The 55,962-nt window shown below is 61.9% G+C and carries 55 protein-coding genes and 2 tRNA genes (1 of these 57 only partly in view); 17 read left to right on the top strand and 40 right to left on the bottom strand.

Features of this window, described 5'->3' with window-relative positions; genetic code table 11:
- Window positions 1–1,723: the 5' portion of a DNA gyrase/topoisomerase IV subunit B gene (locus H8695_RS10295; protein WP_249301327.1), read on the bottom strand. The gene continues 269 nt to the left of window position 1, outside the view; only the first 1,723 of its 1,992 coding nucleotides appear in the window; its start codon is at window positions 1,721–1,723; its stop codon lies off the left edge, out of view.
- A gap of 159 nt (window positions 1,724–1,882) precedes the next feature.
- On the opposite strand from H8695_RS10295, the gene H8695_RS10290 reads away from it, so the two are divergent.
- Window positions 1,883–2,380 carry an HD domain-containing protein gene (locus H8695_RS10290; RefSeq protein WP_249301324.1) on the top strand — a complete coding sequence of 166 codons (498 nt, stop codon included), beginning with the start codon at window positions 1,883–1,885 and terminating at the stop codon, window positions 2,378–2,380.
- Between the two features lie 76 nt (window positions 2,381–2,456).
- Here the strand turns inward: H8695_RS10290 and H8695_RS10285 are convergent, their stop codons facing one another.
- Both H8695_RS10285 and H8695_RS10280 read right to left on the bottom strand, forming a co-directional pair.
- A complete protein-coding gene (locus H8695_RS10285) occupies window positions 2,457–3,506 on the bottom strand; it encodes a DmpA family aminopeptidase (RefSeq protein WP_249301322.1) in 1,050 nt (349 codons plus the stop codon).
- Between the two features lie 305 nt (window positions 3,507–3,811).
- Window positions 3,812–3,988 carry a hypothetical protein gene (locus tag H8695_RS10280; RefSeq protein ID WP_249301317.1) on the bottom strand — a complete coding sequence of 59 codons (177 nt, stop codon included), beginning with the start codon at window positions 3,986–3,988 and terminating at the stop codon, window positions 3,812–3,814.
- Between the two features lie 189 nt (window positions 3,989–4,177).
- Between H8695_RS10280 and H8695_RS10275 the strand changes: the two genes are divergently transcribed.
- Entirely contained in the window at window positions 4,178–4,447 is a 270-nt protein-coding gene (locus tag H8695_RS10275; protein WP_249301315.1) for a hypothetical protein, read from the top strand.
- A gap of 87 nt (window positions 4,448–4,534) precedes the next feature.
- Complete coding sequence (locus H8695_RS10270) at window positions 4,535–4,795, top strand: pro-sigmaK processing inhibitor BofA family protein (RefSeq protein WP_249301313.1); 261 nt, start codon at window positions 4,535–4,537, stop codon at window positions 4,793–4,795.
- A gap of 53 nt (window positions 4,796–4,848) precedes the next feature.
- On the opposite strand, the gene H8695_RS10265 is transcribed toward H8695_RS10270, so the two are convergent.
- The 6 genes from H8695_RS10265 to H8695_RS10240 all read right to left on the bottom strand — a co-directional run bounded on the left by H8695_RS10265 (window position 4,849) and on the right by H8695_RS10240 (window position 11,880).
- Window positions 4,849–8,013 (bottom strand): S-layer homology domain-containing protein, encoded by a 3,165-nt coding sequence (locus H8695_RS10265; protein WP_249301311.1) that lies wholly within the window; start codon window positions 8,011–8,013, stop codon window positions 4,849–4,851.
- Between the two features lie 339 nt (window positions 8,014–8,352).
- On the bottom strand, window positions 8,353–9,198 hold the full coding sequence (locus tag H8695_RS10260) for a tyrosine-type recombinase/integrase (RefSeq protein WP_346726814.1): 846 nt from the start codon (window positions 9,196–9,198) through the stop codon (window positions 8,353–8,355).
- 124 nt (window positions 9,199–9,322) lie between these two features.
- Window positions 9,323–9,601, bottom strand: a complete 279-nt coding sequence (locus H8695_RS10255) for a DUF1294 domain-containing protein (protein ID WP_249301309.1) — start codon at window positions 9,599–9,601, stop codon at window positions 9,323–9,325.
- A gap of 13 nt (window positions 9,602–9,614) precedes the next feature.
- Window positions 9,615–10,289, bottom strand: a complete 675-nt coding sequence (locus H8695_RS10250; protein WP_249301307.1) for a YgjP-like metallopeptidase domain-containing protein — start codon at window positions 10,287–10,289, stop codon at window positions 9,615–9,617.
- Entirely contained in the window at window positions 10,277–10,861 is a 585-nt protein-coding gene (locus H8695_RS10245; protein WP_249301305.1) for a VanZ family protein, read from the bottom strand. Before H8695_RS10245 ends, H8695_RS10250 begins: the two co-directional genes overlap by 13 nt.
- 158 nt (window positions 10,862–11,019) lie before the next feature.
- On the bottom strand, window positions 11,020–11,880 hold the full coding sequence (locus tag H8695_RS10240; RefSeq protein ID WP_249301303.1) for a YitT family protein: 861 nt from the start codon (window positions 11,878–11,880) through the stop codon (window positions 11,020–11,022).
- A gap of 155 nt (window positions 11,881–12,035) precedes the next feature.
- On the opposite strand from H8695_RS10240, the gene hxlB reads away from it, so the two are divergent.
- The 4 genes from hxlB to H8695_RS10220 all read left to right on the top strand — a co-directional run bounded on the left by hxlB (window position 12,036) and on the right by H8695_RS10220 (window position 16,795).
- Entirely contained in the window at window positions 12,036–12,584 is a 549-nt protein-coding gene (gene hxlB / locus H8695_RS10235) for a 6-phospho-3-hexuloisomerase (RefSeq protein WP_249301301.1), read from the top strand.
- Between the two features lie 73 nt (window positions 12,585–12,657).
- Window positions 12,658–13,530, top strand: a complete 873-nt coding sequence (locus H8695_RS10230; protein WP_249301297.1) for a zinc ribbon domain-containing protein — start codon at window positions 12,658–12,660, stop codon at window positions 13,528–13,530.
- Window positions 13,531–13,564: 34 nt separating this feature from the next.
- The gene (locus H8695_RS10225) at window positions 13,565–14,776 is read left to right on the top strand and encodes a zinc ribbon domain-containing protein (RefSeq protein ID WP_249301294.1); all 1,212 of its coding nucleotides are present in this window, start codon (window positions 13,565–13,567) and stop codon (window positions 14,774–14,776) included.
- A 39-nt stretch (window positions 14,777–14,815) separates the two neighbouring features.
- On the top strand, window positions 14,816–16,795 hold the full coding sequence (locus H8695_RS10220; protein WP_249301293.1) for a zinc ribbon domain-containing protein: 1,980 nt from the start codon (window positions 14,816–14,818) through the stop codon (window positions 16,793–16,795).
- Between the two features lie 147 nt (window positions 16,796–16,942).
- On the opposite strand, the gene clpB is transcribed toward H8695_RS10220, so the two are convergent.
- Window positions 16,943–19,567 (bottom strand): ATP-dependent chaperone ClpB, encoded by a 2,625-nt coding sequence (clpB, locus tag H8695_RS10215; RefSeq protein WP_249301291.1) that lies wholly within the window; start codon window positions 19,565–19,567, stop codon window positions 16,943–16,945.
- 66 nt (window positions 19,568–19,633) lie between these two features.
- Window positions 19,634–20,062, bottom strand: a complete 429-nt coding sequence (locus tag H8695_RS10210; RefSeq protein ID WP_249301289.1) for an Hsp20/alpha crystallin family protein — start codon at window positions 20,060–20,062, stop codon at window positions 19,634–19,636.
- 247 nt (window positions 20,063–20,309) lie between these two features.
- Between H8695_RS10210 and H8695_RS10205 the strand changes: the two genes are divergently transcribed.
- Window positions 20,310–20,795: a prolyl-tRNA synthetase associated domain-containing protein gene (locus tag H8695_RS10205; RefSeq protein WP_249301287.1), complete on the top strand. Its 486-nt coding sequence runs from the start codon at window positions 20,310–20,312 to the stop codon at window positions 20,793–20,795.
- A 35-nt stretch (window positions 20,796–20,830) separates the two neighbouring features.
- Here H8695_RS10205 and H8695_RS10200 read toward each other — a convergent pair whose 3' ends face one another.
- A complete protein-coding gene (locus H8695_RS10200) occupies window positions 20,831–22,606 on the bottom strand; it encodes a trypsin-like peptidase domain-containing protein (protein ID WP_249301284.1) in 1,776 nt (591 codons plus the stop codon).
- Between the two features lie 546 nt (window positions 22,607–23,152).
- Here H8695_RS10200 and H8695_RS10195 point away from each other — a divergent pair.
- From H8695_RS10195 to H8695_RS10175, 5 genes are all read left to right on the top strand, one after another.
- Window positions 23,153–24,691: an ATP-binding protein gene (locus H8695_RS10195; protein ID WP_249301282.1), complete on the top strand. Its 1,539-nt coding sequence runs from the start codon at window positions 23,153–23,155 to the stop codon at window positions 24,689–24,691.
- The gene (locus tag H8695_RS10190) at window positions 24,678–25,382 is read left to right on the top strand and encodes a response regulator transcription factor (RefSeq protein WP_249301275.1); all 705 of its coding nucleotides are present in this window, start codon (window positions 24,678–24,680) and stop codon (window positions 25,380–25,382) included. The genes H8695_RS10195 and H8695_RS10190 overlap by 14 nt, the downstream gene beginning before the upstream one ends.
- A 42-nt stretch (window positions 25,383–25,424) precedes the next feature.
- Complete coding sequence (locus tag H8695_RS10185; RefSeq protein ID WP_249301272.1) at window positions 25,425–27,074, top strand: Na/Pi cotransporter family protein; 1,650 nt, start codon at window positions 25,425–25,427, stop codon at window positions 27,072–27,074.
- Window positions 27,075–27,136: 62 nt separating this feature from the next.
- Entirely contained in the window at window positions 27,137–27,931 is a 795-nt protein-coding gene (locus H8695_RS10180) for a DUF368 domain-containing protein (RefSeq protein ID WP_249301271.1), read from the top strand.
- A 202-nt stretch (window positions 27,932–28,133) separates the two neighbouring features.
- The gene (locus tag H8695_RS10175) at window positions 28,134–29,390 is read left to right on the top strand and encodes an MFS transporter (protein ID WP_249301269.1); all 1,257 of its coding nucleotides are present in this window, start codon (window positions 28,134–28,136) and stop codon (window positions 29,388–29,390) included.
- A gap of 49 nt (window positions 29,391–29,439) precedes the next feature.
- On the opposite strand, the gene H8695_RS10170 is transcribed toward H8695_RS10175, so the two are convergent.
- From H8695_RS10170 to H8695_RS10130, 9 genes are all read right to left on the bottom strand, one after another.
- Complete coding sequence (locus tag H8695_RS10170) at window positions 29,440–29,865, bottom strand: hypothetical protein (RefSeq protein WP_249301682.1); 426 nt, start codon at window positions 29,863–29,865, stop codon at window positions 29,440–29,442.
- A gap of 174 nt (window positions 29,866–30,039) precedes the next feature.
- Window positions 30,040–30,462, bottom strand: coding sequence for a hypothetical protein (locus tag H8695_RS10165; RefSeq protein ID WP_249301267.1), 423 nt, complete (start codon window positions 30,460–30,462; stop codon window positions 30,040–30,042).
- On the bottom strand, window positions 30,459–31,187 hold the full coding sequence (locus H8695_RS10160) for a hypothetical protein (protein WP_249301265.1): 729 nt from the start codon (window positions 31,185–31,187) through the stop codon (window positions 30,459–30,461). Before H8695_RS10160 ends, H8695_RS10165 begins: the two co-directional genes overlap by 4 nt.
- Window positions 31,184–31,681 (bottom strand): hypothetical protein, encoded by a 498-nt coding sequence (locus tag H8695_RS10155; protein WP_249301262.1) that lies wholly within the window; start codon window positions 31,679–31,681, stop codon window positions 31,184–31,186. The genes H8695_RS10160 and H8695_RS10155 overlap by 4 nt, the downstream gene beginning before the upstream one ends.
- Before the next feature lie 284 nt (window positions 31,682–31,965).
- A complete protein-coding gene (locus H8695_RS10150; RefSeq protein WP_249301259.1) occupies window positions 31,966–32,448 on the bottom strand; it encodes a GNAT family N-acetyltransferase in 483 nt (160 codons plus the stop codon).
- Between the two features lie 34 nt (window positions 32,449–32,482).
- Window positions 32,483–33,244, bottom strand: coding sequence for a glycoside hydrolase family 25 protein (locus tag H8695_RS10145; RefSeq protein WP_249301257.1), 762 nt, complete (start codon window positions 33,242–33,244; stop codon window positions 32,483–32,485).
- Between the two features lie 147 nt (window positions 33,245–33,391).
- The gene (locus tag H8695_RS10140; RefSeq protein WP_249301255.1) at window positions 33,392–33,754 is read right to left on the bottom strand and encodes a DUF4180 domain-containing protein; all 363 of its coding nucleotides are present in this window, start codon (window positions 33,752–33,754) and stop codon (window positions 33,392–33,394) included.
- Window positions 33,755–34,146: 392 nt separating this feature from the next.
- Window positions 34,147–34,238: transfer RNA gene (locus tag H8695_RS10135), tRNA-Ser, on the bottom strand.
- Between the two features lie 80 nt (window positions 34,239–34,318).
- Window positions 34,319–34,405, bottom strand: a tRNA-Ser gene (locus H8695_RS10130).
- Window positions 34,406–34,543: 138 nt separating this feature from the next.
- On the opposite strand from H8695_RS10130, the gene H8695_RS10125 reads away from it, so the two are divergent.
- Window positions 34,544–34,828 (top strand): DUF6506 family protein, encoded by a 285-nt coding sequence (locus H8695_RS10125; protein ID WP_249301253.1) that lies wholly within the window; start codon window positions 34,544–34,546, stop codon window positions 34,826–34,828.
- A 39-nt stretch (window positions 34,829–34,867) separates the two neighbouring features.
- Here H8695_RS10125 and prfB read toward each other — a convergent pair whose 3' ends face one another.
- Both prfB and H8695_RS10115 read right to left on the bottom strand, forming a co-directional pair.
- Window positions 34,868–35,980: a peptide chain release factor 2 gene (gene prfB, locus H8695_RS10120; protein WP_249301251.1), complete on the bottom strand. Its 1,113-nt coding sequence runs from the start codon at window positions 35,978–35,980 to the stop codon at window positions 34,868–34,870.
- Between the two features lie 16 nt (window positions 35,981–35,996).
- On the bottom strand, window positions 35,997–36,497 hold the full coding sequence (locus H8695_RS10115; RefSeq protein ID WP_249301249.1) for a GNAT family N-acetyltransferase: 501 nt from the start codon (window positions 36,495–36,497) through the stop codon (window positions 35,997–35,999).
- Window positions 36,498–36,721: 224 nt separating this feature from the next.
- On the opposite strand from H8695_RS10115, the gene H8695_RS10110 reads away from it, so the two are divergent.
- On the top strand, window positions 36,722–37,114 hold the full coding sequence (locus tag H8695_RS10110; RefSeq protein ID WP_249301247.1) for a hypothetical protein: 393 nt from the start codon (window positions 36,722–36,724) through the stop codon (window positions 37,112–37,114).
- 62 nt (window positions 37,115–37,176) lie between these two features.
- On the opposite strand, the gene H8695_RS10105 is transcribed toward H8695_RS10110, so the two are convergent.
- The 9 genes from H8695_RS10105 to rpmH all read right to left on the bottom strand — a co-directional run bounded on the left by H8695_RS10105 (window position 37,177) and on the right by rpmH (window position 45,116).
- Complete coding sequence (locus H8695_RS10105) at window positions 37,177–37,965, bottom strand: ParB/RepB/Spo0J family partition protein (protein WP_249301245.1); 789 nt, start codon at window positions 37,963–37,965, stop codon at window positions 37,177–37,179.
- A gap of 109 nt (window positions 37,966–38,074) precedes the next feature.
- Complete coding sequence (gene rsmG / locus H8695_RS10100; protein WP_249301244.1) at window positions 38,075–38,791, bottom strand: 16S rRNA (guanine(527)-N(7))-methyltransferase RsmG; 717 nt, start codon at window positions 38,789–38,791, stop codon at window positions 38,075–38,077.
- On the bottom strand, window positions 38,788–40,683 hold the full coding sequence (gene mnmG, locus H8695_RS10095; RefSeq protein ID WP_249301242.1) for a tRNA uridine-5-carboxymethylaminomethyl(34) synthesis enzyme MnmG: 1,896 nt from the start codon (window positions 40,681–40,683) through the stop codon (window positions 38,788–38,790). The genes rsmG and mnmG overlap by 4 nt, the downstream gene beginning before the upstream one ends.
- Window positions 40,684–41,055: 372 nt before the next feature.
- Window positions 41,056–42,411: a tRNA uridine-5-carboxymethylaminomethyl(34) synthesis GTPase MnmE gene (gene mnmE, locus H8695_RS10090; protein ID WP_249301240.1), complete on the bottom strand. Its 1,356-nt coding sequence runs from the start codon at window positions 42,409–42,411 to the stop codon at window positions 41,056–41,058.
- A 59-nt stretch (window positions 42,412–42,470) separates the two neighbouring features.
- Window positions 42,471–43,199 (bottom strand): RNA-binding cell elongation regulator Jag/EloR, encoded by a 729-nt coding sequence (jag, locus tag H8695_RS10085; RefSeq protein ID WP_249301238.1) that lies wholly within the window; start codon window positions 43,197–43,199, stop codon window positions 42,471–42,473.
- Window positions 43,200–43,202: 3 nt separating this feature from the next.
- A complete protein-coding gene (locus tag H8695_RS10080; RefSeq protein WP_249301236.1) occupies window positions 43,203–44,246 on the bottom strand; it encodes a YidC/Oxa1 family membrane protein insertase in 1,044 nt (347 codons plus the stop codon).
- A 21-nt stretch (window positions 44,247–44,267) separates the two neighbouring features.
- Entirely contained in the window at window positions 44,268–44,480 is a 213-nt protein-coding gene (yidD, locus tag H8695_RS10075; protein WP_249301234.1) for a membrane protein insertion efficiency factor YidD, read from the bottom strand.
- Window positions 44,473–44,829 (bottom strand): ribonuclease P protein component, encoded by a 357-nt coding sequence (gene rnpA, locus H8695_RS10070; protein WP_249301232.1) that lies wholly within the window; start codon window positions 44,827–44,829, stop codon window positions 44,473–44,475. The genes yidD and rnpA overlap by 8 nt, the downstream gene beginning before the upstream one ends.
- Window positions 44,830–44,981: 152 nt before the next feature.
- Window positions 44,982–45,116, bottom strand: a complete 135-nt coding sequence (gene rpmH / locus H8695_RS10065; protein WP_249301230.1) for a 50S ribosomal protein L34 — start codon at window positions 45,114–45,116, stop codon at window positions 44,982–44,984.
- Between the two features lie 276 nt (window positions 45,117–45,392).
- On the opposite strand from rpmH, the gene lexA reads away from it, so the two are divergent.
- Together lexA and H8695_RS10055 are read left to right on the top strand one after the other, a co-directional pair.
- On the top strand, window positions 45,393–45,983 hold the full coding sequence (lexA, locus tag H8695_RS10060) for a transcriptional repressor LexA (protein ID WP_249301228.1): 591 nt from the start codon (window positions 45,393–45,395) through the stop codon (window positions 45,981–45,983).
- Between the two features lie 40 nt (window positions 45,984–46,023).
- Window positions 46,024–46,347 (top strand): hypothetical protein, encoded by a 324-nt coding sequence (locus tag H8695_RS10055; protein ID WP_249301227.1) that lies wholly within the window; start codon window positions 46,024–46,026, stop codon window positions 46,345–46,347.
- 26 nt (window positions 46,348–46,373) lie between these two features.
- Here H8695_RS10055 and H8695_RS10050 read toward each other — a convergent pair whose 3' ends face one another.
- The 8 genes from H8695_RS10050 to H8695_RS10015 all read right to left on the bottom strand — a co-directional run bounded on the left by H8695_RS10050 (window position 46,374) and on the right by H8695_RS10015 (window position 55,426).
- Complete coding sequence (locus tag H8695_RS10050; protein WP_249301225.1) at window positions 46,374–47,075, bottom strand: dihydrofolate reductase family protein; 702 nt, start codon at window positions 47,073–47,075, stop codon at window positions 46,374–46,376.
- A 9-nt stretch (window positions 47,076–47,084) separates the two neighbouring features.
- Complete coding sequence (locus H8695_RS10045) at window positions 47,085–48,191, bottom strand: DUF3048 domain-containing protein (protein ID WP_249301221.1); 1,107 nt, start codon at window positions 48,189–48,191, stop codon at window positions 47,085–47,087.
- A 524-nt stretch (window positions 48,192–48,715) separates the two neighbouring features.
- Window positions 48,716–49,960 (bottom strand): aminopeptidase P family protein, encoded by a 1,245-nt coding sequence (locus H8695_RS10040; RefSeq protein WP_249301219.1) that lies wholly within the window; start codon window positions 49,958–49,960, stop codon window positions 48,716–48,718.
- Between the two features lie 18 nt (window positions 49,961–49,978).
- Entirely contained in the window at window positions 49,979–50,929 is a 951-nt protein-coding gene (locus H8695_RS10035; RefSeq protein WP_249301217.1) for an ABC transporter ATP-binding protein, read from the bottom strand.
- On the bottom strand, window positions 50,929–51,933 hold the full coding sequence (locus H8695_RS10030) for an ABC transporter ATP-binding protein (RefSeq protein ID WP_249301215.1): 1,005 nt from the start codon (window positions 51,931–51,933) through the stop codon (window positions 50,929–50,931). Before H8695_RS10030 ends, H8695_RS10035 begins: the two co-directional genes overlap by 1 nt.
- 13 nt (window positions 51,934–51,946) lie before the next feature.
- Window positions 51,947–52,825 carry an ABC transporter permease gene (locus H8695_RS10025; RefSeq protein ID WP_249301212.1) on the bottom strand — a complete coding sequence of 293 codons (879 nt, stop codon included), beginning with the start codon at window positions 52,823–52,825 and terminating at the stop codon, window positions 51,947–51,949.
- Window positions 52,826–52,830: 5 nt separating this feature from the next.
- On the bottom strand, window positions 52,831–53,766 hold the full coding sequence (locus H8695_RS10020) for an ABC transporter permease (RefSeq protein ID WP_249301210.1): 936 nt from the start codon (window positions 53,764–53,766) through the stop codon (window positions 52,831–52,833).
- Window positions 53,767–53,887: 121 nt separating this feature from the next.
- Window positions 53,888–55,426 carry an ABC transporter substrate-binding protein gene (locus tag H8695_RS10015; protein ID WP_249301208.1) on the bottom strand — a complete coding sequence of 513 codons (1,539 nt, stop codon included), beginning with the start codon at window positions 55,424–55,426 and terminating at the stop codon, window positions 53,888–53,890.
- Window positions 55,427–55,962: the final 536 nt, after the last annotated feature.

The raw sequence follows: 55,962 nt of genomic DNA, 5'->3' as shown, positions 1-55,962 counted from the left end.
CATAGGCGAAGTAGCTCTTGCCTTTCATGGTCATCTCAAACAGCGGCGACTCGGCGATAAAGGCCTTGCCCTTGTCGATGAGCGACGGCACGAGCCGGTAGAGCATGGTCAGAATCAGCGTGCGAATCTGAAAGCCGTCGACGTCGGCGTCGGTGCAGATGATGACCTTGTCCCAGCGCAGCGCGTCGATGTCGAAGAAGTCAAAGTCCTTATTGCTCTTGGTCTTGACCTCGACCCCGCAGCCGAGCACCTTGATCAGATCGACGATGATCTCGCTTTTGAAGATCTTGTCAAAGTCGGCCTTGAGGCAGTTTAAAATCTTGCCGCGCACGGGCATGATGGCCTGAAACTCGGCGTCGCGCCCCATCTTGCAGGAGCCGAGCGCCGAGTCGCCCTCGACGATGTAGAGCTCGCGGCGGGTGACGTCCTTGGTGCGGCAGTCGACGAACTTCTGCACGCGGTTCGAGATGTCGATGTTGCCCGAGAGCTTCTTTTTGATGTTGATGCGGGTCTTCTCGGCCGACTCGCGGCTGCGCTTGTTGATGAGCACCTGGTCGGCGATCTTGCCCGCCTCGACCGGGTTCTCGATGAAGTAGACCTCGAGCTGGTGCTTGAGGAATTCGGTCATGCACTCCTGAATGAACTTGTTGTTGATGGCCTTTTTAGTCTGGTTCTCATAGGAGGTCTGGGTCGAAAAGGAGTTGATGACGATCAGCAGACTGTCGGCCACATCCTGGTAGGTGAGCTTGCTCTCGTTTTTGGTGTATTTGCCGAGGCTCTTTGCGAGCTGGTCAACCGACGAGACAAACGCGCTTCGCACCGCCTTGTCGGGCGAGCCGCCGTGCTCGAGGAAGCTCGAGTTGTGGTAGTACTCGGCGCGGGCGTTCTCGTTGCAGAAGCAGAACGCGATCTGCATCTTGACCTTGTACTCGGGCTTGTCCGCCCGGTCGCGCCCGCGGCGCTCGCACGCGCAGCTCTGAATGTCGGTGAACGCCCGACCCGCGGCGAGCTCGGCGACGTAGTCGACGATGCCGTTCTCGTAGAGGTACTCGGTGGTCTCAAACTTGCCGTCGGGCTGCTGGTCGCGAAAGACAAAGCGCAGCCCGGCGTTTACCACCGCCTGCTTTTTGAGCACATCGGCGAAGAATTCGGCGGGGATGGCAATGTCGTTGAAGACCTCAAGGTCGGGCTTCCAGCGGGTGACGGTGCCGGTCTGGCGGCGGGCGGCGGGCTCGCTTTTGAGCCCGCCGATGTTCTCGCCGCGCTCAAAGTGAAGCCGGTGCACCTTGCCGTCGCGGTGAACGGTCACGTCCATGTATTCGCTCGCGTACTGCGTGGCGCAGGCGCCCAGGCCGTTGAGGCCGAGCGAGTACTCGTAGTTTTCGGCGTCGTTGTTGTTGTACTTGCCGCCGGCGTAGAGCTCGCAGTAGACGAGCTCCCAGTTGTAGCGCTCCTCTTTCGGGTTGTACTCGACCGGCACGCCGCGCCCGAAGTCCTCGACCTCGATGCTGTGGTCGGAAAAGCGGGTGATGACGATCTTGTCGCCGTAGCCCTCGCGCGCCTCGTCGATGGAGTTTGAGAGGATCTCAAAAAACGAGTGCTCGCAGCCCTCGAGCCCGTCGCTGCCGAAGATGACGCCCGGGCGCAGGCGCACACGGTCGGCGCCCTTGAGCGACGAGATGCTCTCGTTGCCGTATTGGTTTTTCGCTGAGGCCTTTGCCATATTACATCCTCCGTTTGCTGGTCCAATTTGCCACATTATATTGTATCCAAACGGCGGGGAAAATGCAAGCTGTAGGGCTGCGCGCGAGGGCGGCATTGAGAAAAAGCCACCCGTGTGATAAGATGAAGCAGACAAATTGACCATCGGGAGGCAGAACATATGGCAATTTCCACACTCATCGCGCGCATGATTTCCGACGCCGGCGGCAACCGGCACGACATCGAGCACTTTTTAAAGGTGTACGCCTATGCCAAAACCATCGGGGAGTGCGAGGAGCTCGACCGGCGTACGCAGGAAATTCTGGAGGCCGCGGCCGTTGTACACGACATTGCCTGCCCGCTCTGTCGCGAGAAGTATGGCAGCACAGTCGGCAAATACCAGGAGCGCGAGGGCGCGCCGATGGCACAGGCCCTGCTGCGGGAGCTCGGGTACGACGGGGACTTTGCCGGGCGGGTGGCCTGGCTGGTGGGCCATCACCACACCTTTCAAGGTGTTGACGGGCCCGACCACCAGATTCTGCTCGAGGCCGACTACCTCGTCAACGCCGGAGAGAGCAGCTACAGCGAGGGGAACATCCGCCACACACTCGATGCAGTCTTTCGCACCGAAACCGGTCGAGCTCTGCTTCGCGCCATCTATCTTGGCGCATCGATGTAAACAGAATCGCGCAAAACGGGAGAGCGGTAAAAACCGGCGGCAGAAATTCTGCCGCCGGTTTTTGATCTTCATACATCTACAGACTGCTCTGTGCGCTCTGGCCCAGATACTCGCGCAGGCCGCGCTGGACGGTTCCGTCCCGTCCGACGGTGGTCTGCGCGTGATACAGCGAGCTGACGATGGCCTCCTCCACCGCCTCGGCGCTCATGTCCAGCACCGGGTCGATGTGCTCGTCGTCCATCATGGTCACCGGCACAAAGGCGCTTTCGCTGTAGTGGGGCACTCGGTTTGCGGTGGTGAACGCGATGGCGATGTCGCCGCTGCCGTTGCCGTAGTAGGAGCCGGTTCGCGCGAGACCCACGCCGGCGCGGCGGCACAGCCGCCGGAGCTGGCGCTCGCTGAGGGGAATGTCCGTGGCCAGCAGCATGATGATGGAGCCCCTGTCGCCCTGCGCGCTCTGACCGGCCTGAATCTCCTCGCCCACATGGCGGCCGTTGATGAGCAGACGCCCGGCCTCGCCGAAATTGCTCAGCACCAGCGCGCCCACCGTGTACGTCCGCGCGTCGAGCGTGACCACCCGCGAGGCGGAGCCGATACCGCCCTTGAGCCCCAGACAGCACATGCCCGTACCGGCGCCCACCGCGCCCTCCTCGAACATCGGCGCGGCGGCGTCAAGCGCCTCTACGACGTGCTCCGCTCTGACGTGCAGGCCGCGGATGTCGTTGAGCCGCCCGTCGTTGCACTCGCACACCAGCGGGTTCACCGTGCCGGTCTCAAGGCCGATGTCCGGGTTCTGCCGAAGCATGTACTCGATCAGCGCGGTCGCGGCGGTGCCGATGCTCAGGGTGTTCGTCATGAGAATGGGCGTCTCAATGGTGCCCATCTCCTCCACCTGCACCAGCCCCATGGTCTTGCCGAAGCCGTTGAGCACGGCGCAGGCGGCCATCACCTTGTCGCGGAAGAGATTTCCCCCGTGCGGCAAAACGGCGGTGACGCCGGTGTTGACGCCCGCGCCGTCACGGATGGTCGCATGGCCCACCCTGACCCCCGGCACATCGGTGATCAGATTCTTTTCGCCGGGCGTCCCCCTGCCGATTCGGATGCCGGATGCTCTGTCAAGACCCATGAACCATTCCCCTTTCACACTGTTTTCTGCGTCTCCATAATACCCGCTGCGCGCGGGCAAGTCAAACGTTTCGCGCGCGGCACAGCGGAAAAACCGGCGGCAGAAGTTCTGCCGCCGGTCTGTTTTCGGTTTTCAACTGTCACTGTCAGACTGCTCGGACGGCTTTCTTAAGCCGTCCGCCGCGTCTCTGGCGGCGCGGCGGCAGCCTGCCGGGCGCGCGGTGTCGAACAATAGCGTTCCCCCCGCCGCGCCCCGTCATGCGCGGTATTTTTCGGAAAATCCGGCCGCGCGCCGCCGCGTTTTCTCTACTGCTTTTCCCCGCTTGCAAAATAGCGGTTCTGGCAGCCCCCAAATTCCCTTTGGCAGTACTCGCGGTTGAGACACTCCTGACACGCTTCGCCGCCGGGCGCGCTCTCACGAATGGTCACGTTGCTCTGGATGACCGGACAGTACCGCTGGTGGTGTCTTGTCACCGATTCCACTCTCAACACCTCTTTCGTCGCCGCGGGGCGTGCGCGCGCGGCGGTTTTCTCACAGCGCTATTTTCCGCCGAAGTAATACAGTTTATTCCGCCCGCGGCGCAAAAAGACGCGCGGACAGGGCAACTTTTTTTGCCTGTTTTGTTATAAACTCGTCCGCTTTGCATAAGAATACCAGTAGAGGTGAAGCGAATGAAACTGCGCGAGAGACGCGCGGCGCAGACCGCCGTGCCCGCCGAGTGGGTGCGCGAGGTCGAGCTGACGAAAGCCCGGCTCCAGTCGGTTTGCAGTCTGCTGCAATACGCCGAGGACGGGGAGCTGATCGAAAGTCTGCTCTTTGAGCGCCTGGCTTTGAACCGCCGCCTGAACTACTATTTCGCCAGGGCCAAGCAGCTCGAGAGCCAGAGCGTTCCCGCGCCCGAGGCCGAGGCCGAGCCGCTCGACGCCGCCAGTGTCACCTGACGGCGCGGCCCTACATATGCCGGACAGCCGCGCGCGGCGGACCGTCCGCCGCGCCCGGGCGCGCCATCAACGCAAAGGAGAGTACATATGCCCATAGACACCACGAGCACGCTCGCGATCATCATCGGGGCGTCGGTTGCGTTTCTGTTTTTTCTGGTCTTTTTAAAGCCGCTACGCAAATGTGTGAAGTTTCTTCTCAACAGCGCCGTCGGCGTGGCGCTGCTCTTTGTGCTGCACGCGCTCGGCGGTACGCTTCCCATCAGCGCCATGACGCTGCTCGGCTCGGCGCTTCTGGGGCTGCCGGGCATCGCGCTTCTTCTTCTGCTGCGGCTGATCTTTCATGTGTGAACTGCATAAAAAAGGGCGCTCCGGCCGGAGCGCCCTTTGATCGGTCTTACGGATTATTTCGCCACATTCTCACACAGGCGCATGATGATGGTCGCCACCTGGGCGCGCGTCGCGCCGCCCTGCGGGTTGAGAAGCCCGTCCATACCGTTGATGAGGCTCTCGGCGCATGCCCACTGCATGGCCTCGGCCGCGTAGTCGGCGACGCTCTGCGCATCGGGGTAGTCGAGCGCGCCGCCCGCTGTGACATCGTAGCCCTTGTGCTGCGCATAGCGGTACAGAATCACCGCGAGCTGCTCACGGGTGATGGCGCTGTCCGGGGCAAAGGTCGTCTCGGTCACGCCGTTGACAATGCCGTTGGCAGCGGCCCAGCGGACCGCTTCCCCATACCAGGCCCCGGCGTCCACGTCGTCAAAGACCAGCGAATCGTCGACTGCAACCGAGTTCTCCATCCGCCACAGGACGGTGACCAGCATGCCGCGGCTGAGCGGCTCGTTCGGCAGGAACAGATCCGTGTCGCAGCCGTTCATGATTTCGTTGTCTGTGACGTATTTCACCGCGCTGTAGAACCAGTCGGCCGCCTGCACATCGGTGTAGGGCAGACCGGTCTCGCTCGCCTGGAAGCTCGCCGAGACCGTCACCGCACCGGCGGGCATGGTGAACGTCCAGGTGCCGTTTGCGCCGGCTGTCACGGCGACTGCGCTGCCATCGGCCGCGGTCACGGTGACCGAGCCGACCACGAAGCCGTCAGCCGGTTTGACCGTCAGGGTGACTGTGCTGCCCGTCATGGCCGCGCTGGTGCTCGCCGACACGGTGCCGTTTGCCACCGCCGCAACCTGGATGGGATAGGTCGTCACGATGGTGCCGCCGCCCTGGGTCTTATAGGTGTACTTTGTGGCAAAGCTCAGAAGTTCGCCGCCGTCGCCGGTGATACCGGCCACGGTGAACGAACCGGTGGTCTTCTCGCCTCTCTCGATGAGAGAATCCAGATCGGTTTCGGTCAGCTGGCTGTAGACCTCGCCGCCGGAGTTGAGCGTGATGGCCAGGCTGACAGCAGCCTCGGTGTCAACGCCCCGGTGCAGTGTGACCTTGCCGGAATTGGAGATTTCGCCGGAGCCGGAGAGTGTTCCCTTGGAACCCACCCGCAGCAGACCGGAGGAGGAAATGTTCAGTGTTCCATCGACGCTCAGAGACGCGTCGTTGGGAACGGTCAGCTTGCCCGACACCGTTGCCGAGGCACCGTTTTCAATGGTCACATCCAGTCTGACCGCGCCGCCGGGGAGCAGCAGATTCAGCTCTTTCCCCGAGGGGACGGTCGCTTTCGCGCCGGACTTCAGCGTCACAGCGCCAGTCGACAGAACGATCTCCACGCTGCCCGCATCAACGGCCAGCCGGCCGTCTTCGCCGACAATCTCATCGTCCGCAAGCACAAAACTGCCGCCCGCCTGAACCGCGAGCGTACCCGTGCTGCCGAGCACGGTCAGAGCGTCTCCCTCGGCCACGGTCAGCTTCTGGCCGCTGCCGACCGAGAGGGTGACGCCCGCAGGAATCGCGCTCGAGAGCGCAACTTCACCTACCAGCAGTGTGACGGTCTGGCCGCTCTTCGCCGCGGTGAGCGCCTCGGCGAGCGAAGTGTAGGGCTTGCCGCCCACCTGGGCGACGTTGCTGCCGAGCTCGTCTTCCACCGGGGTACCGTCAACCGTGCTGTTGGTAATGACGACATTTCCGGTTTCGGGTCTGCTGCCGACGTCGGAATTTTCAATGACGGTGGAGCTCCCCTCGGTCGCATTGGTCACGCTGCCCTCGACCTTGCTGTTCGAAATGAGGGTGGAGCCTGCGCTCTCGGTCTTCACGTCGCCGGTCACGGTGACGCCGCTGAGCTCCGTGCTCCCCTCTTTGGACTTGTTGATGACATTGCCCTCAATCGTCGTGTCCTTGACGGTGAGCGACGTGTTGCCGCCGTCTTTGGTGGTCGCGCCCGGCGTCGTGTTGGACACCTTGACCACGTCGCCCTGCACCTCGGCCCCGTCAAGGCTCACCTCGATGGAGTTCTGGTCGTAGCTGCCGCCCTCGCCCATGTTTTTGTCTGAGACGATGATAGCCGGTTTTGTGCCCTCGCCCTCGGCGGTGTTCTTGATGACCGCAGTGCCGCCGATGGCAACGCTGGCGTTGCCGACGTAGCCGCTGCTCGCCTTGCCGACCACGATGGCGCCCTGGGTGCCGCCGCTGCCGCCGCTGACGAGATCGGCGTCGTCAGTCAGCAGCGCCGTGCCGATGATCTCGCCGCCGGTCACGTTGAGCTCACCCGCTGCGATGCGGATACCCTGCGCGCCCGAGACGGTGCCGCCGCTGATGTTGGTCACGCCGATGGCCGGCAGATACATCGCGCAGCCGTCGTCGCCGGAAGCGCTCACGCTGCCCGCGGTCATGTTGATGACAAAGCCGGCGTATTTGCCGCTCGACGCGTTGGTGGCGATGGCCTGGCCGCCGTCAGAGGCGACGATCTCGCCGCCTTTGATGTTGAGCGTGACGCCCTCGGGGTTCTTCACGTTGCCATCCCCATCGACGCCCTCGCCCATCAGTGCACAGGCCCAGTTGGAACCGATGTACTCGTCTTTGCTAGCCGTCGTGCAGGGCACGCCCTCAATTTTGCCGCCGTTGAGCGTCAAAACCGCGTTGCCGGTGAAATCACCGAGCGCCGCAGGCGCATAGTTATAGATTGCTGTGACGCCTCTGACTGTTCCGCCATTGATCGTCATGTTGCCGAAGTTAAACACAGTCACATCGGCGCTCATGTCACCGTCCGTCACCTCGAGGGTGCCGCCGTTGAGCGTGAAGCTGGCGCCGGCATAGACCTGTACCACCCTCACCTTTGTACTGACAAGGCGGCCGCCGGTTGCGCTGTCGTTCACCGTCAGACTGCCGCCCGGGCTGACATTGAAAAAATATCCGCTTTGCACAGTGGTCTCCAGAGTGTTCCCCTGCAGATCAAGAGTCACATCCCCGGTCACATTTAACGAGGTTGCCATTCCCTCAATGCTTGCGGTCAGCTCAATGTAGCCGCCGGCGTCCACTGCTGCGCGCAGCTCCTCTTCCGTTGCGACCTGATAGGGATCGGCTTCGGTACCCGAACCGGTCAGATCGACAGCGAATGCCGTCATGGGCAGAGCGGCAAGCGCCATACACAGCGCCAGAAGTACCGCAAGAATCCGCTTTCTCATCGTAATTCCTCCTTTTTTATTCCGGACTTTCGGCCATTTTCCCCGCTCTTTGCTCAATGTGGACAGAATCATTCTTTTGTCCTGCTGCGGGGCGGGATGACAGACCAGCTTGTCCTTTCAGTTTCAATATTTTGCCATTTAACCGGCAGCTTTTCAACGTTTTTACCTATTCTGCAGTTATATTACGCATTTTGGGTACAGCAAACAGGCCACTCAGGCTGAGAAATCTTCCGGTCTGGTTGACGTGCGCCTACGGCGGCTTGCTGTTTTCCAAAAAAAGAGTTTTTAAACTTTTCATGCTCGGAGCCGCCCCGCAGCAGGACAAAAGAATGATTCTGTCTATGACACCAGCCGAAGCTGCTCAAGCGTTCTTGCGTGTTCGGCGCCGGTTGAGATGAGGTAGATGCGGGTGGTCTCCATACTGCTGTGGCCGAGCACGTCCGACAGCCGCGCGATGTCACGGCACGCCCGGTAGAAGCACCGCGCAAACAGATGTCTCAGATTGTGGGGGAACACCTTGCCCGGCTCCACCCCCGCCCGGGAGCAGAGCGCTTTCATCTGCGCCCAGATCTGCCGGCGGTTCAGGCTTTTTCCGCCTCTGGTGAGAAAGATCTCGCCGGAGGCGATTTTTTGTCTGCGCGCGTATTTGAGCAGCTTGCGGCAGAGCTTGCCCGGCAGCAGAATCACCCGCGTCTTTCCCTTGAGCGTGATCTGCGCCCGGCCCGCCGCCGCGGCCTCGACGGTGATGTCTCTGAGCTCGCTGACCCGGATACCGGTGGCGCAGATGGTCTCGAGCAGCAGCGCGAGCCGCGGCTGCTCCTTCTGCCGCGCGGCGGCGACCAGCCGCTCATACTCCTCGCGCCCGAGCTCGCGCGCCTGGTCGCGAAAGAGCCGCCGCTGCAGCCGAATCTGCCTGACGCGGCAGTCTCTGCGGCCCAGGTGGCTCAGAAAGCTGCTGAGAACCGCGAGTTTGCCGTTGACTGTCGTCGGCAGGCGGCCCTGTTCCAGCAGATGGCTCTTCCACCCGGCGACCGCCTCCCGCGTCAGCGGCGCGCCGCCGAGATACGCCGCGAACTGTCTGACGTCGCGCAGATACTTCTCAACAGTGGCCGCGCTGCGCTCCTGCGCGCGCAGCGCCCGCTCAAAGGCGGCAATGTGTGCGGTGTGAATCGTCATGTTGCTCATAGTTGCCCTCCTGTTGCTGTTACTGCTCTCAGTTTAACTCAAAGTTGCCATCTGTTGGCAGATTTCGCAAAATTGGCACAAAAAGGCAGCAGACAAAATGTCTGCTGCCTTTTTTCCCTGTGATTCAGCGAATGACGCCTCTGGCCCAGAGCAGGTAGAGTACCACCGCCTGCGCCGCCATAATCAGCGGCACGCCCATGGTGAATTTCGGGTGTTTGGTCTTGTGGCGAAACAGAAACATGGACAGGTAGAGCCCCACCGAGCCGCCGAAGCCCGCGAGGAGCATGAGCGCAAGTTCCGACACGCGCCGCTGGCGCCGGCCGGACGAGAACTTGTCGATGGCCGACACCGCAAACGCGAGCAGATTGAGCACGATGAGATACCAGATGAGATAGTCTTTCATGGAACCGTCCCTTTCACCAGTCCCACAGGGCGGACTGTTTGTTGAGCTGCGCCCGGTGGGCGCGGTGCTGCGGGTCGAAGCGGGCGACCTGCGCCCAGAATGCCGGCGAGTGGTTTCGCTCGAGCAGATGGCACAGCTCGTGGATGACCACCGAGTCGACAAGGGCCCGCTCCTCCATCACCAGCCGCCAGCAGAGGTTGATGTCGCCGTGGATGCCGCAGCTGCCAAAGCGGCTTCTCTGCTCCTTTGCGCGCACGCGCCCCGGCGTGACGCCGATGGCCGCCGCCCAGAGGGCAACCCGTTCGGCGAAGAGAACCTGTGCGCGCGCGACGTACCAGGCGCGAAGCGCTGAGAGCTCCGTCCCCGGCGGGACGAGAAGCTCGTCCCCCACGGCGCAGATTTCGCCGCCCGCAAAGCGCAGCGCGAGCGCGCGCCCCGCAAGGCGGAAGCTCTCGCCCTCGCAGACCCGCTTTGGCTTCGGCGCGCGGGCGCGCTGGGTCTCGACGGCCGCAAGCAGCCAGTCGCGCCGCTCGGCGAGAATCTCAGCAATGCGCCGGCGCGACACGCCGCGCGGGGCTGAGACCCAGATCTCGCCCCCGGCGCGCACATGGAGAATCACCCGCTTGCAGCGCTTTCGGCAGACGGCGACCGGCTGTCCCTCGAAGAGAAGCCCGCTCACCTCGCCCACGGCATCTTCTCCGGAAAACGGCTGCGCCGCCGCCCGACCGCCGCGTAGTAAATCAGGTAGCCGAGCAGCGCCCCGGCGATGTTGAGCAGCCAGTCGTCGATGTCGCAGACGCCGGTGCCCAGAAGCAGCTGGGAGAGCTCGATGAGCGCCGACAGGCCCGCCGCCGCGAGCGCCACGCGCCACGCGCGCGCAAGGCCCGAACAGACGAGCGGCGAGAGGCCCACCGGCACAAACCACAGCAGATTGCCAAAGAGGTTGTAGCAAAACGGCCAGAGGTCGCGCGGGTCAAAGGCCCCGATCAGCCCGCGCAGCGGCACGAGGCTCACGCGGGCCGCCCCGCCGAGCCAGAGGGGGGCGAAATCTCCCCCGCGGATGACGGTGATGGAGACGAGCATGCACCCGTAGAAGACGAGCGCCCAGAGGCCGAGCTCCTGCCCGAGGGAGCGCGTGGGCCTGTTTTTCACCCCGCGCCACACGAGCAGCGTCACCCGCGCCGCCGCAAAGACGGCAAAGAGCGCCGCAGCCCAGCGCAGCGCGCCAAGACAGTATGATAGAATCTGTGTTACCGGCATTGTGTTCTCCCACATTTTGTTTTCTCTATGTTATCACGGGGCTGCGCTACTTTCAAAGGGCGCCGCGTCCAGAGCGCCCGCCCAGCGGCAGGGCGCAGCGCGTGCCGGCCCCGGGAGGCCCCGGCAGGGGCAGACCGCCGGGCGGATTCGGCGGCTCTTCAGTCCACCCCGCGAAAGCCCTTGCCGATGATCTCGCTTGTGGTGGTGATCAGCAGAAAGGCGTGCGGGTCGTTCTGTTTGACAAAGCGGCGCAGCTGCACCGCCTGGCTGCGGCGCATGGCGGCAAAGACGATGTAGCGCCGCTCGGAGGTGTAGTAGCCCTCGGCCTCGCAGACCGTCGCGCCGCGGTGCAGGGTCTTTACGATGTAGTCGCAGATGGGCTCGGGGTGCTCGCAGACGATGTTGAAGTACTTGATCTGGTTGATGCTCTCGATGACGCTGTCGATGAGAAAGGACTTCATCAGCAGCCCGAGAATGGAGAAGAGCCCGGTCTTGACGCCGAAGAACCAGAGGGCGGACACCGTGATGACCGCGTCGCTGAACATGAGCGCCGTGCCGATGTTGATGCTGGTGAACTTTTTCAGGAGCATCGCGACAATGTCGGTGCCGCCCGAGGAGGCGCCGAGATTGAACAGAAGCCCCGACCCGACGGCCGGCAGCAGAACCGCGAACATCAGCTCGAGCAGCGGCTCGTCGGTAAAGGGCTTCTCCATCGGGCAGACCCGCTCGAGCACCCAGGTTCCCACCGAGAACAGAACGCTCGAGTAGACCGTCTTGATGCCGAAGCTCCTGCCCAGAAAGAGAAAGCCCACCACAAGCAGGGCCATGTTGATGACAAAGACCAGTGTGCCGGGCGACAGCGCGCCGAAAAAGCGCCCGATGATCAGCGCGATGCCGGTGACGCCGCCGGTGGTGAAGTTGTTGGGAAATTTGAAAAAGTAGATGCCGAAGACCATCAGAAGCGTGCCGAGTGTGACAAGGGCGTATTCGCTGAGGGTCTTTTTCGTTTTCTCTGACATGGTTCCTCCCGGCTGTTTTTTTGCAACAAACTCATTATAAACAGGTCTCCCGCGCTCGTCAATGCGCGGCGGACATGTTATACTGTATCTATATTATTAAGGATGAAACCGGCCGCCGCACCCGCTGCGCGGCCCTGACAAAACGGGAGGTCTCTATGAACACAGCGGAGTATTCCACTCGCATTCTCGAAGAGCTCGGGCGCTCGCTTGGCGCCGTCGGTCCGGCGGCGGACGCCCTCGCGGACGCCGTTCTCGGCGCGCGGCGCGTCTATGTCGCGGGGGCGGGGCGCTCGGGGCTGATGCTGCGCGCGTTTGCCATGCGGCTGATGCACCTGGGGCTGACAAGCTACGTCGTGGGGGAGAGCGTGACCCCCGCCATCGGGGCGGGAGATCTGCTGCTGATCGGCTCGGGCTCGGGCGAGACCGAGAGCCTGTGCTGCATGGCGCGGCGCTGCCGGGCGCTGGGCGCGCAGCTCGCCGTGGTCACAACGAATCCGAAGTCTGCCATCGCGGCCCTCGCGGAGACGGTCGTCGCCGTGCCCGCGCCCGCCAAGGACGCGGGGGGCACCGCCTCCATCCAGCCGATGGGCTCGCTCTTCGAGCAGACGCTTCTGCTTCTGCTCGACAGCACGGCGCTCACGCTCATGGAGCGCATGGGCCTGACCGGGGAACAGATGTACGGCCGGCACGCCAATTTAGAATAGACTATTTGTTTTAATATATTGCTTTTCATCATTCAATCTGCTACTCTGAATCTACAGAGAGGAGTGGGAATGGATGAAACGGTTTTTTGCGCTGATTCTGGCTGTGCTTCTGCCGGCGCTCGCGGCGCTGCCCGCGCGGGCGGGGCAGAGCTGCGCCATCGACGAGCTCGGCATCACGCTTGAGCTGCCCGACGGGATGGTCTGTCTCACGCGCGACGTCGAGGACGGCGATCCCGCGCTCGCCATGTTTGGCTATGAGAGCGCCCGCGAGGCGCGAAATGAAATGGAGCGCAGCAAACAATATTTTCACGCGATCAGCCCGGAGCCCTCCTATTTTATAGGCGTTGCTGCCAGCATCTCCTCCTATAGTCAGTTGCTCGATGAAGATTCCATGAACAGCACCTACTCGGATGTCCATAAGGCGCTGCTCGAAACGCTGTCCGATGGAGCAACTGTTTTAGATGACGGCGTCTATGTGGCACCCGCCGGCAGCTTCACATATGTCACCTACGCGTTTGAGCAGGAGGGCTACACCTTTGTCGGCTCGCTCTATCAGACCATTCAGGACGGCACGATGCTCTCACTGAGCTTACAGTACTGTGCGGAGCTGTGCGAGGGCGTTGATATGAATAAAATTGCCACCGACACGATCGACAGCATCCGCTTCGGAAAGCGCGGCGGCAATCCTGTCGGTATCATACTGGCCATTGCCGCGGCGGCCGCTGTTCTCGCCGCGCTCGCTGTGGTGTTCCGGCGGCGGGCGGTACGGCGGCGCATCGCGGCGCCGGAGCATTCGGCTGCACCGGAGCATTCGGCTGCACCGCAGCAATCGGCTGCCCCGGAGGAATCGCAGCCGGACAGATATTGCCCCTACTGCGGCGCGGAGATGCCGCCGGACAGACGCATCTGTTCCCACTGCGGCTGGCAGCGTCTGCCGCGCAGTTGAGGTGATACGCATGAAAAGAGGGGGTGGGGAATAAATGAAGCGGTTTTTTGCACTGGCTCTGGCTCTGCTGCTGGCGCTCACAGTGCTGCCCGCGCGGGCGGCGCAGAGCTGTGCCATCGACGAGCTCGGCATCTCGTTCGAGCTGCCCGACGGGATGGTCTGTCTCACGCGCGACGTCGAGGACGGCGACCCCGCGCTCACCATGTTTGGCTATGAGAGCGCCCGCGCGGCAAAAAACGAAATGGAGCGCAGTCAACAGTATTTTTATGCGTTCAATCTGGATCCGTTTTATGTATTAAACATCGCCGCCAGCCCCGCCGCTCCTGAGCTGTTCACCAGCGACTATTCTATGGAGGAAATCCTTGCAATTGTGCGTAAAGGTCAGATCGTCAATCTGCCCGACGGAGCCACCGTTCTGGAGGAATCTCTCTACAAAGCGCCTGCCGGGAGCTTCTCGCTGGTCACCTACTCGGTAGCAGAGGGCGAGGCCACCAATGTTGTCACGACATATTTTTTCATTCATGAATATACGATGTTTGTGCTGATCACGCAGCACTATGAGGAGATGTGCGAGGGCATTGATATGGGTGGCATTTTCACCGGCATTGTCGACAGCATTCGCTTTGATGAGAGCGGAAAGCCGGCGGAGGATACGACGCCTGCGCCGGTCACGCCGCAGCCCGACGACAAGCCGATTCGCACCGAGCCCACAGAATCTCCGGTGCGGCCGGCGGGCGGCTCTGTATCGCATGCCTCCGGCGGGAGGATTGGAACCGGCGGCTCTGTATCGCATGCCTCCGGCGGGAGGATTGGAACCGGCGGCATGCTTGTGATTGCCGCCGTGATCATTCTGGCCGCGGCGCTCGTCGTTCTCATCTGGCGGCTTGTGACACTGCGCCGCGCCGAGGCGCAGGCGCTGCGCGATGCCGCTGTTCCCCCGCCCGTGCCGGTCGACCCCGTGAGCTGGACGCCCGAGCCGACGCCGCAGCCGGTGGCGTCAGAGCGGTCGGTCGAGGCGCAGTCAGCCTCTCTTATCGCTTCTCAGACAGACCCGAAAGAGCGGCCCGTCCCCCAAAGCACCCCGGCGTCAGCCGGTGCCCCGACGCAAGTCGGTGCTCCACCGCAGGTGGCCGCCCCACCGCAGGTGGCTGCCCCACCGCAGGTGGTGGTCTGTCCGCACTGCGGGGCGGCGCTGCCGGAGGACAGTCTCTTCTGTATCTGCTGCGGCAGACGGCTTGCGCCGTAGCGGCGGCCTGGATCAAATTTGAGAAAAGGGGTGGAACCATTGAAAAAACGGTTGGTGCTCGTATTTCTGGCGGTGCTTTTGCTGACGGGGGCGCTCACGCTCTGCGTGCAAGCGGGGCAGGTCTGTGTCATTGCCGAGGAGGGCATTGCGCTCACGCTGCCCGACGAGGCATATTGCATCACGCAGGACACGCCGGCTGACGATCCCGCTCTCGCCTATATGGGGATTGACTACAGGGAAATTGACAAAATACTCGGCTACGGAACCTACTGTCTGTACGCTGAGAGCGAGGATCCGCTCTATCTGATGAGCCTGGCGTTCGACACTCAGACATGGCTTGGCCCCGACACGGCCAAGCTGCTCAACGACGCCAGAAACCGTTATCTCGAGCAGATGCCGGATAACGTCAAACTGCTGGCTGACGATTCGTTCGAGGCCGATTTCGGCACCGTCGCCAGACTGGTTTTCGATTGCGAGACGGAGGGCGGCTCGTTTATTTCCTCTGTGCGGCTGTTCTTCTACGATCGCAAATTTGGGATACTGGAAACAATGTATCTGAAAGACGGGCTCGACCGTGAAATCGAAGAGATTGCTTCGGGCGTTGCGGCGAGCGTCTGCGACGCCGAAGCGTTCATTCCCTCTGCGCAGAGCCGCACCTTTGAGGAGTTCGGCCTGACCATGGAGCTGCCCGGCGAGCTGGTCTTCGCCGCCCGTGGGGACGAGATCACGCAGGAGATCGCCGACGCGCTTCTCGAGAGCCCGGACGATATTGCGCACAAGCTGGAATACTACAGCGTCTTCGGCGCGTTTCCGTCGCCCTACAGCGAGCTTTTCATCGAGCTGAGCCGGGCGCCCGGGGGGCTCGACTACCGCGATTTCAATGCCGCGGAGCTTCGGGAGCTTCTCGAGAGCCACACAGTTCTCGCCCACGGCGAAGAGCTCCGGGACAAGAAGCTCTACCGGGGAACCTACCCTGCCTTTGTCAGAGTTACGAACACCTCAATCGACGAGACCCGGCAGATTCTCTATACCGTGCAGTGGTCAACGGCGATCAACGGCGTCTATGTCGATATTGAGGTGCTCTACGCAAGTGAGAGCTTCAGCCGGGATTACGATTGGCTTAAGAAAATAGAGGGGTACCTCGGCGGCATTGTCGACAGCATCCACTTTGAAGAAGAGCCGGAACCCGAGACCGAGCCGCTGCCCGTCGGCGGCGGGACGCAGACGCCGCAGACACCGGAGCCCGAGCCTGACCCCGTGAAACCCGCGCCCAGTCACGGGCGGGCCATCGGTCTCACCCTCGCCATACTCGCCGGCGCGGCGCTGCTGCTCGGCGGGGGCATTGTGGTCTGGCGGCTGTCGGTGCGCCGCCGCGCGGCGCAGACACAGCCCGGCGGTGCGCCGGGCCCTGCCGCGGCCACAGGCTCGGCCTCTCTGACCGGCGTGCCGCAGGCGGCGCAGGCGCCCGCATCAGCCGGTGCCCCGGCGCAAGCCGGCGAAGAGCAGGCCGGCCCTCCAACTGCCCCGGCGCAAGCCGGTGCCCCGGCACAGGCCGGCGAAGAGCAGGCCAGCCCTCCAACTGCCCCGGCGCCAGCCGGTGCTCCGGCACAAGCTGGCGAAGAACAGGCCGGCTCTCCAACTGCCCCGGCGCCAGCCGTTGCTCCGGCACAGGCCGGCGAAGAGCAGGCCGGCTCTCCAACTGCCCCGGCGCCAGCCGTTGCTCCGGCACAGGCCGGCGAAGAGCAGGCCGGCTCTCCAACTACCCCGGCGCCAGCCGGTGCCCCGGCACAGGCCGGCGAAGAACAGGCCGGCCCTCCAACTGCCCCGGCGCCAGCCGGTGCCCCACCGCAGGTGGCGCAGGTGGCGCAGGCGGCGCAGCCCGCCCCAGAGGAGCAGCCAGCTCCCCAAATTGCTCCGGCGCAGCCGGTGGCCGGATACTGTGTCCACTGCGGCGCGGAGCTGCCGGCGGAGAGCCTCTTCTGCCCAAAGTGCGGCAGGCCGACACAGGAACAACCATAGAAAAAAGCCCCCTCCGACAGGAGGGGGCTTTTCTATTGTTCTGCCGCAGGCGGGTTGCCCCGCAGCTGACGGCATGAGCCTTAGAGGGACGGCTTGCCTCCCAAAGCCTCGGCGCAGCCAAAGTCCCGGCGCAGCCGGCGGTGCCAGTCAATTTGCCCCGGCGCCAGCCGGCGCCGTCTCCACGGCGAGAGCGCCGTCCCGTACAACGACGCGCAGCTCGCTTCCGGGCAGCAGGTCGTCGGCGATGATTTTGCGCCCGATGAGGGTCTCGACGTTGCGCTGAATGTAGCGGCGCAGCGGCCGGGCGCCGTAGACCGGGTCGTAGGCATTGTCGATGACAAAGCTCTTGGCCTCGTCCGAGAGGGTGCAGCGAAGCTGTTTGTTCTCGAGGCGGCGATTGAGTTCCGCAATCATCAGGTCAATGATCTGCGTGATGTCGGCCTTGGTCAGGGGCTTGTAGAAGACGATCTCGTCGAGGCGGTTCAAAAACTCCGGCCGGAACGACCGGCGCAGCAGCTCGTCGACCTCGGCGCGCGCACTCTCGCTGATGTCGCCGTTCTCGTCGATGCCGTCGAGCAGACAGGCCGAGCCGAGGTTCGAGGTCAGAATGATGATGGTGTTCTTAAAGTCCACCGTGCGCCCCTGGGAGTCGGTGATGCGCCCGTCGTCGAGCACCTGTAAGAGGACGTTGAACACATCCGGATGGGCCTTTTCCACCTCGTCGAACAGCACGACGCAGTAGGGCTTGCGCCGCACGGCCTCGGTGAGCTGGCCGCCCTCTTCATAGCCGACGTATCCGGGCGGCGCGCCGATCAATCGGGAGACGGAGTACTTCTCCATGTACTCGCTCATGTCGATGCGCACGATGTTCTTCTCGTCGTCAAAGAGATCCTCGGCGAGGGCCTTGGCAAGCTCGGTCTTGCCCACGCCCGTGGGCCCCAGAAACAGAAACGAGCCGATGGGGCGCTTCGGATCCTGGATGCCGGCGCGCGAGCGGATGATGGCCTCGGTCACCTTGCGCACGGCCTCGTCCTGGCCGATCACGCGGCGGTGCAGAATGTCATCGAGGTGCAGCAGCTTCTCGCGCTCGCTCTCGACGAGCTTTGCCACGGGGATGCCCGTCCAGCGCTCAATGATGCGCGCGATCTCCTCCTCGGTGACCTTGTCGCGCAGCAGGGTGTCCTCCGTGCCGCCCTCGGCGGCGCGGCGCTCCTCTTCCGCGAGCTGTTTCTGGAGCTCGGGCAGACGGCCGTACTTGAGCTCGGCGGCGCGGTTGAGGTCGTAGCTGTTTTCGGCCTGCTCGATCTCGGCAGAGAGCTCTTCGAGCTGCTCGCGCAGCTTCTGCACCTTGCCGATGGAGGCCTTTTCATTGTCCCACCGGGCTTTCATGGCCTTGAACTGCTCACGCAGCTCGGCGAGTTCCTTTTGAATCTCCTCAAGGTGGGCCTCGGCGCCGCGCCCCTTGTCTTTCTTCAGGGCGGCCTCCTCGATCTCGAGCTGGATGATTTTGCGCGAGATGACGTCGAGCTCGGTCGGCATGGAGTCCATCTCGGTGCGGATCATGGCGCAGGCCTCGTCGATCAGGTCAATGGCCTTGTCGGGCAGAAAGCGGTCGGTGATGTAGCGGTTCGACAGGGTCGCCGCCGCGATGATGGCGTCGTCCTGAATCTTGACGCCGTGGTAGACCTCGTAGCGCTCCTTGAGTCCGCGCAGGATGGCGATGGTGTCCTCCACGGTCGGCTCGCCGACGAGCACGGGCTGAAAGCGCCGCTCGAGCGCCGCGTCCTTCTCGATGTACTGGCGGTACTCGTTTAAGGTGGTCGCGCCGATGCAGTGCAGCTCGCCGCGCGCGAGCATGGGCTTTAAGAGGTTGCCCGCGTCCATCGCGCCCTCGGTCTTGCCCGCGCCGACGATGGTGTGCAGCTCGTCGATGAAGAGGATGATGCGGCCGTCGCTCTTTTTGATCTCGCTCAAAACGGCCTTGAGGCGCTCTTCAAACTCGCCGCGGTACTTCGCGCCCGCCACGAGCGCGCCCATGTCGAGCGCGAAGATGGTCTTGTCCTTGAGGCTCGCGGGCACGTCGCCGCGCACAATGCGCTGCGCGAGGCCCTCGGCGATGGCCGTCTTGCCGACGCCCGGCTCGCCGATGAGAACGGGGTTGTTCTTGGTCTTGCGCGAGAGGATGCGGATGACGTTTCTAATCTCGTCGTCGCGGCCGATGACCGGGTCGAGCTTCTTTGAGCGGGCGCGCTCGACGAGGTCGTCGCCGTACTTTTTGAGCGCGTCATAGGTCTCCTCAGGGGTGTCGTTTGTCACGCGGGCGTTGCCGCGCACCGACACGAGGGTCTTGAGAAAGCGCTCGCGGGTGAGCGAAAAAGTCTTGAAGAGCCCGGCGAGCGCCTGATTCGGCCCCTGCAGGAGCGCGAGAAAGATGTGCTCCACCGAGACGTATTCGTCCTTCATGCCCGCGGCGGTCTTCTCCGCCTCGTTCAGGGCAGCGTCCACCTCGGGTGAGATGTAGATTTTGCCGGCCTCACGGCCGGGGCCCGACACGCCGGGCAGCGCCCCCACCAGGCGCGCGGCCTCGCTCTCGACGGCGCCCGCGTCCACGCCCATCTTGCGAAGAAGCTCGGGGATGAGCCCGTTCTCCTGCCGCAGCAGCGCCAAAAGCAGATGCTGCTGCTCGATCTGCTGGTTCTGGTTTTCAATGGCCAGCGACTGGGCGGCCTCGATGGCCTCAAGGGATTTTCGGGTGAATTTCTGCATGTTCATGGACATGCCTCCCTTCCATTTCTAGTAAAAGAGGGGGATCACCAGGATCCCCCTCTGTTCGCCCGCCTATTTGATCTCAATTCTGCGGGTGACTTCCTGTTTGGCAGGAGCCTCCTTGGGAAGCGTCAGCTCCAAAATGCCGTTTTCGTATTTGGCTTCGATCCTGCCCACGTCAATGCCCTCGGTGCCGAAGCTTCTCTCATAGGCGCCGTAGTGCATCTCGCGGCGAATGTAGTTTTCCCCCTCGCCGGAGGAGCTCTGCTCGCTGTGCTCCGCGCGGATGGTCAGCACCCCGTCGCCGAGGTCGACCTTGACGTCCTCCTTGCGAAAGCCCGGAAGCTCCGCTTTGAGCAGATAGTGGTCGCCCTGGTCGAGAATGTCGGTGCGGCACTCGCACAGGCTCGTCTTGCTGTCGCCGAAGAAGTTTTTCTCCATCTCGTCAAAGTAGCGGGAAAGCGAGTTGCTTCTGCGGCCAAAAGGCATCAATTCAAACATAAAAAACCCTCCATATATTAAGATGTATTTTGTTTAGCTTGTGTAAGCGAGAGGCGTTTGATTCGCCCCGTTTTCGGGGTCTTTCGCTCTCTTTTGTTTACAAGTTTATTCTAGAGTCTATTTGTGACCATTTGGTTGAGAAAATGTGTCCAAATTGTTAACTTTAGCACTCTAAGTGTTCGAGTGCTAAAATCTTGCGCGGGGCGGCGCAATCTGGTACACTTGACGCAGAACAGGAGGGATTCTCATGACGCGCAGCGACATTCTGGCCCGTCTCGACGCGGCGGGCATCGCCTATGAGCTCGAGGAGCACCCGGCGGTCTTCACCATTGACGAGATGCGCGAGCTCGGCATCTGTGAGCGTGGAGAGGTGGCGAAAAACCTCTTTCTGCGCGACGCCAAGGGCCGGCGGCACATTCTCGCCGTGGTGCGAAGCGACAAGCGGGCGGATCTTGCGGCCATTGCCGAACAGCTCGGCACGACCCGGCTGTCGTTTGCAAGCGAGCAGCGCCTGATGAAGCATCTGGGTCTGACAAAGGGCGCGGTGACGCCCCTCGGTGTGCTGCACGACTCCGAGGGTCTGGTGGAGGTCGCCATCGACCGCGACCTGTGCGGCTGCGAGCGACTGGGCGTCCACCCGGGGGAGAACACGGCCACGCTCTGGCTGCGCTGTGACGATCTTCTGCGGCTCATTCGCGAAAACGGAAACCCGGTCAGTGAGATCGTGCTGTAGCAAAAGCGCCCCGGCCATAGGCCGGGGCGCTTTTGTTACCATTCAAAGTTCAAGTAGAGAAAGTAATCCTTATTTAGCCACGGTTCTCCCCATTCAATTCCCTGCATGACAAATATCCGATACCAGCCCGGCTCCAACCAGATTCCATCGGCGACCCAAATGCGGCTGTTTGCACCATCGCGCTCAGGCCGCGTGTAAAAAAGTGTATCGTTGGTAACATAATCATCGACCGTCACAATAAGTGCATTGTTTACAAAGTCGTTCATGTCGAGGTAGCCCAGCGACTGGGCATAACGATCCTCTTCCGGGGTATAAGCAATACGAAGTCCCCCGGAAATCAGCAGTATTTTTGCCCGAACTGGTAAATAAAAATTGTATAGATCCACATCCAGATTAACGCAGAACGAAGCGCGGATCGTATCTCCGGGTTCGATCACCGTCTCATTTATGGTGAGCGTGGGCTCGTCTTCATAATAGATATTTTGTCCAAGATCGGGCGCCTGGGCAACACGGTTCTTAAACTCCTGCTCGTATACTGCGGCATACGTCATTCCCGCTTGGGTAAAAGCATCGCAGTCAATGGCCGTTGCCGGAACGGCGAAGTTTAAATTCTGTGTGTTGGTAATATGCCAAGTCGGAATTCCGATGACCTCACCTCTGCTGTTTACCAGTGCACCGCCGCTGTTGCCTGGTGAAATGGGCGCGGTGAACTGAATGTAGGGAAATCCATCAACAACGCGCTCAACGCTGCTGATGATTCCCTGTGAGATGCTATTTTGTAAACCAAGAGGGCTGCCAATCGCATAGACAACATCCCCTGACTCCCACTTTGTTTGAAGAGTAAGAAACGGAAATGACTTAACGGTATTGCCGTCCACATCAGTTTTAGATACCTTTACGACCGCATAGTCTTGCCCGCTGTCATAGGTAAGCACCCGCTCAATGGGATAGATACGTCCATCCGTTGTCTGCATATAGGCCTGGGTGGTATATTCAATCACATGATAGTTGGTCAGCGCCACGCCATCCGGTGTCACAAAAAAGCCGCTTCCCGTGCTGTAGGGTACTCCGCCCAGATACGTCTGTACATAGAAGACGGCATCTGATACCTTTTTGGATATTTCCGAAGAGCTAAGTTCAGCTTCCGGTTTGGTCTTCAGGCTGACCTTGAGACGAAGCTTCGGCTCAATCAACCGGGATAAAATTGCTGCCATTTCACGCCGCGTTATCATGCTGCCCGGCTCATAGGTTCCATACTCATCATTGCCCGCAATGATTCCCGCATTGTAAAGCTTCAAGATCTCTTCGTAATACGGATTGCTCTTTGGCACATCAGGCAGCGTCACTATGTTATTGATCGCCTCATACTGATCCGCCGGCAGAGCCCTTGCAAAGAGATAGGCCATCTCCGCACGGGTGGCATAGCTTTCATAGTTGTCTGCAAACTGATCCGCAACAATTCCATTTGTCTGGGCGTACTGAAGATATGGCATATACCAGGGCGATGCACCAGCTGTCTCAATTGTTTTGGTTTGACATGCCGCATGCATGCGTGATGCAACCGCGATGGCCTCAGAGATCTTTGCGTTGCCACCCGGTGAAAACCGGCTCTCGCCGGTTCCGCCCATGATGCCGTGCTCATAGACCACCCTCACATTGTCGTAGAACCAGTCGCTCTCTTTGACATCGTCAAAAACCGATGGAGTAAAGCTCGCCACAACGGGCCACTCCACTGCTCCCGCAAAAACATGAAAAATGGACCCCATTGTCAAGAGAAAAACCAGTGTAAAGACTGCTACTCTCTTTTTCATCATTTTCCCCTTCCCATTAATACAAACCATATATTAACAGTTTTAGTATATCATGGCAATATACTTATTTCAAGCTTATCATTGATGCTTATGGCCTCATGCCGCCCTTTGCGGGACATTTTTAAGGGGCCCGGCTCGTTTCCCGCAGCGCGCCCCTCATACTGGCCCCACCGCAGGTGGTGCCCCGCCGCAGGTGGGTGCCTGGCGGCAGTGCCTGCGGCACGGCATTTTGGGGGTCTGACTGATTCACTTCGGTGAGCCTGATCTCCGTACCCGGCCCGTTTCCCGCAGCGCGCCTCTCATACTGCCCCACCGCAGGTGGTGCCCCGCCGCAGGTGGGTGCCTGCGGCAGTGCCTGGCGGCACGATATATTGGGGGCCTGGCTGATTCACTTCGGTGAGCCCAATCTCTAACGCCCGGCCCGTTTCCCGCAGCGCGCCCCTCATATCGCTCCACCGCAGGTGGTGCCCCACCGCAGGTGGTTCTTAGCGGATTTTTTACCCACAGAGAGAGCTCTTTGCGCTATAATGGTAGCGAGGTGTTACTGTGAAACCAAAACTGTCCTTACAAAAATTCCTGCCCACCCGCGTCCACGCGTGGCGCGACGCGCTGCGAACAGCCGGGCTTCTGGCGCTGGCGACCGCCCTGATCGGGCTTCTGGTCTATGTGACCGGCGAGACCAACAACGTCTCGGAGCTCTATCTTCTCGCCGTGCTCTTCGTGGCGCTCTACACCGACGGCTACTTCTGGGGGCTCTGCGCGTCGGCTGCGGGCGTTGTGGGAGCCAACTTCTTCTTTACCTACCCCTATTTTCACATCAACTTTACGCTCTCGGGCTACCCGGTGGCCTTTCTGTGCATGCTCATTGTGGCGGCTGTGACGGGCACGCTCGTCGCCGGTGTGCGCGAGCAGATGGCCCTATCGGCCACCCGCGAAAAGCAGTCGCGCCAGCTCTATGAGATCGACCGGCAGCTTCTGCGCCGCCGGGGCAACGACCAGATCGCCGAGTACGCCGTCACCTGCTTTACCCAGCTCTTCGGGCGGCCCTGCGCGTTCTACACGGCCGCGGAGGGCGGGCTTCTGCGCTCCAACTACGAGCACGAGCTCACCGCCGCCGAGCACACCGCGCTGCTCGCCGCCCTTGCGGGCGGCCCCGCGGCGGCGCACGGCGTGCAGTCCAACCGCCCGCAGGAGCGCGCCTGGCGCTTCACGCCGCTGACCTCAAACGGGGTGACACTCGGCGTCGTGGGGCTCCGGCTCGGCGACGCCCCGCCCCTCACCGACGAGGCGGAGCGCTTCTTTGCGCTGGTGACGCTCCAGTTTGCCATCGCCCTCGAGCGCCAGCGGGTGGACGATGAGAACCACCGCATTCTGCTCGAGAAGCAGACCGAACAGATGCGCGGCAATCTGCTGCGCGCCATCTCACACGATCTGCGCACGCCGCTGACCGGCATTCTCGGCGCGTCGAGCGCCATTCTGGAAAACCCCGACCGCATCGACCGCACCGAGCAGCTTCAGCTCTTTCGCGACATCAATGAGGACGCCCAGTGGCTGCTTCAAATGGTGGAAAACGTGCTTTCGGTGACCCGCATCGGCGAGACGCCCACACTCAAAAAATCCCCCGCGCCCATGGAGGAAGTGCTCGCCCAGGCCGCGAACAAATGCCGCCGGCGCTACCCGGCGATGCAGCTAACCATGCGCGCGCCGCAGGAGCTTCTCATGGCCCCCATGGACGAGACGCTCATCGAGCAGGTGCTCATCAATCTGCTGGAAAATGCCTACCGCCACGGGGGCGCGACGCCCATTGAGGCCACCCTCGCGCGCGACGGCAGCGCGGCGGTGCTCACGGTGCGCGACCACGGCCCGGGCATCCGCGAGGAGGACTTCCCCCGGCTCTTCGACGGGCTGCTCAGCCGCACCGGCGGCGACGACACCACGCGCGGGCTCGGCATCGGGCTGTCCATCTGCAAGTCGATCATCACGGCGCACGGCGGCGCCATCGAGGCGCGAAACGCGCCGGACGGCGAGGGCGCGATCTTTCAAATCACTCTGCCGCTTGAGGAGGTATCCCATGACGCCCCATAAAATTCTGATTGTGGAGGACGAGGAGTCCATCGTCCACGCCCTGTCCTCCATTCTGACGGCGAACGACTACGCGGTTCTCGTCGCCAACACCGGCGAGCAGGCGCTCGCGCTCGCGGCCTCCCACCAGCCCGACGTGGTGCTGCTCGACCTCGGGCTGCCCGGTATGGACGGCATCGCCGTTCTGCGCGAGCTGCGCGGGTGGTACGGGCGGCCGGTTCTCGTCGTGTCGGCGCGCGACCAGGAGCGCGAGAAAGTCGAGGCGCTCGACCTCGGCGCGGACGACTACATCACAAAGCCCTTCGGCACGTCTGAACTGCTCGCGCGCATCCGCGCCGCGCTTCGCAACAGCGGCCGGCGCATGGGCGCGCAGGGCCCCGGCGGCAGCTTCACCGTGGGCGCGCTGTCGATCGACTTTTTAAAGCGCGCGGTCTCGCTGCGCGGCGAGGGCGTCCACCTGACCCAGATCGAGTACCGCATCGTCGAGCTGCTCGCGCGAAACGCCGGCAGCGTTCTGACCTACGACGAGATCATGCGCGAGGTCTGGGGCCCCTATGTCACCGACAGCAACACCATTCTGCGCGTCAACATGGCTAACATCCGCCGCAAGCTCGAGGACAACCCCGCAGACCCGAGCTACTTTCTCACCGAGACCGGCATCGGCTACCGCATGGCCGACGGCTCCGCCCTGTAACAACGCAAGACAAAGAAAACCAATCTGGGAGGTAAACAACCTATGAAACCCTCTGATTTTCTCGGCCTGCTCGGCGGGCTCGCCCTCTTCCTCTACGGCATGCAAATGATGAGCGGCGGCCTCGAAGCCGCCGCCGGCAACCGCATGAAGCGCATTCTCGAGCGCCTGACCGCCAACCGCATTCTCGGCGTACTCGTCGGCGCGGGCATCACGGCGGTCATCCAGTCCTCGTCGGCGACCACGGTCATGGTTGTGGGCTTTGTCAACTCCGGACTGATGACGCTGCAGCAGGCCATCTGGATCATCATGGGCGCCAACATCGGCACCACGGTCACAGGGCTTCTCATCGCGCTTGACGTGGGCGCACTCGCGCCGCTGATCGCCTTTGTGGGCGTGGTGATGGTCGTGTTCATCAAGGGGCGCAAAATTCACCACTACGGCGAGATCATCGCCGGTCTCGGCGTGCTGTTCATCGGTATGGAGATGATGAGCTCCGCCATGGAGCCTCTGCGCGACAGCCAGGCGTTCATCGACCTGCTCACCAGGTTCCAGAACCCGCTGCTCGGTGTGCTCGTGGGCATGCTCTTCACGGCCATCATCCAGTCCTCCTCGGCCTCGATCGGCATCTTACAGGCGCTCGCGCGCAGCGGGCTGATCGGCCTGTCGAGCTCGGTCTTTGTGCTCTTCGGCATGAACATCGGCACCTGTGTGACCGCCGTGCTCGCCTCCATCGGCACAAGCCGGGCGGCCAAGCGGACAACCATCGTCCATCTTCTGTTCAACGTCTTCGGCACCGGGGTTTTTGTCGCCATCTGCTCGCTGACGCCCTTTGTCCCCTTTGTGGCCTCTCTGCTTCCGGCGAGCCCCGCGGGGCAGATTGCGGCGGTGCACACCACGTTCAACATTGTCACAACGCTGTTGCTGCTCCCGTTCGGCACGGCTCTTGCAAAGCTCGCCACGGCCATTCTGCCCGAGCGCAAGAGCGACAAGGTCTCCGAGTACCATCTGCAGTATGTTGACACGCAGTTTCTGCGCAAGGACGCCTCCATCGGCACCGTGGCCATCGCCGTGTCGCAGCTCTCGCGTGAGATCGGGCGTATGGCCGGCATGGCCTATGAGAATGTCGACCAGAGCTTCGCTCTCGTCGAGCGCCGCTCGGACGAGCTTCTCGCGCGTGTGAACTACACCGAAAACTACATTGACTACCTCAATAAGGAGCTCTCCCAGTACATCAGCCGCGTGCTCTCCGTTGAGATGCCGCCGCGCGACGCACAGGTGGTCAACTCCTACTTTAAGATTGCGGGCGACCTCGAGCGCATCGGCGACCACGCGCTCAACATCGGCGGCTATGCGGATCTGCTCAAAAACAAGGGCATCTCCCTGTCCGAGCACGCAATGGCCGAGGTGCGCCAGATGCGCATGGTCTCGGGCGACGCGGTGGCGGCGCTCTGCGCCGGGGCGAACACGGGCCACCTGGGGCTGCTCGAGCAGCTCTCAAAGGCCGAGCAGAAGATCGACGATCTGACCGCCGAGTTCCGCCAGAACCAGGTCGAACGCATGCGCACGGGCGAGTGCTCGGGCGAGGCCTGCGTGATCTACTCGGAGATGCTCACCGACTTTGAGCGCATTGGTGACCACGCGCTCAACATCGCCCAGGAGTACGCCAAAATCGGCGCGGCCGTGACCGATTGAGTTCTATTCGGCAGATTTGGCCGAATATCATAGTGGCAGGCAAATCTTTCAGGGAGGCAACTATGCGCGATCGACACGCGCCGCTGTACGGCTTTGTCATCGGGGGCTCCATGCTGGTGCCCGGCGTCAGCGGCGGCTCCATGGCCATTTTGCTCGGCATCTACGACCGGCTGCTCTCGGCAGTCGGTTCTTTTCGCGCCCGCCCGCGGGAAAACGCCCGCTTTCTCGCGCTGTTCTGCGCCGGGGCTCTCGCCGGCATGGTGCTTGTGGCGCGGCCGCTTCTCGCGCTCGTCGAGCTCTTTCCCCGGCCCACGCTCTACTTCTTTCTCGGAGTCGTGGCGGGGTCGCTGCCTCTGCTCGTGCGCACGGCCCGCCTGACCCGCCTGAGCTGGAAGACCGTGCTCTTCCCCCTGGCGGGGCTCGCCGTGCTCTGGGCGCTCTCGCTGCTGCCGCCGGGCTTCGCCGCCGGGGGCGGCGTCTCTTTCTGGAAGCTGCTGCTCGCGGGCGCGGCGGCCGCTGTGGCCCTCGTGCTGCCGGGCATCAGCGTGAGCTATCTCTTTTTGCTGCTGGGTATGTACGACACGGTCATGGCGGCAATCGCCGCGCTTGACTTTGCGCTGCTTGTGCCGCTGGGGGTCGGCGGCGTGCTCGGCATCGTGCTCACCGCACGGCTGCTCGAGCGGCTTCTCACCGCCCACCCGCAGGCGTCGTATTTGACCATCTTCGGATTTGTGCTCGGCTCCATCGCCGAGGTCTTCCCCGGCCTGCCCTCGGGGTGGGAGCTTGTCGTCTGCGCCGCCACCGCCCTTGCGGGCGCCGCCGCTGTGCGGCTTCTCTCGCGGTACGCCGGGGCATAGGCCGGGAAATCCCGACCGGACGCCCCTTTCCCAAATTGACCGCTCGTGCCAGATGTGCTATGATTTTTATACTGGCGGCGATCACCGGATCCGCCGCACGTCTCTCCCAAAGGGCAAAAAGGCCCCGGCCGCACGCCATATTTGCCGCGTGGCCGGATATTTTGGTCTCATTGATTAAAACCTTTTAATAGGAGGCTTTGCCATGATGGCACGAATCAGGGCACACTACCGCTGGGTCATTCTGCTCTGCGCCATGATCATGACAGCATGCAGCACGGGACTTCTCTCCTATTTTAACGCGCTCTTTCTGGAACCCGTGACCGCTGCGCTGGGCCTTGACCGGGCCGCTTTCGTACTCTACAGCACGTTTAGCACCATCACCACCATGATCTGCATGCCCGTTGCGGGGGTGATCTACAAGAGGCTGCCGATGAAGCCGCTGATCCTCTTCGGGACGCTCTGCGGCGCGGGGGCACTGTTCACCTATTCGATCTCTACCACGGTTTACGGCTTTTATCTGGGCGGCGTGCTGGCCGGTATTGGAACCTGCTTTTTTGGCGGGCTGCCGATGACTCTGGTCATCAACCGGTGGTTTGTCAAAAAGCGCGGCACGATGACCGGCATCGGCTTTATGGGCTCTGCTTTTATCTCTTTTGCCATGTCTCCCGTTGTCTCCGCCATGATTGAGACCAAAGGCCACGCCTATGTCTACCGCTTTCTGGGATGGCTTCTCCTGGCGCTGATGGTGGGCATGACCTTACTTCTGCTGCGCACGACTCCCGAGGAAATGGGGCTGACGGCCTACGGCGCCGGAACGGACGAGCCGCCGCAGCGGGATCTCTCCGGATTCAGCCGCGCGCAGGTTTTGAAAATGCCCGCTTTCTGGCTGTTTGCGCTGGGAACGTTTCTTCTGGGCCTTGTCACTTTTGGAACACAGTCTCATCTGATTGCATACTGGGGCAGTGTGGGTGTGGATCCCGTCAGCGCAGCCGGGCTCTACTCGGCTGTCATGCTGGCAAGCGCCGTGTCCAAAATAGGGCTGGGCGGCCTGTATGACCGCCTGGGTGTCGCAAAGGGAACGGCAGGCATCTGTGGCGTTGCGGTCGCCTCGCTGTTCGGTCTCACGTTTATTCGCAGCGGTTGGGCGCTCATCATACCGGCGGTGCTCTTCGGATTCATGACATCTCTGCAGGTTTTGACAACGTCCTATCTTGCGGTCAGACTGTTTGGCGAAAAGGACTACAGCTCGATTTTCGGATTGCTCAACACGGTGCTTTTCTGCGGCGTATCGGCAGGTGTACCGCTGAGCGCACTGATCTTCCAGTACACGGGAAGCTATCGCCCCGCCTGGATTCTCTACGGTCTGTTTATGGCTGCATGTCTTATTCTGATGCTCGCGGCGAACCGTTCTTCACGCAGAGCCTTTCACACCTGTTTCGGCGTAGATCGAGCCGACTGATTTTCGACAGCAAAAGAGGCGCCCGGGCAATGACCGGGCGCCTCTTCGCTCACAGAAAGGGCTTGAGCTGTTCGACGTTCGCCTGCTCGGTGGCGAGCAGCTTCTTGGCGAGCTTCTCGGCCTCGCCGCCGCCCGCGTAGTCGTGCAGATGCTCGATGGTCTTGGTGACCCCCATGTTGTTGCCCTGAATGGTCATCTCGGCAATCTTTGAGTCGGAGCTGTCGAGTGACAGTTTTCCGGCCGACATCACACGCGACGAGGCGCGCGCCATGGGGCCCACCCCTTTCGGGTCGTCGCCCGACTCGTGGAGCATGCGCGCGGCGTCCTCGCGCAGTTTCTGGTAGTCGCCGAGCTGGCTGTGCAGCACCTGGCGCAGGGCGTCGCTGCGCGCGGCGCCGATCACGCACTCGATGCCCTCGCAGCCCATGTCGGCCGTCTTGTACACGTACTGGATCAGTTCGTTTTCCGGTAACATTTCTCTCACCTCGCCGATAGTCTGCCCCGATTTTGCGGCGGACATGCGGGCTTTCCGGTAAAAGTGGCCTAAGAGAGCTGTCATAGAGCAGCACTTGCCGGCGAGAGGAGATCCTGTGGCGATCAGCAGGGCGATGCGCGCGGCGCTCAAGACGCGCTCTGTGCCCCACCGCCGCTAGCCCGCGCGGCGGCTCTCCTCTTCGAGCACCCGCTGCGCCGCGTCGAGCGCCGCGGGGTGCATCTCGCTTAAGACGTGCTTTGTACTGTAGTGCATATGCTGGGCGACTTTCTCCCAGGTGTACCCGTTGACATAGCGGTCAATGAGCAGCACCCGGTACTCCTGCCGGTCAATGTTCCGAATGGCGGCAAGAATCTCCTGCTTGACTTCGAGCAGCTCGTTGATGCGCTCGTTGATCGTCTCCTCGAGTTCGAGGTAGCGCTCCATGGGATCCTGCCGCAGACCGCCCTTTACCACGATCTCGCGCAGGCGGCCCGTCACATTCAGCACCCGCTCAAACGCCCGCCTCTGCGCCGTGAGCAGCGCCGTGATCTCGCTGTCGAGGCTCCTCGCCCGGGACAGCCACTCCACTGTTGTCATTCTCTCTCCTCCTCCCGGCCGTAGGTGATCTCAAAGGCCATGCGTTCGAGCTGGTCCATGTCAAAGCTGTGCTCTCCCTCCGGCGAACGGGGCCGCCGCCTGTGCGGGCGGCGTGCCTTTTCGCGCGCGAGACACGAGACACACCATGAGAGAATTGCCCGGTAGTCATTGCAGTAGTTCTTGCCCGACGCACCCTTGTAGTTGTCGAGTAGCTCGATTAAGCGGGCCGTGTCCTGCTCACCGTAGCTCTCCACGAGCGCGCCGTACTCCTGCGCCGTCAGGCGCACATGTTCGGCGTAATTTTTTTGACCCGGAGAAACAGATATTGTCTTTTCTTGTTTTGTTTGGTCTTGTTTATCTAATGTTCCCGTGTCCGGCCCGGTTTGTGCCCGCATTGTGCCCGGATTGCGCCCGGTTTGTGTGTCAAAATCCGGCTCTGTCTGGGACACAAACGGCAGCATCGTGTAGCTGCCGCACGCGCTGCCGCGGCCCTTGCGGTAGACGATGAGCCCCCGCTCGGCCAGCAGGTCGCGCGCGCGCTCAAAGCTCGTCTTCGCAAGGCCCAGCTCCCCCATCAGGCGGGAGTTCGCGATGCTGAACTCCCGCTTCCAGCCGAACTGGTTGCAGTAGGCCATCAGCCGGTGCCACAGCGCCTGGCTGGCCGCCGGTAGCGGGTGCTCGATGAGCCAGCTGTAAAACGCATTGATCTGCGTGATGTAGTTCACGCCGCCCCTCCTCTCTGTATGCCGTGCGCGCGGCGAAACGCGTCGGTGAATTCCACGGCGCAGCTCGACAGGCAGTAGTCGTCGAGATCCGCTCGCGCCGTGGGCTGGCCCGCCGCCCGCTGGGCCTCAAAGCCCTCGCGCAGAATCCCGAGCAGCTCCCCGGTGCGCGAGCGGTCCCACTCGCGGATGCCGAAGCGGTACCAGAGGTGAAAATCAGCCTCCCGCCCCGTGACAAAGCGCAGCTTCTCCTGCTCGCCGGCCTCTTCGGCGAGCAGCGCAAGGCACCTCTCACAGATCGTCCGGCCCCCCTGCCGGTACCAGTCCTCTCCGTCTGGAATCTCCCGTCCGCAGCAGCCGCAGACCTCCGCCCGCGTCACCGCAGTGTCCACCGCACCCGCGGCGCGGGACTTACCTGCGGCGCGGGACACACCCGCTCGCTCTGCGCGCCCGTCATAAGTGAGCGCGCCTGCCGGTCCAGCGTGAGAAACAGCCACACCGTCACCGCCAGCCAGACGCCGACGGCACACGCGCACAGAAAAATCGTCGCTCTTGCCCTTCTGCGCCGGCGCTCGCTCGGACGCTTGCCTCGATAAATCATTGTCTCACCTCAAATCTTTTTATTTCAGATCGGTTCTCCCAATTTGTAAGAACTTTTCTTACTATAAGAATACCACAGCTTTCCGGTTCGTGCAAGTATTACTTTGTATGCTTTTTGTTATATTTAGTAAGAATTATTATTCCAATCGGCCGCCGCGAAGAAACAAAAAAAGACACGCAATTACGCGTGTCTTTTTGCAAATTCCAGCCGGTAAATCCGGTTTTTTTCATCGTAGTGAAAGCCGCAGCTTACGAGTGTGCGGCAGGAGGCGGCATTGTCCCGCTCCGGCTGGACGATGACGCGCCGGGCGTTTGTCTCCCGCCGGACGCGCTCGAGAAGCGCCGATACCATTCGCCTGCCGAGGCCGCGCCCGAGCGCCTGCCTCTCCCCGATCAGATAGTCGATACTGTAGGTTCCCGCAAGCGGAATATCCCCCTGCCAGCTCTCGCCGCTGCGCGCGTACTCGTAGTACTGACAAAAGCCCACCGGCCCGTCCTCCCACTGGGCGATAAAGTGGCGGATAAACGAGAATGTGTCCCGCCGGCGGCGCGCCTCGTCGAGCCATCCCTGCGGGCGGGGAAACCACCGCGCCACATGGGGCTCATACAGCCACCGGCGCAAAAGCGGCAGATCCCCGTCCTCAAACGCCCGCAGTGTGAACATTGCAGCGCTCCTTTCCCCAAGCGGTCCGCGGGTCTCAGCCCGCCTGATAGCCGTTTTTTCTGACATACTCCTCAAAGTCTGCGGCGCTGCCGCCAAAGACGTTCATGTCGATGAATTTCTCTTTCCCGCGGTAGCCGTCGAGCCGCTCGCGGTCGGTGTACTGCCAGAATGTCCAGTCCCTGCCGTCTGCGAGTGTGGGCTTCGTTGTCACACTGCGAATCCAGATGTCATATTCCCCGTAGTCGCCCGAGAGATACAGCCGGTAGGATTTTTCCGTGGCGTAGAGAATGGGCTTTTGGCCATAGTGCTCCTCCAGCAGGTCGAGCATTGTCTTCAGCTCCCGGGTCACAGCCTCCCTCTTGGGGGGATGCTGCTCCTTGTCTCCGTAGAACTCGAGATCGATCACCGGCGGCAGCATTCCGTCGTGGGGCGCAACGGTGCGAATGAAGTTTTCCGCCTGGGTCGCACCCGCGCTGTCATAGCTGAAAAAGTGGTATGCGCCGACGGCAAGCTCCGTCTGTACGGCCTCTTCGTAGTTGTACGCAAAGCTTTTGTCGACAAAGGAGCTGCCCTCGGTGGCTTTGAGAAAGACAAAGGCAATGTCCTGCGCGGCGAGCGTCTGCCAGTCGACCTCTCCCTGGTAGGAGGAGATGTCCACGCCCCGGACGGGATACTTCGTCGCCGCCGCGCGGTTTGGGATGATGGTTCCGTTGAGCACCAGTATGAGAAAAACCACGCACAGCGCCGCGATGGCAAGTCCCACCCCCACGGCGAGGCGAACGCGTCTCTTTTTCATGGAATTCCCCTCCTTCGTTCAAAAACGGCGGCTTGCGGCGCGCTTTTATATTCCTGCATGAGCCAATCCCCGGAGACCGGATCTGCAGGGGCAAATCACTCACCCCCACACGCCGCCCCGCGAGGAATATGCCGCCCCGCCGTGGGCCTATTTTGTCAGCATGGCAATGGCCTGTTCCCGGTCAGAGACAAAGAACACATCTTTTCCCCTGTTGCTCTCCCGAATGAAATCTTTGAGAGGTTTGCTGGTGTAGCGGGTATAGTCGCCGTAGATGGCGATACGCCCGCCGTAATTGATGTACTTTTGAAGAATCTCACCGGCAAGCCCCGTGCTGAGAATAAAAAAATCCTCAGTAATCAGAGATTTGCTGATGACAATGTTTTCCGTGCCCGCGTCGTACTTCGCGCTCATCAGCACATCGAGCGCCGACGCCGCGTCAGTGATGACTTTTCCGCTGTCGTGTATCACAGCGCACACAGTGTGATTGCGTTCTATCCGCTCTATTGTCACTGATCTGTCCCCTTTTCTATGATAATTTTCCCCCGCCGCGGCTTGCGCCGCTCCTTTTATATCTTGTAGAGAGCCCGATCCTGCAAAACATTGCCCCGCAAGGGGCCTGCCAAAGACAGGAGCTCACCCTGCCGGGTGCTGCTCTCCACGCAGATGGTAGTTTAACAGGTAGCCTATGGGATTTGAATCGCTTCGCGAACCCTCTTGCGGTGCCCGGCTCTGTCTGCGGCGGCGAAGCCGCCTTGCCCTCGCCGACCGCTGCGCCAGAGCGCCCTCCCTCCCCCCGCCACCGGCGGCGGTCGGGCGCTCTGCCCGCGCCGGTTCCCGGCGCTCGGGTTAAATACTTGCCTGCCAAAGACAGGAGCCCACCCTGCCGGGTGGGCTCCTGTCTTTGGCGGAGAAGGAGGGATTTGAACCCTCGCGCCGGTTTCCCGACCTACACCCTTAGCAGGGGCGCCTCTTCGGCCAACTTGAGTACTTCTCCATGTTGTACGGTTATGTGATTATTTTATTGAAAAAGAGACCCTTTATTCCCGCAATCGGATCCCCTCGAGAGATTGTCGTTGGCGGAGAGAGTGGGATTCGAACCCACGGCTCTTTCGAGTCACTGGTTTTCAAGACCAGCTCCTTAAACCGCTCGGACATCTCTCCGCGTTACGGTTGCTTAAATAGGATAGCACAGTTCACCCGAAAAATCAACTTCTTTTCTCATTCCCGCCCGCTCCTTGCGGGCGGGCCGAGTTCTGTGCTACGATAGACGCATCACAAAGGCAAAGAGAGGTTCTGTTTATGACATTCGCATTTCTCATCATGGGCGACTACGACACGGCGCGGGACCGCGCCGCCATCCACGGGGGCGCTGCCCGGATCATCGGGGTTGCAAACCTCGATGAGGCCTGCGCCGCCGCGCGGGAGCTCTGCGACAGCGGGATCGGCTGCATCGAACTGTGCGGCGCATTCGGGGAGGAGGGCGCAAAGCGCGTCATCGACGCCACCGGGAACAGGGTCCCCGTCGGGTATGTCACCCACCTGCCGCAGCAGGATGAGCTCCACCGCGCCGCCTTTTCCGGCTGAATCGTCCGCAGCCGCCATCCGGCGCCGCGCGGCGCGCGCCTACAGCTCGCCGCGGCTCGCCGCCTTGAGATAGGCGTTGATGAAGCCGTCGAGGTCGCCGTCCATCACAGCGCCGACGTTGCCGGTCTCAAAGTTCGTGCGGTGGTCCTTGACCATGGTGTAGGGCATGAACACATACGAGCGAATCTGCGAGCCCCAGGCGATGTCTTTCTGGTCGCCCTTGATGTCTTCGATCTTCTCGAGGTGCTCGCGCTCTTTGATTTCAATGAGCTTGGAGCGCAGCATGGTCATGGCGACCTCGCGGTTCTGGTGCTGGCTGCGCTCGTTCTGACAGGCGACGACAATGCCCGTGGGAATGTGGGTGATGCGAATGGCCGACTCGGTCTTGTTGACGTGCTGGCCGCCCGCGCCCGAGGAGCGGTAGGTGTCCACTTTCAAATCCTCGTCGCGGATTTCGACTTTGATCTCGTCGTTGATCTCGGGCATGATCTCCACCGAGGCAAACGACGTGTGCCGCCGGCCCGATGCGTCAAAGGGCGACACGCGCACGAGCCGGTGCACGCCCATCTCGCTTTTGAGATAGCCGTAGGCATTGAGTCCCTCGACCATGACCGTGGCGCTCTTGACGCCCGCCTCGTCCCCGTCGAGGATGTCTAAAATCTTGAAGTTGAAATTGTGGGCGCCCGCCCACATGCGGTACATGCGCAGCAGCATGTTCGCCCAGTCCTGCGCCTCGGTGCCGCCCGCGCCCGCGTGGAATGTCATGATGGCGTTGAGCCGGTCGTACTCACCCGAGAGCAGCGTCTCGAGGCGCTGGGCCTCAAGCTCGCTGATGACGTGGGCGACCTCGGCGTCCACCTCGTCCACGAGGGAGGCGTCGCCCTCCTCCTCGGCCATCTCAATGAGCGCCACCGCATCCTCATAGGATGCCACGAGCTTCTCATAGCGCTCGATGCGGTCCTTGAGCTGCTTGGTGCGCTGCAGCACGCTCTGCGAGCGCTCCACATCGTTCCAGAAGTTCTCCTCGCTCGCGCGGGTCTCAAGCTCCGCGACCTCGTCGCGGCTGCCCTCGATGTTGAGCGCCTGTTTGAGATCGCGGATCTCGCCGTCAGCCTCGTGGAGGCGGCGGCGGTATTCGTCAAATTCCAGCATATGTTCTCCTCACTCGTTAAAAGTTCTTCTGAAAGGCCATACGGGCTCCACCCTCGTACCAGATGGTTCCGCAGAGCTCGTAACCGCTTTTTTTCAGGATGTGCTGCATGCGCGCGTTCTCAAGGCCGGTGTCGACGCGGATGCTGTGTACGCCCCTCTCGCGGCAGAGGCTCTCAGCGAGCGCAAAGGCCGCGCCCGCAAGCCCGCGTCCGCGGTGCGCGCCGTCCATGGCGAGCCGGTGGATGACCGCATACGGCCCGTCGTCCCGCCAGGCGCCCTCGATCTTCTCATAGGCGGGCTCGCCGGCAAAATCCACGCAGAGGTAGCCCGCGATCTCACCGCCGTCTGTCAGAAAGAACGCGCGGCTGTTTTCCATGTCCCGGCGGATGCAGTCCTCATCGGGGTAACTGCCCTGCCACTGGTCGATGCCCTGACTCTTCAAAAAGGCCCTGGCTCCCTCGATCAGCCGCATGGCCTCACTGAGTTCTTCGATTTCAGCTTTTCTGAGCTCACACATGTTTTGTCCCCCTGACCAATTGTTCTCCCGGGCGCGAACCCACAAAAGCATGTTCCAATCTGTCCCGCAGGAGAACCGCCCCGTAAGGGGTCCGCCCCGCAAGGGGTCCGCCCCGCAAGGGGCCCGCGATTATTATAACCAAATTTCCATTCCCTGTAAAGCGGGCTGTCTTGTGAACGGACTTCTCATGTGATAGAATACAAAAAAAACGGAGGTGGCGATTTATGAGCGATATTTCCTGGGCCGAGGCGAAAGCGCTGCTGCAGAGCGGCGAGTGGGACGCCGCACGCTTTGTCCATGAGATGGCTGACACGCCGCTCTACTATTCGACGCCTGCGGGGGAAAACCGCGCGGGGGAGAAAAAGCTCTATCTGCTCAGCCGCAGCGGGCTCCCCGGCATATACCAGCCGGCTTTTCTCACGGCCGGGAGCTGCCGGGATTTTTTCACCATGCTCGAGCGCCTGGGCTTTGTCGTGATACAGGGCACGCTCGCGGGGCTGCTCTCCCTGCTCGACAGTCTGCCCATGAAAGAGCTCGGCGTTGTCGTCGAGCCGGGCGGCCCCTCTCCCGTGGTCATCCCGCCCGGCCTGCGCGCCGCGAATCGGCCGCCCGTATGACAAAGTCCGGGGGCCCGTCTTTCGACGGGCCCCCGGCGTATGAGAAAAAGAGGGTGGTGTGGTCATCCCTTTGGGATGCGAATGCTGTATTCGATGTACTCGGCGGTCTCGGTGCGGTCGCTGCGCGCGGCGATGCCCGACTGTTTCATGACCTTGAGCGCGTGGTTGATGGTGTTGAGAAAGATGCGCACATCCTTGATGAGCACGACCTTTTTCGGCTGCGCAGGCGGGTTGAGAAGACTCTCGCAGAGGGCCTCGGTCTCGCTGACGTTGAGCCCCTGATCGCAGACCTTGAGCAGCGCGCGCTTTTGCAGATCGGGGTCGCCCAGCCGAAGCAGCGCGCGCGCATGGCGCTCGGTCAGCCCGTGCAGCAGGATGGTCTCTTTCACCTCGGGGTCGAGGCGCAGAAGCCTCAGCTTATTCGCCACGGCCGACTGTGACTTTGACAGGCGGCGCGCGGCCTGCTCCTGGGTCAGGCCAAAGGTCGTGATGAGCTTTTCAATGGCCGCCGCCTCCTCGAAGAAGTTGAGATCGGCGCGCTGGATGTTCTCAATGATGGCGTAGATGCTCGACAGGTCGTCCTCCACCTCGTGCAGAATGCAGGGCACCTCGCGCAGCCCCGCGAGCGCCGAGGCCCGTAGCCTGCGCTCACCGCTGATGAGTTCATAGTCCCCGCCCTCGGCCGGGCGCACCAGCAGCGGCTGGAGCACGCCGTACTGGGCGATGCTCTCCGAGAGCTCCGCGAGGTCGCGCTTGTTGAAGTGGCGCCGGGGCTGGTACGGATTCGTGCGGATGCGCTCGATCGGCAGATTTCTCACCCGCGCGGCGTCGCGGCGTAAAAACTCCAGCATGTGGCATGTCCCCTTTCCGGATTCACTGGTTTTATTTTACCAGACATTTCCAGATATTGCCACCCCTTTTGGTCGCGTCTTTCGACGGCAAACAAAAAAATCCCCTGTTTCACAGGGGATTTTTCGCCATTTGAGCGCCGATTCGGGGGTATTTTTGCGGAGTGCGCGATTTTTTTCGGATCACGATAATACAGTGAGTTAAATCAGAGCCTTTTATAGCGATCTGTTTGATCTCTTCGAGCTCGCCGCCGAGCGTTTGGATGGCGTTTGCGGCGTCTTTGACCTCGTCGGCGGCTCCTGCGCCTTTCATGGCGAGGAACATGCCGCCCACCCTGACAAAGGGCAGACAGAGCTCACAGAGCTTGGGCAGGGCCGCGACTGCGCGGGCCGTCGCCACATCGTACTGCTCGCGAAAAGAGGGGTTTGCGCCGAGCTCTTCGGCGCGCGCGTGGATGGTCTCAAGGTTGAAAAGACGCAGCTCCCCGGCGACCTCGTCGATGTGGTGGAGCTTCTTTCGGGTGGCGTCGAGCAGCACAAAGAAGCTCTCCGGGCGAAGCACGGCGAGCGGCAGCCCCGGAAAGCCCGCACCGCAGCCCACGTCGATCACCCGCATCTGCGGCCCGATGAGACCCTCGCCGAGCAGACTGGCGCTGTCGAGCAGATGCTTTTCCACCACCTCGGCGGGCTCGGTGATGGCGGTGAGATTCATCACCCGGTTCTTTTCGATGAGCCGCTCGGCAATGGTCCAGAGGCCCGCGAGCTGTTCCTCGTCCGCCTCGATGCCAAAGCCGTCAAGACCCTGTTTCAGAAGTTCCTGTGGTGTCACTGGCGTCCCTCCTCACGCGCGCGCTGCTCCAGCCAGACGAGCAGCACGGAAATATCGGCCGGGCTGACCCCCGAGATGCGCATGGCCTGCCCGAGGGTGCGCGGGCGCACCCGGTCGAGCTTCTGGCGCGCCTCGAGGCGCAGCCCGTGAATGGAAAGGTAGTCGATGTCCGGCGGCAGAAGCCGGCCCTCGGTCCTGGCGGCCTGCTCGGCCTGTCGGCGCTGGCGCTCGATGTAGCCCTCGTATTTGATCATGATCTCGATTTCCTCCACCACCTCCGGCGGAAGCTTGAGCGGTCCATAGCTCTCAAGCGAGCGCAGCATCTCATAGCCCACCTGCGGGCGGCGCAGAAGCTCGGCCATCTTCACGCCGGTCGTGATGGGCGTGGTGCCGCAGGCGATGAGGGCGGCGTTGAGCTCCTCGCTGGGAGCTATTGTCGTCTCTTTCAGGTAGGCAATCTCCCCGAGGATGAGATTTTTCTTGACAGAGAAGCGCCGGTAGCGCTCCTCGGGCAGAAGTCCGATATCCCAGCCGATGTCGCTTAAGCGCCAGTCGGCGTTGTCCTGCCGCAGAAGAAGACGGTACTCGCTGCGCGAGGTCATCATGCGGTAGGGCTCGTTCGTGCCCTTGGTCACAAGGTCGTCGATGAGCGTGCCGATGTAGCTGCTCGAGCGCGGCAGAATGACAGGCTCGAGCCCCTTAAGCCGCCGCGCGGCGTTGATGCCCGCCATGAGGCCCTGGGCCGCGGCCTCCTCATAGCCCGAGGTGCCGTTGAACTGGCCCGCGCCGTAGAGGCCGGGAATCTCCTTGAACTCGAGCGACGCGTCGAGCTGAAGAGGGTCGGCGCAGTCGTATTCGATGGCGTAGGCCGGGCGCATGACCTCGACCTGCTCGAGCCCCGCCATGGTGCGCATGAACGCGAGCTGCACATCCTCCGGCAGAGAGGAGGAGAGGCCCTGCACATACATCTCCTCGGTGTCGAGGCCCATCGGCTCGAGGAAGATCTGGTGGCGGTCCTTGTCGGCGAAGCGCACGACCTTGTCCTCGATGCTCGGGCAGTAGCGCGGGCCGATGCCCTCGATCATGCCGCTGAACAGCGGCGAGCGGTGGAGGTTTTCGCGGATGATGCGATGGGTCTCGGGGTTGGTGTAGGTCAGATGGCAGACCACGCGGTTCGGGCCGATGTCATACCCCTCGTTGCCGAAGCTCAGAGGGACGATGGGCTCGTCGCCGGGCTGCACCTGCATGCGCGAAAAGTCGAGCGAGCGGCGGTTGACCCGGGCGGGCGTGCCGGTCTTAAAGCGCATGAGCCGGACCCCGAGCGCGCGCAGGCTGTCGCTGAGCTCCACGGCGGCGTGCATGCCGTCGGGGCCGCTCTCGTAGGCGGTGTCGCCGATGATGATGCGCCCGCGCAGAAAGGTGCCGGTCGCGACGATGACGGCCCGCGCGCCGTAGACGGCGCCGAGCTTGGTGCGCACGCCGCTCACCGCGCCGCCCTCGGTGAGAATCTCGACGATCTCAGCCTGTTTGAGTGCGAGCCCCTGCTGCTTTTCGAGGGCGTGCTTCATGTAAATCTGGTAGCGGCGCCGGTCGCTCTGCACGCGCGGGGAGTGCATGGCGGGCCCCCGGCCGCGGCCGAGCATGCGGCTCTGGATAAAGGTGGCGTCGGCGGCCTTTGCCATCTCGCCGCCGAGCGCGTCGATCTCGCGCACGAGCTGACCCTTTGCCGAGCCGCCGATGCAGGGGTTGCAGGGCATGTTGCCCACGGCGTCAAGGTTCGAGGTGAACAGGGCCGTGCTCCTGCCAAGGCGCGCCGAAGCGAGGGCGGCCTCAATGCCGGCATGCCCCGCCCCGATCACCACAACATCAAAATTTTCCACATGATAGCTCATAATCTGTTTTATTTTCCACGAAAACTGCCGTTTTCGCGGAACCCCTTTATTTGAATATGCACTTCGCCCACGCAAGCCTTATTCATTATCGCGAGGCGCGAAGCACGAGACGAGTTCTTCACAATTTCGTCACCCCCCATGGTGCCGCAGTTGCGTCTTCACAAGCTTCCCTAAATCATCGCGAGGCGCGAAGCGCCAAGCGATTCCTCTTCCCGGGGGCAGCTCGAAGGGGGCCTGCCCCCTTCGTAATCCAATCCCGTCGTTTGGCGAATTCATTTCGACAAACGACTCCTCTCAAAAGTCCCCGCGGTGTGAGCGGGGGCTTTTGCCTGGGGGTGGTTGGGAGGGGGATGCGAAATCCCCCTCCCAGGCCTATTTCCCCACGCAAAACCTCTCAAAGATGCGCCCGATGACGTCCTCGCTCGCGGTGCGCCCGAGAATCTCCCCGAGCGCCTCGATGGCCTCGCGGATGTCGATCTCCGCCACATCCGGCGGCATGCCCTGCGCGAGGGCGTCGTACGCCGCCGCGAGCCGCTCGTCCGCCCGGCGCAGCGCCTCGCGGTGGCGCGCGCTCGTGAGCACCGCCTCGCCCGCGTCGGGCGGGTCACAGAGAAGCTGCGCCTGCACGGCCTGCTCGAGCTGTGAGATCCCCTCGCCTGTCGCCGCTGAGAGGCACACGACCGTATCGCCGGGAAAGTCCGCGGCCGAGAGCACCGGCGGCCGGTCGGATTTGTTGAGCACCACAATGCGCGCGCGGCCCCGGCTCAGCTCGAGCACGGTGCGGTCGTCCGCCGCGAGCGGCTCGCCCCGGTCAAAGACCGCGAGCACGAGCTCCGCGCCCTCAAGCGCGCGCCGCGCGCGCTCGACGCCAATGCGCTCGACCGCGTCGTCGGTCTCGCGGATGCCCGCCGTATCGTAGAGGCGCAGCAGCAAATCGCCCAGGCGCACCGTCTCGTCGAGCACGTCGCGGGTGGTGCCCGCGACCTCGGTGACGATGCTGCGCTCGCACCCGGAGAGGGCGTTCATCAGCGAGGACTTGCCCACGTTCGGCCGCCCCACAATCGCGGTCGGAATGCCCTCGGCCACGGCGCGGCCGTAGGCGTAGCTTCTCAGAAGCCGCGCCGTGTGCGCGCGAAGCCTTTCGACGGCCGCCGAGACGACGCCGGCGTCGGCCGGCTCCATGCCCTCGTGGGCGTAGTCGATACCGACCATGATCTCGGCGTCGAGATCCACAAGTTCGCGGCGCAGCGCCTCGATTTCACCCGACAGAGCGCCGCCCACCTGGGTGAGCGCAAGCTCCGCCGCACGGCGGCTCTTCGCGCCGATGAGGTCCATCACCGCCTCGCTCTGCGCAAGGTCGAGCCGGCCGTTTAAAAAGGCGCGCTTGGTGAATTCCCCCGGCGCCGCCGGGCTCGCCCCGTGGCGCAGCAGGCAGTCGAGCACCTCGCCCACCACCACAAGACCCCCGTGGCAGCTGATCTCAGCCATATCCTCCCCCGTGTAGGAGGCGGGGCCCTCGAAGAGGGTGCAGACCACGTCGTCGACGGGCCGGCCGCCGTCGACCAGCCGCGCAAGGCGGGCGCGGCGGGGCGGCCAGGTGGAAAAGGGCGCGCCGTCCGCCCGGCGAAGAACCTGCCCGAGAAGCGCCCTTGTGCCCTCGCCGCTGACGCGCACCACGGCGATGGCCGCCGTCTGATAGCCGGTCGAAATGGCCGCAATGGTGCTCACGGATTCGTTCCCCCTCTTTCAAAAAAGGGCGGGCTGGCGCCCGCCCTTCTGTCTGATTTTTATCTTCTGCGGCCTCTGCGGGACGCGCCGCTCATGGGGCGCTCGTCCTGCACGCCGCCGGGGCCCTCGTAGTAGATGACCACCTTGCGGTTCGGCTCGACGCCGACCGACCCGGTGCGCACGCCCTCGAAGTCCTGAAGCGTCGAGTGGATGATGCGCCGCTCAAACGGATTCATGGGCTCGAGCGTCATGTTGCGCCGGTACTTGACCACCTTGCCGGCGATCTTCTTCGCGAGACGCTGCAGCGTCTCCTCTCGCTTGCGGCGGTAGTTCTCGGTGTCAACCGTGACCTTGACATAGTCCTCCTCGCCGCGGTTGACCACAAGGCTCGTCAGATACTGAAGCGCGTCGAGCGTGTCGCCGCGCCGGCCGATGACGATGCCCATGTCCTTGCCCACAAGCTCGATGGCGAGCTCGTTTGCGCTCTCGTCGTTCTCAATGAATTCGGTCTCGATGCTCACGTCCATCTCCATCACGCGAAAGAGCTGCGCGAGGAAGTTGCCCGCCTTGTCCGAGGGGTCGTTGTCGGCCGGCTCGGGCTCGTCCTCGGTGACGACCGTCACCTTGACCTTGGCGTCGGTGGTGCGAAGCCCGAGAAAGGATCTCGTCGGCGTCTCGAGCACCTCGATTTCCACATTCAGATCGTCGCGGTCCACGCCGAGCGCGGCGCACCCGGCGTTGATGGCGTCGTCAATGGTCTTGCCTGTCGCAATGTACTCGTTTCTCACTGGTTATTCCTCCCCCTGTCCGTCGCCGTCGTCAGCGGCGCCGTCCTGCGGGACCTGCGGTTCGTTCTGGTCCTGCTTTTTCTGGTTGTTGTATTTGCGCGCGCCGCTGTGCTTTTTCTTTGCGGCCTCTTCCGCCTCGGCGCGCTCGAGCGCGAGCTTCTGCTGCATGAGCGCTTTCTTCTTCTTGCGGATCTCCTCTTTCTGGCGCTCCTCTTCCTCCATCTGGGCGATGATCTTTTTGGGGTTGTAGATGAGATTCAGGCCCCAGCTCTGCACCATGCTCATCACGCTCGACATCGACCAGTACAGGCCGACGCCCGCGGGCATCTGAAAGCAGAAAATCAGCGACATGATGGGCATGACAAGGTTCATGGTCTTCATGTTGGCCTGCTGCGGAGCGGGGTTCATCTTCTGCATGTACCAGCCCGACACCCAGGCCATCACGCCCGCGAGAATCGGGATGAGCCACAGAAGCGAAATTTTGGTAAAGCTCGGCGTCTCGGCGAGGTTGATGCCGAAAAAGTTGAAGTCGATGGGTTTGACGCCCTCGGGCAGAAGATGGGCGATCTTATCGGCGTTGTGGTACATGGCCTCGGCGATCGGAATCTGGATATAGCCGGGCTTGTCGATCATGCCGAGGTTCAGCGCCGCGTCAATGGCGCGGATGGTGTCCTGCGACAGATTCAGAATGTAGGTCAGCGGCTCGTTGATGATCTTATACAGCGAAAAGATGATCGGGAACTGAATCAGCAGCGGCAGACAGCCGGCCATGGGGCTGTAGCCCTCGTCCTGGTAGAGCTCCATGAGCGCCTGGTTGAGCTTCTCCTTGTCCTTGGCGTACTTTTTGCGGATGGCCTCCTCCTTCGGCTTCATGCGCAGCATGGCGATGGAGCCCTTCTGCTGCTTGATGCCGAGCGGGAAGAGAATCAACTTGACAAGGATCGTGAACAGAATGATCGCCAGACCGTAGTTGTTGACCAGGTCGTAGCAGAACTTGATCACCCAACCGAGCGGCTGGTTGAGTATGACGTCAAAGATTTGTCCCATTGTCTTCCTCCAACATGCAATTTAGGGAACCGGGTCATAGCCGCCCCGGTGAAAGGGGTGGCACTTTAAAATCCGCCGCAGGGCGAGCCAGCTGCCCCTGAGCGCTCCATACCGGCCGATGGCCTCGAGCGCATACTGCGAGCAGGTCGGAGTAAACCGGCAGCACGGCCTCTTATACGGCGAGATGTACTTTCGATATCCTCGGATGAGTGCGATGAGAAACCTCTTAATCATGGCGCGGCCCCTCGATCAGGCCAAATTCGGTGAAGATCTCCTCCATGGCGGACTGTACCTGCTGGCACCGGGCGCCGAGAATGCGCGTTCGCGCCACGAGCACAAGGTCGTAGCCGGTCTTCATGCGCGGCTCGAGCAGCCGCAGCGACTCGCGCAGCAGCCTCTTGGCCCGGTTGCGCTGCACGGCGTTGCCGACCTTTTTGCTCACAGTCAGTCCATAGCGGTTGACACCGGCGTTTCGCCGGTTGCGAAAGCAGTAGACCGCGAGATACTTGCCCGCCCTGGTCTTGCCCCTGGCGTAGGCGCGCTTGAACTCGCGGTTCTCGGTGAGGGCGGTTGTTCTCGTCATAGTTACTCCATGAGCGCAAAAGAAGATAAAACAGCGACAATCCAAATGGTCGGTCGCAAAGGGCGCTCCCTCCCGAAGAGGTTGTATTTCATGAAGTTCGCTTCGCTCACTATAAACAAAAAGGCCACAAACTGTTTTGTGGCCTTCATGGTTTAGTGGGTCAGTCGGACTCTTCCCTTGGCTCTTCTTCTGGCCAATACTTTTCTTCCGTTGCTGGTTCTCATTCTCTTGCGGAAGCCGTGCTCCTTGGCTCTGTGTCTCTTTTTGGGCTGATAGGTTCTGAGCATTTAAAACCCCCCTCTCTCTGTCATGGGATAAACACCGAAAAGCCTCCGGCAGGCAGGCGCGGCGGTTTGCCGCTATTTACCCCATCAGGTTAATGGCAAACTATATTATAAGCGAAACGCAAAACAAAAGTCAAGCACTTATGCGCGTCCGGCGGCCTGTGACGGCCCCTTGAAGCAATTTTTTTGAAAAAATTCAGAACAAATGTTGCTTTTTCTCAAACCGCATGCTATACTGACAGCATAAAACAACAAATGTTCGAGTTTTGGAGGTGTGCCATGAGAACCGGCGACAAAAAAGAGCGCGAGGTGCTCGACTACATCCGCGAGCAGATTGAGACCTGCGGCGTGCCGCCCTCTCTGCGCGAAATCGGCGCGGCGGTGGGGCTCAAGGCCGCCTCATCGGTACACGCCCACATCAAGAATCTCGCCGACAAGGGTCTTATTATATATGAAGAGAACAAAAAGCGCGCCATCTCTCTGCCGAACGCGGTCAAGACCGTGGGCGTGCCCATTCTCGGCCGGGTCACGGCGGGTCTTCCCATCCTCGCGGTGGAGGAAAACGAGGGGCTTCTCCCGGTGAGCAGCGATGTGGCGCGCGGGCGCGAGCTGTTCGCGCTGCGCGTGCGCGGCGACAGCATGATAAACGCCGCCATCCTCGACGGGGATCTCGTGGTGGTCGAGCGCACACCCGAGGCGCGAAACGGCGAGATCGTCGTCGCCCTCATCGAGGACGAGGCCACGGTCAAGCGCTTCTACCGCGAAAACGGCCGCTTTCGCCTGCAGCCCGAAAACGACGCCTACGAGCCGATTCTCGTCGAGAGTCTCACGATACTCGGGCGGGTCATCGCCTCGGTTCGCTACTACTGACCGACGACATTGCAATTGACTGACAAGTGAGGGAATACAAATGACCGCAAAACAGGGCTTAAAACTATTGATAAACGATACTCTTCGGCTTCTTGTCGATTATTACTATACACTGCCGGTGCTTGGCACCCTGCTCTTTCTGCCGCCGGTGATGCGCACGCTCGCGCGCGGGCGCATCGACCCGGGCGAGCCGCTGCGCTTTGCGGTGGGACTCGGCCTCTACGCGCTGGTCGTCGGTTTTACAGTCATGGTGGCTCTTGCGAAGCGCTCCGTGCGCCGCGAGCGCCGTGAGCGCAACGTGGTGGTTCTCACACCGGCCGCTCGCCGGCCCGCCCCCGCTCACACCACCGGCCGCAGCGCCTGACAGAAAATCAGCCGATTGGGCTCCCCTCAGACGGGGAGTCCTTTTTCTTTCTGCTCCGACATGATCTGGTAGCGCAGCCGCACATAGCTGTGCTCCAGCGCCTCACAGCCCACAAGGCGCAGCATACCGAGCTCGTCAAGCCCCGCGGGCGGCGCGCCGTCAATGGCCGTGGGTGTTTTGCTTCCGCCGACAAACAGCGGGGCGACGATCAGCTCGGCATAGTCCAGCAGTCCGGCGCGCAGCAGCAGGGCGTTGAGCGTGCCGCCGGTCTGCACAGTGAGCCGCTCGCAGCCGTGCTGATTGCGCAGCCAGCGGAGCGCCGCGCCCAGATCAAGCCGCTCCTGAAGCAATACCGACAGATTCTCCTCGCGCATGCACAGAGCCGGGTGGTCGGGGTTGACGGTCACAATCGCGAGCTCTTTGGCGTAGCTGCAAAACCACTTCACGCCGCTCTCCCGAAGATGGCCATTGTCCACAAGCGCAAACGACACGGCCGTGCGCCTCTCAGGCCGGGGGCGCTCGTTGACGCCGATCTTCGCCTGCACCCGCCCTGAGCACAGCGACCAGAGATCCGTCCTCTGCTCCAGGGCATAGTACTGCGCAAGACCGGCCGCCGTCGCCGGCAGGCGCGGCAGGTCGGCGTCGAAGTCAAAGTCGTCGGTCTCGCCGGTGCTGATCTTGCCGTCGGCCGACACCAGTAAAAAGAGGGTTGTCACCGGTCTGTCCATACGCGTCTCCTATTCCAAAGTGATCTTCTTCCGGTCCGAGAGAATGCTCACAAAGCTGCGCCCGGGGTTGATGGCGAGCTCTTTTCCCTGCGCATCCATGAGTTTGACAAAGCTGCTGTCGGACTTTTTCTCCCACCTGATCTCGCAGACTGTGCCCCGCGAGCAGTAGTAGCCCTTGCCGCTGCCCGTGGTCGCGACCGTGACGCGGCTCGCGTCGTCGCCGGGAATGGCCTTGACCGAGGTCTGCAAAATGATGACGTTCTCCACCGCGATCTGCTCGCCGGTCAGGCCGTCGATGTGCTTTTTGCCGTACTGGTAGCGCTCATAGAGGCCGGTGTCGGCGTTGTACTCATAGCTCGGCGCGATGTAGTTTGAAAAGGGAATCTTGACAAACTCGGCCCTCTGCTCGCCCGCCGGAGCCGGGGTCTCGCGGAACGTGTAGAGCGGCTTCAGCTCCTGCTCGAGTACGGCGCGCTTTTTGAACTTCTCGATGGTGGCCGTGATCTTCTCGCCGCTTGTCATGACGCTGTGCTCCCAGGCCGCGTTCTTGATGCGGTCCTTATCGCGCCAGTAGAGACTCTTCTCCACGTCGCCGTTGATGCCGTCAAAGGCGTCGAGGTCGCCGCGCTTGAGCGCCTTGTAGGCCTGAGGGCTGCCGCCGTAGTGCAGAAAGATGGCGTCGAGCGGGCGCGCGTAGTCGAGAAAGTAGTCGCGCGCGCTGCGAACCGTGCCGATCTGCTCGATGTCCTGATAGTTGTAGAAGACCGCCATGATGCGGTTGGTCTCCCCCTCGGCGGGGAACTCAAACCAGCCGTCGGCCGAGCCGATGCCATTCTGGGGCAGGGCGGGCTTTAAGTTGTTGATCATGACCGCCACCGGCCGGGTCATCTCATAGCTGTCGGGCATGGGCTGCCCCGTCAGCGGATTCCAGTAGCGCACCACCGGCTCGGACTCAGGCTCAGGCACGGGTTCCGGTTCCGGCTGTGGGTCCACCGCGGGCGGCAGATCCTCCTCCCCGCCCGTGACGGGGGGTACCGGCTCCGAAGATGGGGATTTGCACGCCCCCAGAGCCAGCAAAAGCAATACACTGAGTAATAGTGCTACTGTTCTCTTCAAATTGTATTCCCCTTTCCATTCCCTCTGCGCCCGCAGATGCCGGACGCGGCCCATTGGGTGGGCATGCCTCGCGAATCCTACGGGCAAACCTGCCGGGCCTGCGTGCCCGCCACGAGCCCGCACGCAAACCTGCCCGGACGTCAGTCCGACCGTGGACGCGGGTCCGTGAGGTATGGCGGATTGCCCCGATATCAGCGCGTATCATCTCCACACAAGCCCGCTGACGTGAGTCCGGCCGGGCTTCGGTTCGTGAGCTGCCCGAGCGCAAGCCCCAGCTGCCGAGTGCAGGCCCGATCTGCCCGGGCGCAAACCCACATGCCTGGGTGCAAGCCCTTATGCCGGGCGCAAGCCCTTATGCCGGGTGCAAGCCCTTATGCCGGGCGCAAGCCCTTAGCCGGGCGCAAGCCCTGAAACCATCTTACCATGATTTCGGGCGCGGGACAACCTTGCCCAAAGCGAAAGCGCCCGCCCGAACCCCCGTGGGTTCGGGCGGGCGCTGTATCTGTCCGACATTTTACAGAGGGTCACGGGGCGACCATGTTCTCCACGTCGTTTGCGGTGCGCGGCAGAGCCTGCGACAGGTTCACAACCCCGTCCTCCGTCACGAGCACATTGTCCTCAATGCGGATGCCGATGCCCCACTCGGGAATGTAGAGCCCCGGCTCCATGGTATGCAGGCAGTTTTTCGGAATCACGCGGTCGAGGCGGCGGTAGTCGTGCAGGTCGAGGCCGATGGGGTGGCCGCTGCCGTGGAAGTAGTAGCGCTCCACCTCGCGCGCGTCGTCGATGAGACCGAGAGACTTCAGGGCCCCGGCATAGAACTCCTTGATCTTGGCGTTCACCGCGAACTCAGTCGTGCCGACGCACAGCGCATCCATGCCAATGGCGAGCGCCTCGAGAACAATGTCATAGACCTCGCGCTGGCGGGGGGTAAATCGGCCGCTGACCGGAAAGGTGCGCGTCAGGTCGGAGACATACCAGCCGTTCAGCGCGCCGACGTCCATGAGCACCATGTCCTGCGCGCCGGTGACGTAGTTTGCCTCGTTGTAGTGGAGAATCGTGGCGTTCTTCCCAGCCGCCACCACCGAGCGAAAGCGCGGCGCGCTGCCGTGCATGCTCAGGTAGTGGATGTAGTGGGCCTTGATCTGGTACTCGGCGATGCCCGGCTCCATGAGCGCGGCGGTGTGGGTGAGCGCGCCGATGGCGAGGTCGACCGCCTGCTGCGTCAGCTCGACCTCCTCGGGCTCCTTGGAGCCGCGAAGCTCGGTCAGGATGTCGAGGGGATTTAAAATCTCCATCGCCGGGTAGGTGCGGCGCAGACGGTCGGCAAACTGGGCATAGAGGGTCTGCGGCTCATGAAGCCCCGCGATGTTCGAGTAGAGATAGACGCTCTTTGTGCTGCCCGAGAGAAAGACCCGGTTGTCAAACTCGGTCTCAAACTGGTAGGTGTACAGCACATTCTCGATGCCCGAGACGGCGGCGGCCTCCGCGGGGCGCATCATCTTCGCCTGCCACTTCTCATAGTGTTCGTCGACCGGCGGCAGAAAGAGATAACACTGGGTGCGGCCGCGGCTCTTCCAGAAGAGCAGAATCATGTTGTCGCGGTCGATGCCGGTGAAGTAGTAGAAGTTCCGGTCCACCGAGAACGGATAGGCGAGCTGGTCGTTGGTGTCGCGGCGGTAGATGCCTGAGAAGAACACCGCCATCGAGTCGTCAGCCATCCGCCCGGCAAATTTCTCGCGGTTTTTTGTAAAGAATAGGCGATCCATTGTAGGCTCCTTTCGCTCTCAGCGCAGCACACAGGCCACGAAGTGGCCGGGGCTGACCTCCCGAAGCGGGATGCTCTCGCCCGTGCAGGCCGGCGTCGCATGGGGGCAGCGCGGGGCGAAGCGGCAGCCGGGCTTCGGGTTGATGGGGCTTGTGACCTCGCCCGTGAGCAGCTTGCGGGGTCTGCCGCGGCGGCTGAAGTTCGGCACGGGAATCGCGTCGAGCAGCGCCTCGGTGTAGGGGTGAAGCGGGTTTGCGAAGAGCTCGTGGGAGGAGGTCTTCTCCACGCACTGGCCCATGTACATCACCATGATCTCATTGCTGATGTGGCGCACCACGCTCATGTCGTGGGTGATGAAGATGTAGGTCAGCCCCATCTGCTCCTGCAGATCCATCATCAAATTGAGAATCTGGGCCTGAATGGACACGTCGAGCGCCGAGACCGGCTCGTCGCAGACGATGAACTCCGGCTCGAGCGCGAGCGCCCGGGCGATGCCGATGCGCTGGCGGCGGCCGCCGTCGAGCTCGTGGGGGTAGGCGTTGGCAAAGCGCTTGGAGAGGCCCACGGTCTGCATCAGCTCCTCCACGCGGCTGTGGCGCTGCTCACGGCTCTCACAGATGCCGTTGACCCGCAGGGGGTCGGCGATGATGTCGCTGACCGACATGCGCGGGTTGATCGAGGCATAGGGGTCCTGAAAAATCATCTGCATCTTGCGGCGCATCTCACGCATCTGGGGCTTTGTCAGCTTCATGATGTCCTGCCCGTTGAAGAGCACCTCGCCGCCGGTGGCCTCGAGCAGCCGCAGCACGACCCGGCCCAGCGTCGACTTGCCGCAGCCGGACTCGCCCACCACGCCGAGGGTGCTGCCCCGCTCGAGCGTGAAGCTCACATCATCCACCGCGTGCAGCACGCCCGCAGAGGTCGAAAAATATTTTTTCAGGTTTCGTGTTTCCAAAATGGTATCCGGCATCACGCGTTCCCTCCTTGCGCTGGTTTGCTGCCCGGCGCGCCAAACAGGTGGCAGCGGATCGAATGGCCGTTCTCCGTGTGGAACCGGGGCTGCTCGGTCTCGCACACCGGCATACAGTGGGGGCAGCGCGGGGCGAACTTACAGCCCCTGGGAAGATCGGTCGGGTCCGCCATGAGGCCGTCGATGGGGTGGAGCCGGCGCTCGTCTTTGGTCATATCGGGAATGGCACCGAAGAGCCCTACGGTGTAGGGGTGGTGGTTCTCCCGCTCGAAGATATCCTCCACCGCGCCGTATTCGATGATCTCGCCGGCGTACATGATGGCGACCTCGTCGCAGTTTTCCGCCACCACGCCCAGGTCGTGGGTGATCAGAATCATGGCGGTGTCCATGCGCTCGCGAAGCGAGCGCATCATATCGAGAACCTGGGCCTGAATGGTCACGTCGAGCGCGGTGGTGGGCTCGTCCGCCAGCAGCAGCTTCGGCTCGCAGACCAGGGCGATGGCGATGACGATGCGCTGCTTCATGCCGCCGGAGAACTGATGGGGATAGTCCTGCCTGCGCTCGGGCGGGATGCCCACCATGGTCAGAATCTCGTCGAGGCGCTTTTCGAGCTGCTCCTTTGTGAGGTCCTTGCGGTGCAGGGAGATGACCTCCATGATCTGCTCGCCCACCGGAAGAACCGGATTCAAGCTGGTCATGGGGTCCTGAAAGATCATCGACACGGTGTTGCCCCGCAGCAGGCGCATGTCCTCCTCGGTGGCGGCGGTGATGTCCTTCCCGTCGAGGACGATCTGCCCCTCGGTGATGGAGCCCACCTTTTTGGGCAGCAGCTTCAAAACGGCGAGCGCCGTCGTGGTCTTTCCGGCGCCCGTCTCGCCCACAAGGCCCAGGCTGCGGCCCTTGTCGAGCGTGAGGTCGACGCCGTTGACCGCGCGGACCTCCTCGCCCTCGTCCGTGTCATATTTGATATGCAGATTTTTGATCGTAAGCAGATGCTCTGACATGGCGATCACCTCATCAATTCTTCAGCTTGGGGTCCATGGCGTCGCGCAGACCGTCGCCGATCAGATTCAGCGCCATGACCGCCAGCACGATTGCAACGCCGGGCACAATGATCTCGTGCGGGTAGTACATCATGAACTGCTTTGCCTCGGAGAGCATCGCGCCCCACTCCGGCACGGAGGAGGGCAGCCCCAGACCGACAAAGCTCAGCGAGGAGATCGTCAGAATGGTGGTGGCCATGCTCAGCGTCGCCTGCACGATGATCGGGCCGATGCTGTTCGGCAGAATGTGGCGCAGGATGATGCCCGTGTCGGTCGTGCCGTAGGCGCGGGCGGCCTCCACAAACTCCTGCCCCTTGACCGTCAGAATCGACGAGCGCACAATGCGCGCAAACCGCGGCACACCCGAGATGCTCAGCGCCAGCAGCAGATTCCACATGCCGTTGCCGAGCGCCGCCACGATGGAGATCGCAAGCAGAATCGACGGAATCGCCATGAACACGTCCATGATGCGCATGAGCAGGTTGTCGACCCGGCCGCCGTAGTAGCCGGCCACCGCGCCGATGATCGCCCCGACGCTCAGAGAAATCAGAATGGTCAGAATGCCGATGAACAGGGAGATGCGCGCGCCGAAGATCACGCGCGCGAAGAGGTCGCGCCCGTAGTGGTCCGTGCCGAGAAGATGTCCGGCGCCGGGTGGCTGGTTGCGCTCAGCCATGTTGTGCGAGAGCGCGTCGTTATCGTAGCTCGCAAGAAAGTTTGCGAACACCGCCACCAGTGTCAGCGCCGCAAACAGGCAGAGCCCGAACATGGCGAGCTTGTTTTTGCGAAAGCGGCGCATGATGAAATACAGCTGGCCTCTGTGCTCATTTTTCAGCTTGTCGGTTTTTTTCATACGCCTCACCTCGCCTTGATGTACTGGGATTTGACGCGCGGGTCTATGTAGGTGTAGAGAATGTCGATCAGCAGATTGACGATGCTGATCGTCAGCGCCACGAACAGAACCGCCGCCATGACCATGGGCACATCCTTCTGCCGGACGGAGGTGATCATCAGCGTGCCGAGCCCCTGAATGGAGAAGACCGACTCGCAGATCACCGCGCCCCCGAGCTGTAAGCCGAAGTTGATGCCGATGGTCGTCACGACCGGCAGCAGCGCGTTTCGCAGCGCGTGGCGGAAGATGACGACCTTCTCCGGCGCGCCCTTGGCGCGCGCCGTGCGGATGTAGTCCTCACGGATGACCTCGAGCATCGTTGAGCGGGTCATGCGGATGAGCGTTGCCATCGAGCCGATGGCGAGCGTGATGCAGGGCAGAATGAAGCTCGTCCATGTGCCGTCGTACACGGCGGGCAGCAGATCGAGCTTCAGCGAAAACGTCAGCATCAGCATCAGCCCCAGCCAGAACGCCGGAATGGACGTCATGACCAGCGCCAGCCCCAGGCTGACCGTGTCAATGATCGTGTACTGCTTGACGGCGGACAGAATGCCGATGGGGATGCCGATGACCACCGCAAGGCCAATGCCGAAAAAGGCCAGAATCAGCGTATTCGGGAAACGGCTCATCAGCTCCTGAGCCACCGGCAGCTCGGTGCGGTAGGAGTTGCCGAGGTCGCCGCGCAGGGCGTTGCCCATGTATTTGAAATAGCGCACAAAGAAGTTCTCGTTGAGCCCCATCTCCTCCTCCAGCTCCGCGATGGCCTCGGGCGTGGCGTTTTCCCCGAGCTTCATCTGCGCCGGGTTGCCCGGCGTCAGCGCCATGATCGCAAAGATGATAAAGGAAATCCCCAGGATGACGGGAATCATCATCAGCAGCCGTTTTCCTATAAATTTTAACATTGTTCACACTCCCGATCCTCTTTTCGCTTGGGGAAGCGTCTTGCGAAAGGAACAAGCAGATGCAGCTCAGCCGGGCTGAACTGCATCTGCGCTTTTGTTTCTGATTGATTCCCCCGCGCGCTTACGCGCCCCAGGACAGGTCGTACACGTAGATACTCTGGTCGCTGAACGCCTTGAGACCCTGCAGCTTCACGTTGCCGGCAACGCCCACGGGCGGGTTGACCAGCGGCAGCAGAACGGCGTCGTCCTTGATGATCTGGCAGAGCTCCGCATAGGCCGCGGTGCGCTTGGCCGGATCGCTGTCAAAGCGGCCGATCTCCAGCAGCTCGTCGAGCTTCGGGTTGTTGACCTTGGTGAAGTTGTTGCCGCCGCCGATGTAGTCGCTGTGGTAGCGCATAAAGGTGATGAAGTCCGCATCCGGCTGCAGCGCCGAGATGCTCAGAACCGACATGTCATACTGGCAGTTGGTGTAGACGTCCTGCAGGTAGGCGGTTCTCTCCATGAGCTCCTGGTTGACGGTGATGCCGACCTGGCGAAGCTGGTCGACCAGAATGTCGGAGATCTTCACATAGTAGCCGCTGCTCATGGTGGGCATGTTGATCGTCAGCCCGTCGGGATAGCCCGCCTCAGCGAGGAGCTGCTTTGCCATTTCGGGGTTGTACTCGTAGTCGTCGGGGTTCTCGGGCGCGCCGAAGCAGTTGCCCGGGATGACCGAGTGGGCGACCGAGCCGATGCCCTCCATCGCGCCGAGCAGGATGGACTCCTTGTCAATCGCGTAGGCGATGGCCTGGCGCAGCTTCACATTGTCGGCGAAGAGGCCCTCGGCGTTGTTGAACGTCAAAAAGAAGAACGAGTCGGCGATGGTCTCGTCGTACTGGAGATTCGCGTTGCTGGTGATGTTCTGCTTGTCAGAGGTCTGGGTGTTGGCGATCACGTCAATCTGGCCCTTTTCCAGCGCGACCAGCGCAGAGGTGCTGTCGGCGATGACCATGTAGGTCAGATCTTTGATCTTGGCCTCGCCTCTGTGGTAGTCGGCAAAGGCTTTCATCACAATCTTCTCGCCCGACTTCCACTCGACCACCTGATAGGGGCCGGCGCCGACCGGAGCGCGGCCGAAGCCCTCGGGGTCCGCCTCGACGGCGCTCTTTGAGACAATCGCGCAGTTGACGTTGGCAAGGCACCCCTCAATGGGGCCGTAGGAGTATTTGAGCTTCATCAGCACATGGGTGTCGTCGATCTTTTCCACTGACTCGATGGCGCCGGTCATACGGGCCGTGCTCTTGCTCTCGAGCGCTCTCTGAAACGAGAAGACCACATCGTCAGCGGTCATGGTCTCGCCGTTGTGGAACTTCACACCCTCGCGCAGGGTAAAGGTGATTTCAGTCTGGTCATCGTTGTAGGTCCAGGACTCGGCGAGGCCCGGAACGAGCGAGCCGTCGGCCTCCTTGCGAACGAGACCCTCGTAGACATTGCCCGCGATGCTGAAAGTGTTCAGCTCGTTTGCCAGGGAGTAGTCAAGAGAGGTCGGCTCCGCGGTGATGGCAATGGTGAGGTCCTGCCGGTCCTCCGTATTCGGGAGCTCGTCTTTCTTGCTCCCGCAGCCCGCCAGAGCGGACACGATCAGTACAAGGCATAATAACAAAGAGATTTTGCGCTTCATTACAAACATTTCCTTTCCTTTTATATATAGCAAATGATTTTAACTTAAAAAGTAGGCCTATTATAGTATAAGTTTTAAAAACTTTCAAGTTATTTTCACACATTTCACAGATGTGCCAATAGATGTAATTTGACAAAAAAATCCTTGTTGCACTTTTCACAAAAAATATGGTCAATTTTTAGGCAGAAACGTCGATACTTACCGTCCCCCATCGTGCCAGGCAATGCCTGTACAAGAGGGTTTCTCTCCGACGATGTCCCCCGGGCTCCGCGGGCGGGCCGCCGTGAGCAACCAGCTGTGCAAGTTTTTCCCGCAGGTGTAACCAGTTTCATGAGTCCGTTAGAAAAGAGGTAAGCAAAGGTAACAAAAAGGAGGCGGGGAATCATAGAATAATTCTAACTCATGTGTTACGATATCATTAATTCTAACACATGAGGAGGAATGTGGAATATGCCATATGATGCAGACGAGACCATCGTCTACAACAGCAAGACCGGCCGGTGGGAGACCATGACCGGCAAACCTGTCAACATGCC

Origin of the sequence: Feifania hominis, assembly GCF_014384765.1 — a bacterium.
Taxonomy (GTDB): Bacteria; Bacillota; Clostridia; order Oscillospirales; family Feifaniaceae; genus Feifania; species Feifania hominis.
Note: the sequence above shows the minus strand (reverse complement) of the source record. Positions and strands in the feature narration are given on the sequence as shown.

Excerpts from the sequence above, each read along its gene's own strand:
- H8695_RS10290 (WP_249301324.1), top strand. The coding sequence starts at position 1,883 with ATGGCAATTTCCACACTCATCGCGCGCATGATTTCCGACGCCGGCGGC.
- H8695_RS10285 (WP_249301322.1), bottom strand. The coding sequence starts at position 3,506 with ATGGGTCTTGACAGAGCATCCGGCATCCGAATCGGCAGGGGGACGCCC.
- H8695_RS10275 (WP_249301315.1), top strand. The coding sequence starts at position 4,178 with ATGAAACTGCGCGAGAGACGCGCGGCGCAGACCGCCGTGCCCGCCGAG.
- H8695_RS10270 (WP_249301313.1), top strand. The coding sequence starts at position 4,535 with ATGCCCATAGACACCACGAGCACGCTCGCGATCATCATCGGGGCGTCG.
- H8695_RS10265 (WP_249301311.1), bottom strand. The coding sequence starts at position 8,013 with ATGAGAAAGCGGATTCTTGCGGTACTTCTGGCGCTGTGTATGGCGCTT.
- H8695_RS10260 (WP_346726814.1), bottom strand. The coding sequence starts at position 9,198 with ATGAGCAACATGACGATTCACACCGCACACATTGCCGCCTTTGAGCGG.
- H8695_RS10255 (WP_249301309.1), bottom strand. The coding sequence starts at position 9,601 with ATGAAAGACTATCTCATCTGGTATCTCATCGTGCTCAATCTGCTCGCG.
- H8695_RS10245 (WP_249301305.1), bottom strand. The coding sequence starts at position 10,861 with ATGCCGGTAACACAGATTCTATCATACTGTCTTGGCGCGCTGCGCTGG.
- H8695_RS10240 (WP_249301303.1), bottom strand. The coding sequence starts at position 11,880 with ATGTCAGAGAAAACGAAAAAGACCCTCAGCGAATACGCCCTTGTCACA.
- hxlB (WP_249301301.1), top strand. The coding sequence starts at position 12,036 with ATGAACACAGCGGAGTATTCCACTCGCATTCTCGAAGAGCTCGGGCGC.
- H8695_RS10230 (WP_249301297.1), top strand. The coding sequence starts at position 12,658 with ATGAAACGGTTTTTTGCGCTGATTCTGGCTGTGCTTCTGCCGGCGCTC.
- H8695_RS10225 (WP_249301294.1), top strand. The coding sequence starts at position 13,565 with ATGAAGCGGTTTTTTGCACTGGCTCTGGCTCTGCTGCTGGCGCTCACA.
- clpB (WP_249301291.1), bottom strand. The coding sequence starts at position 19,567 with ATGAACATGCAGAAATTCACCCGAAAATCCCTTGAGGCCATCGAGGCC.
- H8695_RS10210 (WP_249301289.1), bottom strand. The coding sequence starts at position 20,062 with ATGTTTGAATTGATGCCTTTTGGCCGCAGAAGCAACTCGCTTTCCCGC.
- H8695_RS10205 (WP_249301287.1), top strand. The coding sequence starts at position 20,310 with ATGACGCGCAGCGACATTCTGGCCCGTCTCGACGCGGCGGGCATCGCC.
- H8695_RS10200 (WP_249301284.1), bottom strand. The coding sequence starts at position 22,606 with ATGAAAAAGAGAGTAGCAGTCTTTACACTGGTTTTTCTCTTGACAATG.
- H8695_RS10190 (WP_249301275.1), top strand. The coding sequence starts at position 24,678 with ATGACGCCCCATAAAATTCTGATTGTGGAGGACGAGGAGTCCATCGTC.
- H8695_RS10185 (WP_249301272.1), top strand. The coding sequence starts at position 25,425 with ATGAAACCCTCTGATTTTCTCGGCCTGCTCGGCGGGCTCGCCCTCTTC.
- H8695_RS10180 (WP_249301271.1), top strand. The coding sequence starts at position 27,137 with ATGCGCGATCGACACGCGCCGCTGTACGGCTTTGTCATCGGGGGCTCC.
- H8695_RS10175 (WP_249301269.1), top strand. The coding sequence starts at position 28,134 with ATGATGGCACGAATCAGGGCACACTACCGCTGGGTCATTCTGCTCTGC.
- H8695_RS10170 (WP_249301682.1), bottom strand. The coding sequence starts at position 29,865 with ATGTTACCGGAAAACGAACTGATCCAGTACGTGTACAAGACGGCCGAC.
- H8695_RS10165 (WP_249301267.1), bottom strand. The coding sequence starts at position 30,462 with ATGACAACAGTGGAGTGGCTGTCCCGGGCGAGGAGCCTCGACAGCGAG.
- H8695_RS10150 (WP_249301259.1), bottom strand. The coding sequence starts at position 32,448 with ATGTTCACACTGCGGGCGTTTGAGGACGGGGATCTGCCGCTTTTGCGC.
- H8695_RS10145 (WP_249301257.1), bottom strand. The coding sequence starts at position 33,244 with ATGAAAAAGAGACGCGTTCGCCTCGCCGTGGGGGTGGGACTTGCCATC.
- H8695_RS10125 (WP_249301253.1), top strand. The coding sequence starts at position 34,544 with ATGACATTCGCATTTCTCATCATGGGCGACTACGACACGGCGCGGGAC.
- prfB (WP_249301251.1), bottom strand. The coding sequence starts at position 35,980 with ATGCTGGAATTTGACGAATACCGCCGCCGCCTCCACGAGGCTGACGGC.
- H8695_RS10115 (WP_249301249.1), bottom strand. The coding sequence starts at position 36,497 with ATGTGTGAGCTCAGAAAAGCTGAAATCGAAGAACTCAGTGAGGCCATG.
- H8695_RS10110 (WP_249301247.1), top strand. The coding sequence starts at position 36,722 with ATGAGCGATATTTCCTGGGCCGAGGCGAAAGCGCTGCTGCAGAGCGGC.
- H8695_RS10105 (WP_249301245.1), bottom strand. The coding sequence starts at position 37,965 with ATGCTGGAGTTTTTACGCCGCGACGCCGCGCGGGTGAGAAATCTGCCG.
- mnmG (WP_249301242.1), bottom strand. The coding sequence starts at position 40,683 with ATGAGCTATCATGTGGAAAATTTTGATGTTGTGGTGATCGGGGCGGGG.
- H8695_RS10080 (WP_249301236.1), bottom strand. The coding sequence starts at position 44,246 with ATGGGACAAATCTTTGACGTCATACTCAACCAGCCGCTCGGTTGGGTG.
- yidD (WP_249301234.1), bottom strand. The coding sequence starts at position 44,480 with ATGATTAAGAGGTTTCTCATCGCACTCATCCGAGGATATCGAAAGTAC.
- rnpA (WP_249301232.1), bottom strand. The coding sequence starts at position 44,829 with ATGACGAGAACAACCGCCCTCACCGAGAACCGCGAGTTCAAGCGCGCC.
- rpmH (WP_249301230.1), bottom strand. The coding sequence starts at position 45,116 with ATGCTCAGAACCTATCAGCCCAAAAAGAGACACAGAGCCAAGGAGCAC.
- lexA (WP_249301228.1), top strand. The coding sequence starts at position 45,393 with ATGAGAACCGGCGACAAAAAAGAGCGCGAGGTGCTCGACTACATCCGC.
- H8695_RS10055 (WP_249301227.1), top strand. The coding sequence starts at position 46,024 with ATGACCGCAAAACAGGGCTTAAAACTATTGATAAACGATACTCTTCGG.
- H8695_RS10050 (WP_249301225.1), bottom strand. The coding sequence starts at position 47,075 with ATGGACAGACCGGTGACAACCCTCTTTTTACTGGTGTCGGCCGACGGC.
- H8695_RS10040 (WP_249301219.1), bottom strand. The coding sequence starts at position 49,960 with ATGGATCGCCTATTCTTTACAAAAAACCGCGAGAAATTTGCCGGGCGG.
- H8695_RS10035 (WP_249301217.1), bottom strand. The coding sequence starts at position 50,929 with ATGCCGGATACCATTTTGGAAACACGAAACCTGAAAAAATATTTTTCG.
- H8695_RS10030 (WP_249301215.1), bottom strand. The coding sequence starts at position 51,933 with ATGTCAGAGCATCTGCTTACGATCAAAAATCTGCATATCAAATATGAC.
- H8695_RS10025 (WP_249301212.1), bottom strand. The coding sequence starts at position 52,825 with ATGAAAAAAACCGACAAGCTGAAAAATGAGCACAGAGGCCAGCTGTAT.
- H8695_RS10020 (WP_249301210.1), bottom strand. The coding sequence starts at position 53,766 with ATGTTAAAATTTATAGGAAAACGGCTGCTGATGATGATTCCCGTCATC.
- H8695_RS10015 (WP_249301208.1), bottom strand. The coding sequence starts at position 55,426 with ATGAAGCGCAAAATCTCTTTGTTATTATGCCTTGTACTGATCGTGTCC.